At 72.3% G+C, this 57,671-nt stretch carries 38 protein-coding genes and 3 pseudogenes (2 of these 41 only partly in view); 17 read left to right on the forward strand and 24 right to left on the reverse strand.

Translation table 11 applies throughout. From position 1 onward, the window contains the following. A protein-coding gene (locus tag ACFYWQ_RS30360) for a tannase/feruloyl esterase family alpha/beta hydrolase (RefSeq protein ID WP_389520725.1) crosses the window boundary here: on the forward strand, positions 1-328 show its 3' portion. Its footprint begins 1,274 nt before the window's first position; only the last 328 of its 1,602 coding nucleotides appear in the window; its start codon lies beyond the left edge, outside the window; the stop codon is at positions 326-328. 584 nt (positions 329-912) lie between these two features. Here the strand turns inward: ACFYWQ_RS30360 and ACFYWQ_RS30365 are convergent. Both ACFYWQ_RS30365 and ACFYWQ_RS30370 read right to left on the reverse strand, forming a co-directional pair. Then, a complete protein-coding gene (locus ACFYWQ_RS30365; protein WP_389520727.1) occupies positions 913-1,911 on the reverse strand; it encodes a Bax inhibitor-1/YccA family protein in 999 nt (332 codons plus the stop codon). Positions 1,912-2,092: 181 nt separating this feature from the next. After that, positions 2,093-2,560 (reverse strand): SsgA family sporulation/cell division regulator, encoded by a 468-nt coding sequence (locus ACFYWQ_RS30370; RefSeq protein ID WP_389520729.1) that lies wholly within the window; start codon positions 2,558-2,560, stop codon positions 2,093-2,095. Between the two features lie 376 nt (positions 2,561-2,936). Between ACFYWQ_RS30370 and ACFYWQ_RS30375 the strand changes: the two genes are divergently transcribed. Beyond that, positions 2,937-4,391 (forward strand): DUF6461 domain-containing protein, encoded by a 1,455-nt coding sequence (locus ACFYWQ_RS30375; RefSeq protein ID WP_389520731.1) that lies wholly within the window; start codon positions 2,937-2,939, stop codon positions 4,389-4,391. Between the two features lie 37 nt (positions 4,392-4,428). On the opposite strand, the gene ACFYWQ_RS30380 is transcribed toward ACFYWQ_RS30375, so the two are convergent. Then, positions 4,429-4,773, reverse strand: a complete 345-nt coding sequence (locus tag ACFYWQ_RS30380; RefSeq protein ID WP_389520733.1) for a DUF2255 domain-containing protein — start codon at positions 4,771-4,773, stop codon at positions 4,429-4,431. Then, positions 4,770-5,650, reverse strand: a pseudogene (locus ACFYWQ_RS30385) (helix-turn-helix domain-containing protein). The gene ACFYWQ_RS30380 and the pseudogene ACFYWQ_RS30385 overlap by 4 nt, the downstream one beginning before the upstream one ends. Before the next feature lie 280 nt (positions 5,651-5,930). Between ACFYWQ_RS30385 and ACFYWQ_RS30390 the strand changes: the two are divergent. Further along, positions 5,931-6,257, forward strand: a pseudogene (locus ACFYWQ_RS30390) (Tn3 family transposase); the annotation flags it as partial. 10 nt (positions 6,258-6,267) lie between these two features. On the opposite strand, the gene ACFYWQ_RS30395 reads toward ACFYWQ_RS30390, so the two are convergent. Continuing rightward, positions 6,268-6,741, reverse strand: coding sequence for an ArsI/CadI family heavy metal resistance metalloenzyme (locus ACFYWQ_RS30395; RefSeq protein ID WP_389520735.1), 474 nt, complete (start codon positions 6,739-6,741; stop codon positions 6,268-6,270). An 82-nt stretch (positions 6,742-6,823) separates the two neighbouring features. Between ACFYWQ_RS30395 and ACFYWQ_RS30400 the strand changes: the two genes are divergently transcribed. From ACFYWQ_RS30400 to ACFYWQ_RS30415, 4 genes are all read left to right on the forward strand, one after another. After that, complete coding sequence (locus ACFYWQ_RS30400; RefSeq protein ID WP_389520736.1) at positions 6,824-7,207, forward strand: ArsR/SmtB family transcription factor; 384 nt, start codon at positions 6,824-6,826, stop codon at positions 7,205-7,207. Continuing rightward, positions 7,204-7,971, forward strand: a complete 768-nt coding sequence (locus ACFYWQ_RS30405) for an aquaporin (RefSeq protein WP_389520738.1) — start codon at positions 7,204-7,206, stop codon at positions 7,969-7,971. Before ACFYWQ_RS30400 ends, ACFYWQ_RS30405 begins: the two co-directional genes overlap by 4 nt. Continuing rightward, a complete protein-coding gene (locus ACFYWQ_RS30410) occupies positions 7,971-8,390 on the forward strand; it encodes an arsenate reductase ArsC (protein ID WP_389520739.1) in 420 nt (139 codons plus the stop codon). The genes ACFYWQ_RS30405 and ACFYWQ_RS30410 overlap by 1 nt, the downstream gene beginning before the upstream one ends. Positions 8,391-8,634: 244 nt before the next feature. Continuing rightward, the gene (locus ACFYWQ_RS30415; RefSeq protein WP_389520740.1) at positions 8,635-8,961 is read left to right on the forward strand and encodes a hypothetical protein; all 327 of its coding nucleotides are present in this window, start codon (positions 8,635-8,637) and stop codon (positions 8,959-8,961) included. 13 nt (positions 8,962-8,974) lie between these two features. On the opposite strand, the gene ACFYWQ_RS30420 is transcribed toward ACFYWQ_RS30415, so the two are convergent. From ACFYWQ_RS30420 to ACFYWQ_RS30430, 3 genes are all read right to left on the reverse strand, one after another. Then, positions 8,975-9,871, reverse strand: a complete 897-nt coding sequence (locus tag ACFYWQ_RS30420; protein WP_389520741.1) for an RNA polymerase sigma-70 factor — start codon at positions 9,869-9,871, stop codon at positions 8,975-8,977. A 127-nt stretch (positions 9,872-9,998) separates the two neighbouring features. Further along, the gene (locus tag ACFYWQ_RS30425) at positions 9,999-10,316 is read right to left on the reverse strand and encodes a hypothetical protein (RefSeq protein ID WP_389520743.1); all 318 of its coding nucleotides are present in this window, start codon (positions 10,314-10,316) and stop codon (positions 9,999-10,001) included. 43 nt (positions 10,317-10,359) lie between these two features. Further along, positions 10,360-11,547 (reverse strand): NAD(P)/FAD-dependent oxidoreductase, encoded by a 1,188-nt coding sequence (locus ACFYWQ_RS30430; RefSeq protein ID WP_389520745.1) that lies wholly within the window; start codon positions 11,545-11,547, stop codon positions 10,360-10,362. A gap of 416 nt (positions 11,548-11,963) precedes the next feature. Here ACFYWQ_RS30430 and ACFYWQ_RS30435 point away from each other — a divergent pair, with 416 nt between their 5' ends. Continuing rightward, entirely contained in the window at positions 11,964-12,392 is a 429-nt protein-coding gene (locus ACFYWQ_RS30435; protein ID WP_389520747.1) for a hypothetical protein, read from the forward strand. Between the two features lie 22 nt (positions 12,393-12,414). Here ACFYWQ_RS30435 and ACFYWQ_RS30440 read toward each other — a convergent pair whose 3' ends face one another. Next, positions 12,415-13,341 (reverse strand): alpha/beta hydrolase, encoded by a 927-nt coding sequence (locus ACFYWQ_RS30440; RefSeq protein WP_389520749.1) that lies wholly within the window; start codon positions 13,339-13,341, stop codon positions 12,415-12,417. Positions 13,342-13,647: 306 nt separating this feature from the next. Here ACFYWQ_RS30440 and ACFYWQ_RS30445 point away from each other — a divergent pair, with 306 nt between their 5' ends. Both ACFYWQ_RS30445 and ACFYWQ_RS30450 read left to right on the forward strand, forming a co-directional pair. Then, the gene (locus ACFYWQ_RS30445) at positions 13,648-14,466 is read left to right on the forward strand and encodes an oxidoreductase (RefSeq protein ID WP_389520751.1); all 819 of its coding nucleotides are present in this window, start codon (positions 13,648-13,650) and stop codon (positions 14,464-14,466) included. 93 nt (positions 14,467-14,559) lie between these two features. Then, complete coding sequence (locus ACFYWQ_RS30450; protein ID WP_389520753.1) at positions 14,560-15,261, forward strand: TetR/AcrR family transcriptional regulator; 702 nt, start codon at positions 14,560-14,562, stop codon at positions 15,259-15,261. Between the two features lie 75 nt (positions 15,262-15,336). On the opposite strand, the gene ACFYWQ_RS30455 is transcribed toward ACFYWQ_RS30450, so the two are convergent. Both ACFYWQ_RS30455 and ACFYWQ_RS30460 read right to left on the reverse strand, forming a co-directional pair. Further along, positions 15,337-15,981 (reverse strand): type VII secretion system-associated protein, encoded by a 645-nt coding sequence (locus tag ACFYWQ_RS30455; protein WP_389520754.1) that lies wholly within the window; start codon positions 15,979-15,981, stop codon positions 15,337-15,339. Positions 15,982-16,042: 61 nt separating this feature from the next. Next, positions 16,043-25,348 carry a glycosyltransferase gene (locus tag ACFYWQ_RS30460; protein ID WP_389520756.1) on the reverse strand — a complete coding sequence of 3,102 codons (9,306 nt, stop codon included), beginning with the start codon at positions 25,346-25,348 and terminating at the stop codon, positions 16,043-16,045. A 658-nt stretch (positions 25,349-26,006) separates the two neighbouring features. Between ACFYWQ_RS30460 and ACFYWQ_RS30465 the strand changes: the two genes are divergently transcribed. Then, positions 26,007-26,852 (forward strand): ricin-type beta-trefoil lectin domain protein, encoded by an 846-nt coding sequence (locus ACFYWQ_RS30465; protein WP_389520758.1) that lies wholly within the window; start codon positions 26,007-26,009, stop codon positions 26,850-26,852. A 57-nt stretch (positions 26,853-26,909) separates the two neighbouring features. On the opposite strand, the gene ACFYWQ_RS30470 is transcribed toward ACFYWQ_RS30465, so the two are convergent. The 8 genes from ACFYWQ_RS30470 to eccD all read right to left on the reverse strand — a co-directional run bounded on the left by ACFYWQ_RS30470 (position 26,910) and on the right by eccD (position 35,016). Continuing rightward, the gene (locus tag ACFYWQ_RS30470; RefSeq protein ID WP_389520760.1) at positions 26,910-27,257 is read right to left on the reverse strand and encodes a hypothetical protein; all 348 of its coding nucleotides are present in this window, start codon (positions 27,255-27,257) and stop codon (positions 26,910-26,912) included. Further along, a complete protein-coding gene (locus ACFYWQ_RS30475; RefSeq protein WP_389520762.1) occupies positions 27,250-27,672 on the reverse strand; it encodes a YbaB/EbfC family nucleoid-associated protein in 423 nt (140 codons plus the stop codon). Before ACFYWQ_RS30475 ends, ACFYWQ_RS30470 begins: the two co-directional genes overlap by 8 nt. A gap of 62 nt (positions 27,673-27,734) precedes the next feature. Continuing rightward, positions 27,735-30,701: an AAWKG family protein gene (locus ACFYWQ_RS30480; protein ID WP_389520764.1), complete on the reverse strand. Its 2,967-nt coding sequence runs from the start codon at positions 30,699-30,701 to the stop codon at positions 27,735-27,737. Between the two features lie 33 nt (positions 30,702-30,734). Further along, positions 30,735-31,202 carry a type VII secretion system-associated protein gene (locus tag ACFYWQ_RS30485; protein ID WP_389520766.1) on the reverse strand — a complete coding sequence of 156 codons (468 nt, stop codon included), beginning with the start codon at positions 31,200-31,202 and terminating at the stop codon, positions 30,735-30,737. Between the two features lie 56 nt (positions 31,203-31,258). Further along, entirely contained in the window at positions 31,259-31,558 is a 300-nt protein-coding gene (locus ACFYWQ_RS30490) for a WXG100 family type VII secretion target (protein ID WP_389520768.1), read from the reverse strand. Positions 31,559-31,645: 87 nt separating this feature from the next. Continuing rightward, positions 31,646-32,008 (reverse strand): hypothetical protein, encoded by a 363-nt coding sequence (locus ACFYWQ_RS30495; RefSeq protein ID WP_389520769.1) that lies wholly within the window; start codon positions 32,006-32,008, stop codon positions 31,646-31,648. 101 nt (positions 32,009-32,109) lie between these two features. Beyond that, positions 32,110-33,597 carry a type VII secretion protein EccB gene (gene eccB, locus ACFYWQ_RS30500; protein ID WP_389520771.1) on the reverse strand — a complete coding sequence of 496 codons (1,488 nt, stop codon included), beginning with the start codon at positions 33,595-33,597 and terminating at the stop codon, positions 32,110-32,112. Positions 33,598-33,615: 18 nt separating this feature from the next. Then, positions 33,616-35,016 carry a type VII secretion integral membrane protein EccD gene (eccD, locus tag ACFYWQ_RS30505; protein WP_389520773.1) on the reverse strand — a complete coding sequence of 467 codons (1,401 nt, stop codon included), beginning with the start codon at positions 35,014-35,016 and terminating at the stop codon, positions 33,616-33,618. Positions 35,017-35,326: 310 nt separating this feature from the next. Between eccD and eccCa the strand changes: the two genes are divergently transcribed. Next, complete coding sequence (gene eccCa, locus ACFYWQ_RS30510; protein ID WP_389520775.1) at positions 35,327-39,391, forward strand: type VII secretion protein EccCa; 4,065 nt, start codon at positions 35,327-35,329, stop codon at positions 39,389-39,391. Between the two features lie 82 nt (positions 39,392-39,473). Here eccCa and ACFYWQ_RS30515 read toward each other — a convergent pair whose 3' ends face one another. Continuing rightward, a complete protein-coding gene (locus ACFYWQ_RS30515) occupies positions 39,474-40,772 on the reverse strand; it encodes a S8 family serine peptidase (protein ID WP_389520776.1) in 1,299 nt (432 codons plus the stop codon). 514 nt (positions 40,773-41,286) lie between these two features. Here ACFYWQ_RS30515 and ACFYWQ_RS30520 point away from each other — a divergent pair. The 3 genes from ACFYWQ_RS30520 to ACFYWQ_RS30530 all read left to right on the forward strand — a co-directional run bounded on the left by ACFYWQ_RS30520 (position 41,287) and on the right by ACFYWQ_RS30530 (position 48,764). Further along, complete coding sequence (locus ACFYWQ_RS30520) at positions 41,287-43,683, forward strand: hypothetical protein (RefSeq protein ID WP_389520778.1); 2,397 nt, start codon at positions 41,287-41,289, stop codon at positions 43,681-43,683. Positions 43,684-43,804: 121 nt separating this feature from the next. Beyond that, positions 43,805-45,358, forward strand: a complete 1,554-nt coding sequence (locus ACFYWQ_RS30525) for a hypothetical protein (RefSeq protein WP_389520779.1) — start codon at positions 43,805-43,807, stop codon at positions 45,356-45,358. 43 nt (positions 45,359-45,401) lie between these two features. Then, positions 45,402-48,764 (forward strand): right-handed parallel beta-helix repeat-containing protein, encoded by a 3,363-nt coding sequence (locus ACFYWQ_RS30530; protein ID WP_389520781.1) that lies wholly within the window; start codon positions 45,402-45,404, stop codon positions 48,762-48,764. Between the two features lie 84 nt (positions 48,765-48,848). Here ACFYWQ_RS30530 and ACFYWQ_RS30535 read toward each other — a convergent pair whose 3' ends face one another. After that, the gene (locus tag ACFYWQ_RS30535) at positions 48,849-51,638 is read right to left on the reverse strand and encodes an AAA family ATPase (protein WP_389520783.1); all 2,790 of its coding nucleotides are present in this window, start codon (positions 51,636-51,638) and stop codon (positions 48,849-48,851) included. Positions 51,639-51,857: 219 nt separating this feature from the next. Continuing rightward, the gene (locus ACFYWQ_RS30540; RefSeq protein WP_389520785.1) at positions 51,858-52,772 is read right to left on the reverse strand and encodes a ricin-type beta-trefoil lectin domain protein; all 915 of its coding nucleotides are present in this window, start codon (positions 52,770-52,772) and stop codon (positions 51,858-51,860) included. Positions 52,773-53,804: 1,032 nt separating this feature from the next. Between ACFYWQ_RS30540 and ACFYWQ_RS30545 the strand changes: the two genes are divergently transcribed. Continuing rightward, positions 53,805-54,428 carry a TetR/AcrR family transcriptional regulator gene (locus tag ACFYWQ_RS30545; RefSeq protein ID WP_389520786.1) on the forward strand — a complete coding sequence of 208 codons (624 nt, stop codon included), beginning with the start codon at positions 53,805-53,807 and terminating at the stop codon, positions 54,426-54,428. 16 nt (positions 54,429-54,444) lie between these two features. On the opposite strand, the gene ACFYWQ_RS30550 is transcribed toward ACFYWQ_RS30545, so the two are convergent. Beyond that, on the reverse strand, positions 54,445-55,245 hold the full coding sequence (locus tag ACFYWQ_RS30550) for an SDR family NAD(P)-dependent oxidoreductase (RefSeq protein WP_389520788.1): 801 nt from the start codon (positions 55,243-55,245) through the stop codon (positions 54,445-54,447). 709 nt (positions 55,246-55,954) lie between these two features. Here ACFYWQ_RS30550 and ACFYWQ_RS30555 point away from each other — a divergent pair. Next, positions 55,955-57,210 (forward strand): annotated as a pseudogene (locus ACFYWQ_RS30555) (Tn3 family transposase); the annotation flags it as partial. Between the two features lie 142 nt (positions 57,211-57,352). Here the strand turns inward: ACFYWQ_RS30555 and ACFYWQ_RS30560 are convergent. Further along, positions 57,353-57,671, reverse strand: the 3' portion of a protein-coding gene (locus tag ACFYWQ_RS30560; RefSeq protein ID WP_389520790.1) for a ketopantoate reductase family protein. It continues 554 nt past the right edge of the window; the window shows 319 of its 873 coding nt (coding positions 555-873); its start codon lies beyond the right edge, outside the window — the gene reads right to left on this strand; it ends in the stop codon at positions 57,353-57,355.

Here is a 57,671-nt window from a genome sequence, read left to right on the forward strand (position 1 = left end):
CCAGGGCACCGTGCGCTACCGCGACCAGGTCGTGCGTAAGCTCGGCAGCGCCCAGAAGACCGACGACTTCTACCGTCTCTTCCTCGCCCCGAACACCAGCCACTGCGGCCTCGACGGTCAGGACGGCTCGGCCGACGGACTCGCCGCACTGACCGACTGGGTCGAGCACGGCAAGGCGCCCAGGACGCTGCCCGCGACGCTGGTCGACACCAACGGCGAGACGGTCACCCGTGACCTGTGCGCCTACCCCCAGGTCCTCCGCTACAAGGGCCACGGCGACACGTCCCTCGCCGCCGGCTTCCACTGCGTCTCCCCCTCCCGGCACTGACCGGCCCTGCTGCTGGGCTGGAAGTCCCGCCGGCTCCGCACCCGGACCGTCCGACGGTCCCACCGTCCTGCCGCAACGTCCCGGCCCGCGCTGTCCGAGCGCGGGCCGGGACGTTCGTCGTGCGGGCGGGGATGCCCGTGCGGGGCCGTCAGCCGGCGCGGTAGCGACCGGAAGAGACAGCACACCACGGATGACGCCGGAGCCGATCCACTCCCGCCGCGCCGAGCGCTACGACGACCATGCCGCCCCGTCCTCCTCGTCGCGTACGGCGACCAGCGCGGACGGCAGGTCCTCCCGGGGCGTGCGTCGCTTGTCCGCGATCAGGCCGGCCGGCATCCCGTGCAGGCCGGACAGCGCCGAGCGGTGTCAGGGCGGTGTCCGGGCGGTGTCCGGGCGAGGCCACCTGGAGGGCCTGGGCCGACCAGCGGCGGACATCCACGTTCCCAGTTCCGGCGGTCAGGTCGTCACCCGGGGAACGAGCCAGGTCCCGGGAAAGGTTCAGCGCGTGGACCCGCGTGCGGACACGCCGGAGGGGCACGCGCGGTGCGCGTGCCCCTCCGGCGGTGGGGGGAACTGCGGGGGACTCAGTTGTCGCTGTTGAAGAGGGTCAGCACGCGCAGCACCTCCAGGTAGATCCACACCAGGGTCGTGGTGAGACCGAACGCGGCGAGCCAGGCCTCCTCGCGGGGCGCGCCGTAGGCGACCGCGTCCTCGACCTGCTTGAAGTCCAGCGCGAGGAAGGCCGCGCCGAGGAGGATGCCGACGATCCCGAAGGCGATGCCGAGGCCGCCGCTGTGGAAGCCGAGGCCGTTGCCCGCGCCGAAGGCGGCGAACAGGCTGTCGGCGACCAGGAGCAGGAGGAAGCCGGCCGCCGCGGCCCCGACGAACCCGGCGAACCGCCGGTCGACCCGGATCCAGCGCCTGCGGTACGCGAGGAGCACACCGGCGAAGGCCGCGAAGGTGCCTAGCACCGCCTGGACCACCACACCGGGCGAGACATATGTCGAGACCGTGCTGGAGAGCACCCCGAGGACGACACCCTCGAACGCCGCGTAGCCGAGGATCAGTGCCGGGGACGGCGTCCGCCGGAACACCTGGACCAGCGACAGGACGAAGGCGACGAGGGCCGCGCCCACGGCGAGACCGTAGGACCTGCCGAGGTTCGCCTCGTCGACCGGCAGCAGCAGCCAGGACAGTACGGCGGTCAGGACCACGGTGCCGAGGGTCGTGCCGGTACGGACGATGACGTCGTCCATCGTGACGGCGTTCGCGCCGGTCCACGCGGACGGGCCGGCCCCGGGGGCGTAGGGGTTGGCCTGGTAGCCGTCCGCCGGGCGGTAGCCGTCCGCCGGGCGGTAGCCGTCCGCCGGGCGGTAGCCGTCCGCCGGGCGGTGGTCGTCCGCCGGGCGGTGGTCGTCCGCCGGGCGGTGGTCGTCCGTCGAGCGGTAACTGTCCGTCGAGCTGTGGTCGTCCGTCTGCCGTCCGCCGACCGTGGCGCCCACCGGCCGGGGTGTGCGGGCGTCGGCCCGGCCCGTGGCACGGGCGGCGACCCAGCGGGAAAAGATCGGGTTGCTGGTCCTCATGTCATTCCTCCTCGTCCGCCGCACACGCGCGGCCTGCGGCACAGCGTTGGTCGTCGGGGTGCCGGGGCGGCAGACGTGTGTCGGTGGCCATGCGCCGGGCCGACGACGGCAACCCTGTTCGTCACCACTCTGACAGGTGACGCGATGAGGGGCAAGTCATCCCTCGACAGCCCCCGGACGGTCACCCGGCGGGTGCCTCCGGGCCGCTGAGCAGGTCCCGCAGAAACCCGTCCCAGTCCAGACCGGCGCTCTCCGCCTCGGCCGAGGTGATCCGGTAGGTCGCCTCCAGCCACTCGGCGAGCGGCGCGGTGGGCACCTCGAACAGGGCCTCCACCTCCCGCGATTCGAGGAGCAGCCAGGACGAGAGCCGCTCCCCGGGCAGCGTCGGCCACATGCGGACGTCGCCGGTACCGCTCATCGTCGTCAGACCCAGATGAAGCAGCTCACGGCCGATGCCCCAGACCAGACTCGGCCCTCGCTCCGCCAGGAACTCCACCGTGATCACGGCGGGCGAGTCCGGGTCGAAGGTGAACTTCGCCCGCATCGGGAGCCGGGTGAACTCATCCAGCATCTGGTCGAGCTCAAGGAACAGCGAGGGCACGAGCCCGGGCGCCGAACGGGCCCGCAGCGATGACTGATCGTGCTGCATGACAGGGTTCCCTTCCGTGGGACGAAGTCTGCGTGCACCACTCTTCGCCGGGAACCGGCCGCTCACATCGGTCAGTTGACGCCGGATCGTGGACGCCCCGGCAGGGCTCCGCGGGGAACGTGACGTAAGTCAGCTGTCGGACATGGCGGTCGCCGTGCCCGACTGGCTGGGACAAATGTGTGCGTGACGCGGATGTGCGTCGGTCGGTGAGCCGCCGATAGGGTGTGAACCCGGCGCGGCTCCGATCCGTTGCCCGAGGGGGACACCCGGCGCCCGGTCCAGGGGCGCCGGTACCTCGCGGCCGCCGTCCCGACCTCCCCCGTCGGGAATGCCGGCCCCCGCCCGCGCCCCGCCCTGACGACCGGAGAGACGCCCCATGACCACCGCCGACCCGACCGTGCTGAGGGCGGGGGAGTTCCTGAGCCTCGGCTCCCTCGTCTCGCCGAACGGTGCCTACGCGCTGGAGCACCGCGGCGACGGCACGCTGGCGCTCCGCGACCGTTCCGGCGGCCACGACATATGGGCGGTCACCGTTGTGCAAGGGGAGCCCGACGTTCCGCAAGGGGAGTCCGGCCGGCTCGTCCTCCACCCCGACCAGGGGCGGCTCGTGCTGGAGGCCCGGTCCGGACTGCCGGTCTGGGTCTCGGGCCCCGTCGATCGCCGCGTGGTGGCCGCCTCGGTCACCGACCAGGGCCGACTGGTGCTCACGGACCCCGACGGCGCCCTGCGCTGGAGCCGCGATCCGCTCACCGAGGCCGATCTCGCCGCCCACCGGCCCGCGAGCGGCGACCGGTTGCTGCCCGGGCAGATCCTCACCGAGCCGCTGTTCTCCCCCGACGGCCGCTACCGCTTCGGCCACACCCCGGACGGCACCACCCGGCTCACCGCGCATGAGAACGACCGGGAACGCGGGGTCTGGTCGCTCGACGCGCGGGCACCCGGGCCGCTCACCCTCGGCACCGACGGGATCCTGCGCTCCGGTACCGACTCCATGGTCCTGCTGCGCTGGACCGGCCGCTACCGGCTCGACCCCACGGCCTTCCGGGTGTCCGCGGTGGTGGTGCGCGACCAAGGGGACATCGTGGTCCTCGACGACAACGGCGACGAACTCTGCGACAGCCGGACCGCCCCGGAGGAGGCCCGGCTCGCCGGACTCCGGCGATCGGAGGAGCGGCGGGCGGCCAGGGAGGCGGCCAGACCCGAACGGCCGGCAGGCAGCGGCCTTCCCCGCGACTGGTTCGACCTGCTGGACCTGTCCGGCCCCTGCACGCTCACGCTGGTGGAGCACTCCGACGCCGAGGAGGTGCTGCGACGCCTCGGCGCCGGACCCGGCACGATCCGGCCCATGACGTACGCGGAGCTGGTGGCCGCGGCGTTCTCCGGATCGCGCGCCGACCCGCCCGAGTGCGCGCTGGCGGCGCGGGTCGGCGACCGGGTGGTGGTCGTCGAACCGTGCGGGCTCGAGGGTGTCGAGCGGGCCGCGGAGTTGTCGCGGGGCGGCGGCGCGATCGTCCGCCACCTCGACTTCGACGGCTGGGAGTCCCTCACCTGGTACCAGGACGGGACGCTGCTCGCGACGTACGGCGAGGACGACGCCACCCGGCTGGAACGCGGCAAGGCGGCGCCAAGGGGCACGCGACGGGCGGCGTTCGCGCCGTTCATGGAGCGGATCGGCCTGGGCGTGTACCGGACCGAGGAGGAGGACGGCGAGTTCCTGCCGCCGACGGTCGAACTCGCCTGTCTGGCGGCGGGCGTCCGGCTCCGCCGCGAGGACTTCGAGGGTGCTCATCCTGCCGCGGTGTTCGGTACGGGGGTGAGGGGTGAGGGGTGAGGGGTGAATGGTGGGAGGTCTGAGCGGAGTCTTCCCCTCATCGGGCGGCGGGCCGCCGTAGGGGTGCTGCCCGTTCGGCCGCCGCGATCCCGTATGCCGCCGTGCCGTGGCCGCCGCGGGTCAGTTCGCCGCGTACACGGGTGCGTCCGGCCCGTCCGGGAGCGGTGCGCAGATGACGGTCCGGGCGAAGGGGCCGCCGGACGGCCTGCCGCGCCGCCCGGTACCAGCGGGAGCGGACACCGCGGTAGGCGCGGACGTACAGCGTGCCGTCGGCGACCGCCATGCCGATCTCCACACCCTCCCCGGCCTCGTCTCCGGCGGTCAGGACAAGGGAGTAGGTCTCGGTGAGCAGGGACAGCTCTTCGCGGGTCCAGGTGCTCATCGGCTCAGATCCTCGGCGCGCTCGGTGCTCGGTCGCTCCGTGTTCCAGGAGGTGAGGATGCGCAGGGCGTCGTGGGAGGGGCTGCCGGTCTGTGCGGTCAGGACCATCAGGCGCTGGCCGGAGTCGTCGGGGGCGGACCAGGTGTCGCAGTCGAGGGTGAGGTCGCCCACCAGGGGGTGGCGGTAGCGCTTGGTGCCGTGTCCGGCGCCGCTGACGCGGTGTTCGGCCCACCAGCGGCGGAAGTCCGTGTCCCGCAGCGACAGTTCCCCGACGAGCCGGGCCAGCTCCGGGGCGTCGGGGTCGGCCGCGGCCTCCAGCCGCAGCGCGGCGACCGCGTCCCGGGCGTCGTGCCGCCAGTCCGGGTGCAGCTCCCTGAACGCGGGGTGCGCGAACAGCAGGTGCACGTAGTTGCGGCGGCTCGTCGGCAGGGTGGCGAAGTCGGTGTACAGGGCTACGGCGGCCGGGTTCCAGGCCAGGACGTCCAGGCGTCGGCCGAGGACGAGTGCGGGTGTCTCGGTGAGCTGGTCCAGCAGGCGGCGCATGGCGGGACGTGTCCGCTGGGCGGGTCGGCGGCGGGGGGGGGGGGGGGCGCGTCGCTCCGTCCGGCGAGTTCGTACAGGTACCGCTGCTGGTCGTCGTCGAGGCGCAGGGCGCGCGCGAGGGTGGTGAGCACGGGGGCGGAGGCGCGGACACGGCCCTGTTCGAGGCGGGTGTAGTAGTCGACGCTGATCGCGGCGAGCCGGGCGACCTCCTCGCGGCGCAGTCCGGTGACCCGGCGGGCGGAGTCCGTCTCGGGCAGCCCGCACTCGCTCGGGGTCAACTGGGCCCGGCGGGCCCGGAGAAAGGCACCCAGGTGGGGGTCGGATGTCGGTTTCATATGCCCCAGTGTCATACCCCCGCACCGACGACGGGACAGGTGTGAGGGGGCAGGTTTCTTCCCAGGCAGAGCCCTGGCTGGCGGCTGGCGGCTGGCGGCTGGCGGCTGGTGGTTGGTGGTTGGTGGCTCCGGCTCCCGGACGGTACGGGCCCCGCCCGGTCACCGCAGACACGTGGGACGGATCGCACCACGGTGGCGGGGCACACCTGTGAGACCGGGCCGCCCGGCGTTGGCCCCTCGCTTCAATGGTCGTTCCAGAACGGATGTGCCGGGGGCGGGCGCCCGCGTGATCTGCCACGGCGGCCGGGGCCGGATCCGCCAGGCGTGCCGCGAGGGTCAGGAGGACCAGCTCGCCGCCCTCGGCCCGGTCCTCAGCGCCGTCGTCCTGTGGAACACCCGCTACCTCGACGCCGCCGTCGCCCAGCCGCGCGCCGAGGGCCACGACATCGAGGACGAGGACGTCGCCCGCCCCTCCCCGCTCGAGGACCGGCACATCAACTTCCTGGGCCGCTACCTGTTCGACATCAAGGCCGGCGGCCCCGGCCAGGGGCTGCGCCCGCTGCGCGACCCGGACGCCGCGCAGGAGGACGAGCCGGAAGAAGCGTGAGCGGCGGCGTTCAGCTGCCGCAGGCGCAGCCCGAGGCCGCCGGCGCGGGCTCGGTGCTCTCCTCCTGACCGGCACAGCAGGCGTCACCGCCGGAGACGGGGCTCTTGCCCAGCCGGTCGGCGTCGGCCTTGACGACGTAGACCTCCCACGGCTCCTTGCCGGGGCCGGTGACCCACACCTTGTCCTGGAGGGCGTAGCAGCAGGAGGTGTCGTTCTCCTCGAAGGTCGCCAGCCCCGCGTCCTTCAGCCGGGTCGTGGCGACGTTGACCTGCTCGGTGGAGGCGACCTCGACGCCGAGGTGGTCCAGGCGGGTGTCCTCGCCGGTCTCGCCCTCGATGAGGACGAGCTTGAGCGGGGGCTCGGTGATGGCGAAGTTGGCGTACCCCTCGCGGCGCTTGGCCGGCTCGGTGCCGAACAGCCTGGAGTAGAAGGCGATCGAGGCTTCGAGGTCGGCGACGCGCAGGGCGAGCTGGACACGGGACATGGCGGTCTCCCCACGACTTGTTTCGACGTCTGTCGATACAGCCGACCTTGCCACCGGGATCGACGACTGTCAATATTGAGGAATGTCGAAACAAGCTGGTCTGCCGATGCTTGGGCAGGACGACGAGACGGCGTGCTGCGCGCCGATGGTCCGCGAGCCGCTCGGCGAGGAGGCCGCGGCCGAGCTGTCGCGGATGTTCAAGGCGCTGTCGGACCCGATCCGGCTGCGCCTGCTGTCGCTGATCGCCTCCCACGAGGGCGGCGAGGCGTGCGTGTGCGACCTCATCGGCCCCTTCGACGTCTCCCAGCCGACGATCTCCCACCACCTGAAGGTGCTGCGCGAGGCCGGGCTGGTCGGCTCCGAGCGGCGCGGAACGTGGGTGTACTACTGGGTGCTCCCCGAGGCCCTGGCGAAGCTGTCCGCCCTGCTGGAGATTCCCGCCATGGCCGCGAAGACGCCCGCGTGAGCGCGCCCGCGCCGCTGATACGGCGGGCCGCCGTCGAGGGGCTGGGGACAGCCGCTCTGGTCGCGGTGGTGGTCGGCTCCGGGATCCAGGCCACCGAACTGACCCACGATGTCGGGATGCAGCTGCTGGCCAACTCGCTCGCCACGGTCTTCGGCCTGGGCGTGCTCATTGCGTTCCTGGGCCCGGTGTCCGGGGCGCACTTCAACCCCGTGGTCACCCTGGCCGCCTGGTTCACCGGCCGCCGTACCGGCGACGGCCCCGGCCTGCGCGACGTCGCCGCGTACGTGCCCGCCCAGATCACCGGGGCGGTCGGCGGCGCGGCGCTGGCCGACGCCATGTTCGGCAAGCCGCTGGTGGCCTTCTCCACGCACGAGCGGTGGGCCGGGCACCTGTGGCTGGCGGAGGTCGTGGCCACCGCCGGGCTGGTCTGGCTCATCTTCGGCCTGGCCCGCGCCGGCCGCGCGCACCTGGCGCCGCTGCTGGTCGCCTCCTACATCGGCGCGGCGTACTGGTTCACCTCCTCCACGTCCTTCGCCAACCCGGCTGTCACGATCGGCCGGGCGTTCACCGACACCTTCGCGGGCATCGCCCCCACCTCCGTGCTGCCGTTCCTCGCCGCGCAGCTGCTCGGCGCCGCTGCCGGTCTGGTCCTGGTCGCAGTCTGCTTCGGCCGCCCGGCTGCCGCGGGTGAGGACGAGGTCGTCGTCGCCCACGACGGTCAGCAACCCCCCGCCCGTTCCACCGAAGAAAGTGCCCTGGCCTGATGAGCACCCCCGCCACCCCGTCCGTGCTGTTCGTCTGCGTGCACAACGCCGGCCGGTCCCAGATGGCCGCCGCCTTCCTCACCCACCTCGGCGCAGACCAGGTCCAGGTCCGCTCGGCCGGCTCCGCCCCCGCCGACACCGTGAACCCGGCCGTCGTGGAGGCCATGACCGAGGTCGGCATCGACATCTCGGCCGAGTCCCCGAAGGTACTCACCACCGAGGCCGTGCAGGCCTCCGACGTGGTGATCACCATGGGCTGCGGCGACGCCTGCCCCTACTTCCCCGGCAAGCGGTACCTGGACTGGCAGCTCGACGATCCCGCCGGACAGGGCGTCGCGGCGGTCCGGCCGATCCGCGACGAGATCGAGCAGCGCATCCGCGGCCTGCTCGCCGAACTCGGCATCGAGCCCACGGCGTGACGGCCACCGGCACCAACACCGGCGCGCGTATCGCGCCCATGCGGCCGGAGCACGCCGAGCAGGTTCTGGCGATCTACCAGCCGTTCGCAGAAACCCTCTCCAAACCGGCGTGTTGTGCGAGACGGTTCTGACACACCGCCCGAGTGGATCTGGCGCCCGATCAAGCCGCGAACGCGGTAGAACGAAACGGCTGTCCGAAGTGTGAAGCCCCAGCCGGGAGCCCCTGCGGCACCCGGAGCGGGAAGTGCGGATCTTCTCTGAGGCTGAGAAGATCTCCACCCGCATCAAGACCCGGCCCGAGCCGGAGAAAGCCCTCACGCTGTACCGGGCGCTCGCTGAGGACGAAGACACCGCCGGGTCCGACGACGCACAGATCATCGGCCCCCGCCGTCCGGTCCGCGCCCGCATCACCGGGCCCGGCGGCGGCACCGACCCGGCGCTGATGGAACGGCTCACCGCGCAGGTCCTCGACGGCGACACCGTGCTGGACGACCTGGCCCGGCAGGCCGAAGGCGGCTCCGACGACCTGGTGGCCCAGCTGCTTGCGCAGGCCCGGAACGGTGACCCGTAGGGGAAGCCGGGGTTCATCGCAGGGTGAGCGGGGTCTCGGAGTCGATGCGGGTCAGCTTCTGCGGGTTGCGGACGTAGTACAGGCCGGTGATGCGGGCGTCTTCGACGCGGGCCGCCATGATGCCGTCGATCTCGCCGTCCAGGCGGAAGACGAATCCCGGGTTGCCGTTGACCACGGTCGGGCCGAGGGTGATCGTGGCATCGGTCTTGGCGAGGCCACCGGCGAGGAAGCGGACCACCTTCTCGGCGCCGGTGATCGGACGCAGCGCGGCCTGCTTGATGCCGCCGCCGTCGCTGACGACGACGACCCCGGGCGCGAGCACGTCGAGCAGCCCCTGCAGGTCCCGGGTTTCCAGCGCGCGCTGGAACGACTCCAGAGCCGCCCGGGTCTCGGTCACGGAGACCACCGAGCGGGGGCGGCGGGCGTTGATGTGCCGGCGGGCGCGGTGCGCGATCTGGCGGACGGCCACGGGGCTCTTGTCGACGGCGGCCGCGATCTCGTCGTAGTCGACGTCGAAGACCTCGCGCAGCACGAAGACCGCGCGCTCCGTCGGCGACAGCGTTTCCAGGACGAGCATCATCGCCATCGACATGCTCTCGGCGAGTTCGACGTTCTCGGCCACGTCCGGCGCCGTGATCAGCGGCTCGGGCAGCCAGGGGCCCACGTACGTCTCCTTGCGGCGACTCATGGTGCGCAGCCGGTTGAGCGACTGGCGGGTCGTGATCCGGACCAGGTAGGCGCGCTGGTCGCGCACGTGCTCCACATCGACCTTGACCCATCGCAGCCAGGTCTCCTGCAGAACGTCTTCGGCGTCGGCCGCCGATCCGAGCATCTCGTATGCGACGGTGAAGAGCAGGTTGCGGTGGGCGACGAACGTCTCCGTCGCCGCGTCGGTGGCATGGTCGCTCATATCCCGATCTCTCTCCTTCGCGGCCGGCCGTGGTTGCCGAAGGCATGCGAGTGTGCCTCCACAACACGGTCCTTGGCACGGTCCTTTTCGCTGGCAGCCGTTCGATCCGCCCCGCCTGCCGTACAGCTCACTGCAGGTTCCTCTGGCGCTGCCGCACCACCCCCACCCCGACCACCACCCCGGCGAGCAGGACGACCACGCCCGCGGCCAGCCACCACCACGGGGTGGTACTCGCCCACGCACGACTGGCTGTCGGCGGTCGTCGTGCACACCTCGCCCGGGCCGCCCCGGTTGAGGAGGCCACGTACAGCAGCGGCACGCCGAGCCCGGAGAGCAGGCCGGGAAGCCCGGTCGAGGAGCCGCGCCGGGTGGCCACGAGGAAGACGGACGCAAGGGTGGCCGGCTGGGCGGCGCCCTTCGCGGCCGTGCCTGGAGTTCCGTTCACGGCCGACCCGACCGGCCACCGCGGCCCAGGCCGAGGCTGCCCTTCAGCGAGTCGTCAGCGCCTCGCTCTGCTTGGCCTGCAACAGCTGTCGGCGCTTGTCATCCTTGAACCCCCAGGTGAACGAGCCGGGCTTGCGCGCCTCGTCCACCAGTTCCTCGACGACGCCCCTGCACGCGCGCTCCTTGATCCCTGCGGCAAGCCGACCGCCGATGTAGTACCTGTTCGCGGTGTCGTCCTTGGAGGCGATCTGCACGGTGGCGGCGCGACGGCCCAGGGCGACGCACTGGCCGAAGAAACCCACGTCGATGGCCTCGGGCTGCGCACCCGCGATCCGGGCCAGCACCGTGTCGGCAGCGTGCGCTCCCAGCGGACGAGCGGTCTGGCAGCTCATTCGCAGCGGCATGTCCGACGGCGCTGCACAGTCCCCGGCCGCGACGATGCGCACGTCGTCCACGCTCGTCAGCGTCTCGTCCGTGAGCAGGCGGCCCAGGGCATCGGTGCTCAGCCCGCTGCGCGCTGCCAGGTCCGGCACACCGAACCCGGCGGTCCAGACGGTCACCGCGCTCCGCAGCGCGCGTCCGCCACTGAGTCCCACGGTGTCGCGCGCCACCGCCGTCACCTTCGCGTCAGGGCCTTCGAGCACACTCACACCGAGCGCCGCCAGCCGCTTGGCCACCGAACGCCGAACCCGCGGATGCAGATACGGGCCGAGCACCTCGCCGCACACCAGGGTCACGGCGCGGCCGGCCTCCGCCAGCTCGGCGGCGACCTCGATACCGGTCGACCCGGCTCCCACCACCGCCACCGCGGCCGTCGCGGGAGCGGCGTCGACGACCGTCCGCAGCCGCTGTGCCTCCTCCAAGGTGGCGATCGGGTAGGCGAACTCCGCCACTCCGGGCACGCGCGAGCCGGCGCTTCCACTACCCACCGCGTAGATCAGATGGTCGTAGCCGACCGTGTCCCCGCTCGCCAACGCCACGCTGCGCCCAGGGGCGTCGATCCGTGCCACGGTGTCGACCACCAGCTGGACGCGCTCACCCAGGATCTCCCGGTAATCGACGACCGCCGCGTGGGACCCGCCCACCACCTGGTGCAGGCGAACCCTCTCGACGAAGGCCGAACGCGGGTTGATCAGAGTCACTGTCACGTCGTCGCGCTTCGTCAGGCGATTGGCCGCCAAGACGCCGGCGTACCCGCCGCCGATCACGACCACATCGGTGTTCCCGGTCACGGTGTCCTCCTTCGTTTCAAGCGGTTCGGGCACAGGACACCGTCTGATCGACCCCTGTGACAGCAAGTGAGACAGATCACTCCACAGGCGTGGGCACGGCACGCGGAGTGCCTCGGCCGAAGCTGACGCCCCGGCGATCCACGGCGCACTCCTCGCCCGCTGCCAACCGCTCGACGGCGCCTCAGCGATCCCGGCGCAGCGCAAGGCCCGTCACGAGTACGCGAACCGCGTCAGCGCGCTCGCGCCGATCGGACCGTGATCGTTCTCAGTGCCAACGGCTGTACCGATGCCCCCCGGACCTGACGGAGTCCTACGGGAACACGCTCCCTTAAAGTAACCGCCTTGACAGGTGACGCGGAGTCATGGGACGGTTCCGTCACCGGTCAGAACAGTTACTTTTTTGGTGAGGACATCCCATGGCAGTCGTTCGTTTCCACCTCGTCTCCCGGCTCGGCCCGAAGGACGTCCTGGGGGTGCTGACCGACTTCGGTCCCTCCCGTGCCGAGTCCTGGCCCACCATCGACGCCGACCACTTCGTGGTCCACGACCTCGGCGACACCTGGGCCGAGGTCACCGAGGGCACCGCCGCCGCCTGGGAGCGGGCGCGCTACCGGTGGGAGCCGGCCGGGGACACGGTCACCATCACCACGCTCGACTCCAAGGTGTTCGGTCCCGGCGGCGGCTGGGTCTTCCGGATGACCCCCGAGGGCGACGGCACCCGCGTCGACGTCGAACTCACGCGGGAACCGACCACGTTCAAGCGCAGGATGCTCGCCTCGCTGCTTCCCCTGGTCGCCCCGGGCTCCCTGCGCAAGTCGTTCGCGGGACCCCTGCGGGCCGAGTGAGATGGCCGCGGCGCACCGCCTGTCACTTGGTGAGGTGGGCCGTGAAGTAGTCGGCGAGCTTGTCGACGGCCGGGTCGATGTACTCGCGCCTGTCGTAGAGGTCGACGTGGCTGGCGCCGGGAATGCGGTGCAGTTCCTTGGGGCCGGTGGCGGCCTGGTGGGCCTCGACGGCCATCCACGCGGTGACGGCACGCTCGCCGATGATCTGCAGGATCGGGCGAGGGCCGATGAGGGGGACGGCGCGGAAGACGTCGCTGGAGGCCATCCGGTCGACGCTCTCCCAGGCCAGGAACTTCGCGGAGCGCTCGTGGTACCCGCGGGCGCCGCAGTAGTACTCCCAGCCCTCGACCCCGTGCTCGCCCCCGAGGGCACCGGCCTGTTCCGCGGTCTCGGGGAACATCGTCAGCACACCGGGGTCCTCGCCGCGCGCCGCGGCGGTGCGGGCCTGTGCGGCGGCGTCCAGCAGTGCCTGGAAGACGGCAGGGTCCTGGGAGCCGTCGGCGCCGTAGCGGAACTGACGGGCGGGCTCGGCGGTGCACACCGTGGCCACGGCCCGGACCCGGTGGTCACCGCCGGTGGCGGCCAGGGAGTAGCCGCCGGACGCGCAGACGCCCAGCAGGCCGATGTGGTCGGCGTCCACCTCGTCGAGGGTGGTGAGGTAGGAGACGGCGGCCTTGAAGTCCTCGACGCGCTGCGCCGGGTCCTCCAGACCGCGCGGCAGACCGCCGGACTCGCCCTGGTAGGCGGCGTCGAAGGCGAGGGTGACGAAACCGCGCTCGGCCATCAGCCGGGCGTAGGTACCGGAGGTCTGCTCCTTCACGCCGGTCCCCGGGTGGCCGACCACCAGCGCGGGATGCGGGCCACCCTCGGCGGTGGAGGTGTCGGGGGTGTAGAGGTGTGCGGCGATCTCGATACCGGCGCTGACGAAGCCGACCCGGGTCCTGGCCATGGGAACTCTCCTTGAGCAGAGGGGTGATGGTGCGAGGAGTGGAGCTGTCCGGTGCCGGCCGTTCCGCCGGGCACACATCCACCATCCGTCCTCCCGTCCGTCGACGGGAGAGACAGGTTTCTGCCTGGGAACGACCTTTCCCCCTCGACCCACCCCCCTCGCACACACGTGTCTGTGACCCCGCTCACGGTTCCCCTCCTCGAAGTCGACAAGAGGCCACTGGACCTTTAAAGTCGGAACAAGTAAAGGTCCAGTGGCCTTTTATTCGGGGCGCTGGAGCGGACGAGTGCGAGAAAGGCAACCGACATGAGCAGGACCTGGCTGATCACCGGAAGTGCCCGCGGTCTGGGCCGCGCCGTCGCCGAGGCCGTACTGGCGGTCGGCGACAACCTCGTCGCCACCGCCCGGCGTACCGAGCCCCTCGACGACCTCGCCGAGAAGTACGGCGACCGGGTCCGGCTCGTCACCCTCGACGTGACCGACGCCGAGGCCTCGCGACGGGCCGTACAGGCCGCCGTGGACGCGTTCGGCCGCCTCGACGTCGTCGTGAACAACGCCGGGTACGCCGACATGGCCGCCATCGAGGACACGTCCGAGCAGGCCTTCCGCGACCAGATCGAGGCCAACCTCTACGGCGTCGTCAACGTCTCCCGGGCCGCCCTGCCCGTCATGCGGGAGCAGCGCTCCGGGCACATCATCCAGATCTCCTCCGTCGGCGGACGCGTCGGCGTGCCGGGTCTGGGCGCCTACCAGGCGGCCAAGTGGGCGGTGGGCGGCTTCTCCGAGGTCCTCGCCAAGGAAGTGGCCCCGCTCGGCATCAAGGTCACCGTCGCCCAGCCGGGCGGCATGCGCACCGACTGGGCCGGATCCTCCATGGCCACCCCGCCGGTCAGCGAGCCCTACGAGAAGGTCGTCGGCGCCTCCATCGCCGCCATCCGCAGCCAGGACGGCAAGCAGCCGGGCGACCCGGACCGTATCGCGCGGCTGCTCCTCGAGATCGTGGAGGCCGACGAGCCGCCGCTGCACCTGCTGGTCGGCAAGGACGCCGTCCAGGTCGGCCGGGCGGTGGCCGAGGCCCTCGCCGCCGGCGACGCCCAGTGGCGCCACGTGAGCGAGTCCGTATGACCCGTCCTTCCGGACCCGGGGCACGGGGCGGGGCTTAGGGTTGCCGCAGGTGGCACCGGCCGCGGGCCGCGAGAGGTTCCTGGGGAAGCGACGATGACAGACGACCGGCCTACCGGCTTTCAGCGCGCGCGCAGCGCCGAGCAGCGTGAGATCCGCAAGCAGGCCATCCTCGACGCCGCGACAGAACTGCTGGGCGAGCTGCCGGTCAGCGAGATCAGTCTGCGCGAACTCAGTCGCCGGGTCGGACTGTCCAAGACCAACGTCGTGCGCTACTTCGAGACCAGGGAAGCGGTGTTCTTCGAACTGCTCAACCGCTCCTTGGAGGGGTGGATCGAGGAACTCTCCGCCGAACTGGCCGAGCGGGCCGAGCGCGCCGAGCGGGCCGAAGCGGACGCGGCGGACGCGGCGGACACCGAGGCGGTCACGGCCCTGCTGGCCCGGTCGCTGGGCCGCCGGTCCCTGCTGTGCGACCTGATCAGCGCGCTGGGGTCCGAACTGGAGCGGAACATCTCCGCCGGCGCCGTGCGCGAGTTCAAGCTCGCCCACGTCAGGCTGCTGGGTGAGCTGGCCGATCTGCTGCGGCGTCACCTCACCGGACTCACCCCGTCCACGGCGCGTGAACTGGTCTCCCTGACCGTGGTCTGCACGGCGGGGCTCTGGCCCTTCGCACACCCCTCGGACGCCGTCGCCGAAGCCCAGCTGGACCCCGGACTCGCCGACACCAAGGTCGACTTCGCCGAACGGCTCGGCCGCATCCTGCACATCGCCGTCACCGGGATGCTGGCCCTTCACTGAGCCGGCGGCCGGGGCGACCGGCCGCACGGCGCGTGCCGGCGGCTGTCGTGCAGCCTCCGCATCGGGTCCAGGTCGTCATGACGCCGCCCCCGACGGATCCAGCGCAGCGCGCAGCGCCTCGGTGCGTACGCGCATCGCGACCGGGCCGGCGGGGTTGAGATAGAACTCGTGGCCGTCCGGCAGCGCGTCCAGCAGGTCGGCGACGGGCGCGGTACGGACCGTCAGGCGGCCGACGCCGAGCAACTGGTCCGCGGCCGTGTAGACGGGCACCACCTCGGCGCCGTCCTGGGAGAGCGCGGTGACGAAGGTGCCGGCCAGCGTGACGAGGACGGCGACCTCCTCGGCCCCGGCCAGAGCCTCCAGTACCGCCTCGACGGGCCCGTAACCGGTGGCGGCCCACTGCATGGCCCGGTCCACCGGGTCCGTCGGGTCGCTCCAGCCGAGCGCCGTGGGAGAGGGCCGGTACTCGTCGTTGGCGCGCCAGTCGACGATCAGCCCTCTGGCGTCCGACCGCCACTCACCGACCACGGCCCAGGGCGGCACCTCCTCGTCGTCGGCGCAGAACGGATCGATCTCGGTGAGCCACTGATCGCGGGCGACGCGGGCCGCGGTGACGATGTCGGGCGGAGGGACGGGTGTGCCGAGGGAGCCGGCGTCGCCGGACACGCCGTCCGAGGGCGCCTGGGCTGTGCGTGCCGTGAGCGGATGCTGGTTCGTCATACGAAGTTCCTGTCTCGCAGGGGCTGGGGGAATCGTGCCGACCGCCTTTTCCGGAAGTGGTCTATCTGTCCGGCATGGCTCCTCCGAAGGCTTCGTACATCGCCATCATCGTCGGATGGACGGACTGCCCCTTGACCAAGCGCAGGAACACCTCGGCCACGAATTCCAACGGGCTTTCCCCGGCGTATCCGGGCTTCGCGGCGCTGCTGGTGGCATCGGCGGCGAACCGCTGCGTCCTCTGGTCGATCCAGTTCGCGTTGCCCACCTCCTCGTAGAGGGCGGGATTGCGGATCCGGTGCAGGGCATGTCCGATCTCGTGTATGAGGGCATCCTCGGACACACCGTTCTTGGCGAGGATCACGATCGACGACGGGGCCAGGAAGGCGGCGACCCGGCCGTCGTGAACGATGGACTGCACGCCCGTGGTGTGGATCTTGTGCTCTTCCACGGTGAGGTCGGGCTGGATGACGAAATGCGTGTCGTTGTACCGCGAGACATGCAAGTCCAATTCGGGGACGTCGAACTTCCCCAGCACCTTTCGGAGTGCTGATGCGTAGGTGATGCCCGCATGGCGAGCGAAGGCGTTGCCGGGGTCCGCGTGCATCGTGAATCCGGAGTTCCCGACGGTGTAACGCACGACGTGCGGATTCCGGTTCGCGGCGGTATCACTGAATCGGTCGCTGTGTCCGGCCTGATAGGAGAAGAACGAGGACAGCGCGGGGTGCAGGCCCTGAAGATACGTCTGCTGCTCCTGCGACAGCGGCCCTGAGCGCTGTGTGACGGAGCCCTGTCCTATGGCGTTCACGACGAGCCGGTGATGTTCCTGTGTGCCCTCCTCCAGCCCGCTCAGGAACTCCAGCGTGACAGAACCCTCACGGCCGGTCGGATGGTTGCCGTAGCGGGGAGCCTCACGCCATCTCCGAGCCCTTTCCGGCGGCATGGACAGGTAGGTGTCCAGGTGCGGGGCCATGGCCCGGTGGACGAAACGCGGTGGTGCCGGGGGCGCCGCGTGGGCCCACGTCGGCTGCTGGACCGCGTGGCTGCCGACGGGCTGGGTGTACAGCGTGCCGGACCGGTGGAGGTGCGGGGGCGCGGACACCTGCGGACCATCGTGCCGGACGGGTCCCACACCCATGGCTCGGAACGAGTCGACGAGACTGCCGATGCCGACCTGGCTCGACGAACGCCGGTGGCCGTGGCCGTGTGCGGTGTCCGGGCGGCTCGACGAGGGCGACCGGTGCCGGGCCGGTACGTACCGCCCGCTCGCCGACGGCGGTCGCTGAGGTGGCGGGCCGGTCCAGGGGGCGTGGTGCCCGGTCGCCGACGGGGGCCGCTGGGGTTGTGGTGCGGGCCCCGTCCACGGCTGCTGGTGGCCGGTGTACCGCGGGTGCAGTGTGCCGTCGGGGTGGACGAGCTGCTCCCGCTGCCCGCCGCCGCGGGAGACCGAACGCCTGAACGCGTCTCCGATGCGCCCGAAGAACTCACGGGTCGCCGAACGGCCCCGACCGACGCTGCCCGCGGCCGAGACGTCGCTGCGGTGAGTTCCCCGGGTGTCGGTGCGTTCCAGGTCGTGGCCCACGTCCAGGCGGCCCACCGAGGTGTTCCGCCCGTGGTTCGCGTACGGCTGCTGCCGCGCGTGCCCCTGCGGCGGCGGGCCTCCGGCCGCTTCGAGCAGTTTGTCGCGCAGCCTTTTGACGTTGTTGCTGGAACTGCTGGCAGTCCGTGTCGAGGGTGACTCCAGAAACGTGTTGATGTCCTCGAGAACCTCGGAGAGGGGCCTGGTGCCCTGAAGCCAGTCGCCCAGGCTGTCGTGCAGGGTGACGAACTTGTGGCGCTTCGACAATCCGCCGTACTGGGCGTGCCACTGTGCGGCGAAGTCGCGCGGCGACTCCGCCGGGACGGACGGGCGCACGACGCCGCCCTGGTGCTGACCGGACGACGGCTGCGTCGCGTGCTGCGACGCCGGTCGAACGACCCGGTCCCGGTCCGCGACGCTCTGGGTGGACCGCCTCAGGGGCATGCCTCCGCCCAGCCCGGTCCCCTCGTACGGCCGCACCTCCGGCAGCGGCTCGCCCTGGGTCACCTCGAACCAGTGCGCCTCCGCCTCCGAGAGCGCGTGACCGGCCCGCACATGGTCGTCGTGGGCCAGGACCAGCCGCGTGTCGTCGTCCGAGGACGTCCCCACGCCCTCCCGATACCGCGCCTGGGTCCGGTTCAGCCTGGACTCGGCCCGCGCCAGGTCGAGTCGGGCCTCGGTGATCGCCGCGCCCGCGTCGGTCACCGCACCCTCGTCCCGAGCGTCACCCGTGTCGCCCTCGCGCACGGGGGCGCGTCCCTTGCCCTTGTCCACCGCAGAAGCGGCCGAGGTGAACTCCGTCTGGCCGTCGAGGTGTTCGAGCGGCGCCACGAGAGCGGAGAACACGGAGTCGCTGATGCTCGGCCTCGCCTCCTCGTCGACGAGGGGGGTCGGCGGGGTGTCGTCGTCGAAGAGGCTGCCGACGTTGCCCCAATCGGCCTCGGGGCCTGTGTCGGTGCCTGTGTCGGTGCCGGTGTCGACATCGGTGTCGGCATCTGGGTCGGCGTCCGCGTCGGTGTCGTGTTCGGAGTGCGTGTCCTGGGCGACCGTGGCGTGGTGGGGGGTGCCGACGCTGGGGCCCGTGGGGTGGGGGACGGGCCTGGGGCTGCCGTCCGTGTCGCCTACGTCGGTGCCGGTGCCGGTGCCGGTGCCGGTGCCGGCGTTGTCGTGGCTGCTGTCGTCAGTGCCGTCGTCCAGTTCTGTCCGGGTGGACGCGGTGTGGTGCGTGGTGGGTGTGGCCAGGACATGGGCGAGGGCCTGGAGGACCTGGTCGTTGTCGGGGTGGTGGGCCTGCTGGTGGAGGCGGTGGAAGTAGGCGCCGAGGGTGGTGTCGGGGTCGGCCGCGTGGGTGATGGCCCGGGCGATGGTGGCGATGTGCTCGGCCTCGGGGGCTACGGAGAAGTCGGCGGTCTCTTCGCGGAGTCGGTCGAGATAGGTGTCGTGGTGGTGCTGCATCACGGCGAGCAGGGTGTCGCGCTGTGCGGGGGTGAGGGTGACGGACCTGCCCTCCAGGCGCATGGCCCGCCGGTAGTCACCGGGGTCGGACGGGGTGAGGAACTCCTTCAGCGTCGCCCAGTCGGGGTGATCGGTGCCCAGGAGCCGCGCCGCGGTCTCGACGGGGTCGCCGGCGACGAACAGGGCGGTGTCCGACGACGGTTCGGCACCCGTCGGCCCGAGGCTCGATGCGGCGATGACCGTGCGGAAGCGGTCCGCTTCGTCGACGGTCAGGACGGGGTGGTCGGCCGGCTGGAGGGCCTTGAGCGTGCTGATCGCGGTGGCGGACTCCTCCCAGCGGTCGAAGGCGGCGGTCTGCCGCTGCTCGCGGCCCCACTGCGTCTCCTGGACGAGGGCGCCGGTGACGCCGTGCAGCGCGCTGACGGCCGCCTCGTCCTGCGGGGTCCCGGCGAGGGGGTCGTAGGGGGTGTGGTCCGCGCGGACGGAGAAGTAGGGGCGGCCCTGGAGTTGCAGGGCGTTGGTGGTGTTGGCGCCTTCGACGACGGCCGGCAGGGAGCCGAGCTGGTAGACCTGCCGGAACAGTTCCTGGGGGAGCGATCCCGCCGTGACGACGATGACGTCACCGGGCCCCGCGTCGGTGAGCGCGCGGGACAGCCCGGGGCTGTCGAGGGTGTGGTGCCGGAGCCAGTCCGCGCGGTGCTCGGGGGCGTGGGCGACGGTCGCGTTGCCCAGGGCCAGGATGACGGCCGGGGTCGGCAGCCCCGCGGCGTGGATGCCTTCCGCGAGTGCGGGCAGGACGGAGGCCCGCTCGGAGGTGTGCAGGTTGTGCAGGCCGTAGGCGGGCATGAGCTCCAGGGCGCCGCCGCTGACGGCACGCACCATCTGGAGCAGATGCGTCGCGTGGGCCGTCGACGGCGCCTGCGCGGTGATCAGGTCGTCGAGGGCGGCGCCGGTCGGACGGGGCACCTCGTAGTGGTACAGGGCGCTGCGGGAGATGCCGTTCTCCTGCTGGAGATCGGTGACGGACGCGGTGCCGTCGGCGTTGCGGGCGTACAGCAGACGGTGGCCCTCGCCCCACGCGTACGGCTTGAGGACCACGGCCCGTTCGGCGCCGCTGAAGTCGAGGAAGTCCGAGGCGAGGCCGCTGTCGTCGACGAGTGCGTCGTTGGCCGCCACGAAGACCAGATGCCCTCTGTCCGGACGGTGCCCGGGAGCGTAGGTGGCCGCGTTGTCGAACTCGTCGGTCTCCCACTCGACCCGTTCCCGCATCGACGGCGACAGCAGCAGGTCGAGCCGTTGCCGTACGGAGTCCGGGGCGATGATCCGGACGGGGCCGGTGTAACCGAGTTCCGTGAGTGACTGCAGCATCATCGTCGCCGCGGCCTGGTGCCCGAAGTTGGCGGCCTCACCGACCACGACGGTCAGCCCCGGCAGCCGTACCAGTTCGTCGTGGACCGCGCGGCGCAGAGTCACCTCCGACTCGGGCGGCTCCGTCCCCCGCGCGGCACTGATGTCGGCGAGCGGCTGGCGGGTGTCTTCCGAGGTGTCGAACAGCCGGCGCCACAGGACGTGTTCGGGCACGGGGTCGTCCGGGCGGCGCGACGGTCCGGCAGCGGCATCGGCAGCGGGGGAGGGGGCGGCCTCGTCGGTGCCCTGCTCGGTCGTCGTGCTGCCCGCGAGGCCCTTCGCGGGTGCGGGGGGCAGGCCCAGCCGGTCGCGGGCGGCGAGCGCGTGGGCGCGGGCGGCGTCGCTCGCGGTGGTGGTGGGGTCGTCGTGGTGGGCGAGGATGTCCATGACGTCGGTCAGGACCGAGTGGGCGGCGGGGTCGGTGGCGGCCAGTCCGCCGCCGACGCGCGGCGGCATGTGCATCACGGAGCCGACGATCCCCGAGGCCCGCGTGACGAGTCGCCCGTAGGCGTCCTCGGACAGTTCCGCTCTCAGCCGCGTGTGCGCCTGCTCCCCCTGCTCCGGCGTCAGCAGCCGGGCGGGGTCGTGCGGAACCGGCGGCCGCGAGGGCATCTCACGGCCCTTGCCCTTGTCCAGGGGCCGGGTTCCGGACTGTCCGTCGTCGGGTGTGTCCGCGGCCTGGGTGTGGGCGAGGGTACCGACCGTGGCGATGGGCTGCGGGGCCGTCGGCCGTCCTCCCGGGCCCGAGGCACCCAGGAGGGTGTGCTCGTAGTCCGTGTTGTCGCTCTCGTCGGTGATCCAGTCCACGCCCTCCCAGCGGTACATCTCGCGAGGGTCGAGCAGCGCGGCTTCCTCCAGCAGGGTCGTCCGCCCCAGCCCGAAGGACTCGATGTGGTTGCTCAGCGCACGCGCCAGCACGCTGGGGCCCGTCATGAACGCGCCGTTGCCCTCCAGGTCCGCGACGTCCAGCTCCCGTACGGAGTCGGAGATCGCGTCGACCACGGCGTCCATGAACGCGGACTTCGGTGGTACGACGATGAGGTTGTTGCCGTACTCGGCGTTGCCCAGCCGGTGGCGCACCACCTCGCCGAGGGTGACGTCCTCCGGGCGGCGGCCCTGTTCCGCCGCGATCTCGACGCGGGAGAGCACCAGTTGGTTCTGGTCGCGGATGATCGGCGCCAGGAACGGCACGTCCGTCGACCCGACCCGGGTCGGCGGGGTGTCGAGGGACACCCGTCCGGGAGCGATGTCGACATCGAGGTACGCCCCGCCCCGGGTCTTGAGGATGGCGTACCGCAGCACGTCGGACGCCATGGGCAGCGCGGCCGGGCGGGTACGGGCCTTGAAGTAGATGTCGCGGAGCTTGGCCATCCGCGGATCGAGTTCCGCGGGCCTGGCGCGGAAGGAGAACAGGCCGGCCGGCTTGGCGGAGGGCAGGAGCTCCGTGGCCTCCCGGATGTGCACGCCGACCGCCTGGATGGCCCGCTTGTGCGACGCGTTCCAGGTGCTGACGGGTTTGCCGGTGAGGTCGGAGGTGGTGGTGTCGGACCACAGGTTCACCGTCCACCCGGACTTCTTGGCCGTCTCGGCCCACGCCAGGACATGGCGGACCGCCTCCACCGACATCGGGCGGCCCAGCCAGATCAGGTTGATCTCCTTGGGGACCTCGACGAAGGAGGGCAGATCGGCGCCCGACTCCTCCAGCAGCGTCGAGAAGTTGACCAGTTGCCGGGTCATCTCCGCGTGCAGGGCGATCGCGTTGTCGCGGGACTCCGGCGACTGCTCTTCCCGTACGCGGTCCGCCGCCCGCTTGACGAGCATGCGTGCGGCGCTCAGCTCACCGTTGTTGAGCCGCTCCACGAGTTCGCCGACGACCCGGCCGCGCTCGGTCGTGCCGAGATCGACCTGCGAGGACAGCAGCTCGGCGGCGGGCGACGGCGGGGACGGCGGAGACAGATGGGACGGCTGGGACGGCTCGGACTGCTCGCCGAGGGTCGGCGGTTCCGGGGACAGGGGCATGGGCTCGGGGACGCGCCGGGGGCGGTCGCCACCGTGCGGGGGGCCGGTACGGTCGGGGGCGCCACCGAGGCCCCTGGCGGGGGCGCGGGGCAGGTTCCACTCGTCGCGTACGGACCGGGCGTGCTCGCCGGCCAGGTGGAGCCCGGTCTCGGGGTCGTCCAGGTGGTGGGCCAGGATGACGGCGACGTCCGTGAGCACGGAGTAGGCGGCGGGGCTGGTGTCGGACAGCCCTCCGTCCAGCCTCAACGGCATGTCGATCACCGAGCCGGTGATCGCGGAGGCCCGCGCGACGACATGCCGGTAGGTGTCCACGTCCAGCTCTTCCCGCAGCCGGTCAAGCACCGCGTCGGCCTCGTCCGCCGACAGCACCCGCCCGGGCTCGGACGGCGTCCCGAAGCGCCCGTCGGGGAGACCGGGGTCGGTGGCCCGGCCCTTGCCCTTGTCGGCGGGCGACGGCGCATGCGTGTCCGTGGCCGACGAGGTCGTGACCGGGTGGGGTGCGTCGGTGGACCTGCCGGGCGGCACCGGGATGCTCTGCCGCCGACCGTCCTGGACCGGCTGCGGTCCGTCCGCCCGGTGCCGGCCGTCCCGCACCGGCTCTTGCTCGTCCGCCTGTCGCGACGGCTGCTCCGGGTGTGTCGCGGTCTCGTGTGCCGCTGCCGCGTCCTGACGCGGCGTCTGTGCTGCGCCCGCGGGGCCGAGGCCGCTCGGACGGTGTGCCGTGGTGGGGGCCGGGGTGTCGTGGACCGTGCGTCCGACGTCGTCGTGGGGACGGCTGCTCGCCCGTGCCTCGGGACGTGTCCGTACTCCCGGGTCCGTACGGTTCTCCGGGGCCGCCGGTTCCTGGTGGTCGGGGGTCTCCTCGGTGCCGGAGGACTCCGTGGCGAGGTGGCGGGGCGGGGGCGTGGCGTCCTGCGCGGAGAGGTCGTCCGGACGGGAAGTGCCCGGTGCCGGCCGCTCGGTGTCCGCCTGGGCCTCCAGGAGGGACCGGCCGCCGCCGGCCGCGCTCGTGGTGTTGATACGGGTCGGGGCGGACGGCGGCGCCTGGCCGGCCGACGGTTGGGGGACACCTGGGCGTGGGGCCGCCCCGCCGCCCGCCGAGGGCGTTCCGGAGGCCGGGGCACCCGCCGGGGAGGCGGCGCCCGCCCCGGCGTTCGTACCGGAACCGGAGGCCGAGGCGGCCGCACCGGCGGACCCGGTGTTCGTGCCGGCGTTCGTACCGGAACCGGAGGCCGAGGCGGCCGCACCGGCGGACCCGGTGTTCGTGCCGGTCGGCGGCGTCGTCCCGCCAGGGCTCTGGAGGCCCGGCGCCGGGGTGTCGAGGGGCGGGGCGTGCAGCGTGGGGGAGTCGAAGGACGGGGCGTCGAGGTGCGGGGCCGTGAGCGAGTCGCCGGTCGCCGCGCTGTACGTCGGCGGCGGCACGAACTCTCCTCCGTTCGTGTCCCCGAGGCCGGTCCCGCTGTCGGTGACGTACGGGGTGTACGCGGGCGGCGGCGCCGTGAAGCCGTCGGCGTCGGCGGTGTTGACGTGCCCCGTGACGAGCAGCTGGGGCAGCTTGACGTCCATGTGCCGCAGCGCGCTCTTGAGGGCGCCGTGCACACCGGCCAGGACCGGATGCTTGGCATGGCCGAGGACGTCGCCGCCCAGGGCGCCGAAGGTGGTCTCCTTGCTGGTCGTGAACTCGCCCTGCTCGATGTAGTTGACGACGCCCTCGGACAGGTTCTGGTGGCCCATGCTGAAGGCCGTGTCCACGAGCAGGTGCGGCGGCTTCTCCTTCCAGACCGACGGCATGGCCTCGGCCACCCCGTCGGACAGGGCCGACCGCAGCGGGTCGTACCTGGTGCCGAGCTTCTCCATCGGACCCAGCGTCGACTTCAGGGCCGCCGACAGGTCCTTGCCGTTGGCGTGGGCCAGGAACGCGGAGGCCCAGTCCGAGCCCATCTCCCGCGCCAGATCCGAACCCAGCCGGGTGCCGAAGGCACGCTCGAACTGGTCGCCCACCGCGTCGCGGAACTCGTTCTGCGCCTTCTTCGACACGACGTCATGCAGCAGACCGACCCGCATCGGGACGGTGAGCGCGGCCAGCCCGGGGCCGAACGAACCGCTGGGGTCGGCGAATTCCGTCACGGTCCGCGCGGGGGTCGAGGGGGCCGAGGGGCTGGGGTGCTTCAGGGCGTTCTCGATCGACTCCTGCATCGACTTCGTCGCCGAGGGAGAGAAGCCCTTGGAGATCAGCTTCTTGATCGGGCCGGTCAGCAGCGGCACCGCGGCGCCGAAGGCACCCTGGACGGCACCGGAGAGCGCCGCGCTCTTGCGGTACTGATCCCCCTGGGAGGTGTGTTCGCCCCGCAGCGCGAGGATCCACCGGGCCAGCCCGTCCAGCGCGGACGACAGCGCGACGTTGGTCACCATCGTCATCGCGGCATGGGTGAGGAAACGCCGCAGGGTGTTGCCGAAGAGGACCTTGAACACCTGCTGCAGGATGGCCTGCTCGATGGCCGCCCCGATCGGGTTCCACTCCCACATGATCAGGGTGATCGCCCACTCCACCAGGAACGCCAGCACCTGGAGCACGATCATCAGGTTGGTGTAGTCGAGCTGGTACGCGAACTCGTGCGCGCCGTCCGCCAGTTGCGCCGCCGTGTCCCGCAGCCCCGAGACGTAGTCCGCGCCGTCCCCGGACAGGAACGTCTTCATCGCGCTGACGTACGCCTCCGGCCAGTCACCGTTGGCCCCCTGGGCGGTTCCCCCGGTGACCTGCGCGACCAGGTTCTGGAACTCGTCCAGGAACGTGACCAGCTCCAGGTGGGGCACCTGCACCTCGTTGCGCACCCGCTCCGAGGAACCCAGCGGCACGGACATACCCGACACGAAGACCACGATCGGGTTGTACCAGGGCTCCTCAGTCACCACGTCTCCACCTGTGCACGTTCAACGGTCGCCGACCGATTATTTATACGTGTCTACATGTGCGTCTGGTTCGCATGCTCCGGCTGTGCGGACCCGATGAGTCTTAACTCACACGTGTTGTAGCCTGCGGTATGTGGGTCGACGCTGTGCGGACAGGGGAGTAGGCGGGTGTGCCGAAACCTGCGCACCAGATCCTGATCCGCGCTCCCTCGGAAGGAAGCACATGAAGTCACCAGACCCGCCGCGGCCCGCCCGCGCGGCTCCGGCGAGAACCCCTGTCGTCCCGAGTGCCACGACGGCCGCGAGCCCCGACGCCGGGGAACGAGTCCCCCCGCTGTCCACGGAGTCGACGGCGACGCCGTCACGCACCCCGGGCGCTCGGAAGGGCGTGACCACTCGGCCCGTGGGCCGGGACGCCGAGGCCGAGGCCGCACCCCGAGAAGCCGCAGCCCCAAAGGCCGCAGCCCCAAAGGCCGCAGACCCGAAGGCCGCAGCCCCAAAGGCCGCGACTCCGAAGGCCGCAACCCCGAAGGCCACAGCCACAAAGGCCGCGTCCGAAGCAGCCACGTTCGAGCAGGCCGCATCGGTCGGCGCCGCTGCCGCCGCCGGGACGGCACGCCGCGGCACTCGCGTCCTCCTGCGCGGCACCCACCGCACCGTGCTGACCGTGGCGGCCGTCACCGGTGTCGTGCTCGTGGCAGGTGTCCTCGTGGGCCTGCGCGGCAGCGGCGCCCCCCACGACAAGGCCGTTGCGGACCCCGCCGCCACCCTGCTGGACCCCGCCGGGGACGGCACCGCCCAGGGGAACGTCCCGGGCGCCCTGCCGCTGCCGTCCGCCGGCAAGTCCGGTGCGGGCCAGGGCAAGCACACGGACGGTCGCACGGGCGACAGCCAGACGGGCGACGGGAAGCACGCCGGGTCCGGCACCGCCGAGGACGGTGCGCACGGCTCGTCGTCCGGCGGGTCGTCGAAAACCTCGGACGGCACGTCGACGGGCCACGGCACCTCGTCCTCCGCGAACGGCTCCTCGGCCCAGGACGCCGCGACCCCGGCCTCCCACACGACGGCTCCGTCCTCCTCCAGCGGATCGAGCGGATCCAGCGGATCGAGCAGCTCGGGCGTGATGGTGTTCAGCCACGCGTCCGGGCGCTGCCTCACCGTGGCGGGCGGCCAGGGCAAGGACGGCTCGCCGCTGGAGATCCGGGACTGCACGGGATCGTCGGCACAGAAGTGGACCTTCGCCTCCGACGGCTCGATCCGCGCCTTCGGTCTCTGCATGGACGCCGCGGGCGCGTCGACCGCCAACGGCACCGTCGTACAGCTGGCCACCTGCAACGGCGGGCCGGCCCAGCAGTTCCGGCTCAATGCCCGGCACGACCTCACCAGCGTGCTCAGCGACAACGACCAGTGCGTGGACGTGAAGGACGAGCGGACCGCCAACGGCACCCGCCTCCAGCTGTGGAGCTGCGCCGGCACCGACAATCAGAAGTGGTCCAAGAAGTAGGTCCTGACCCGCTTCCTCTCGTGTGAGTGGGAGAGGAAGCGGGTCCGCGAGGCCCGTTCAGACCCGGTGGCCGTGCACGCCGGGCACGTTGTCGACCGCGTCCGTGTTGTCGTGCTGGTTCTTCTCGAAGCTCTTGCCCGAGTCGACCGTGAGGGTCGCGGCGCTCCGCATGGCCTGCGCCAGGCTCCGTATGCCGTCCCGGAGCAGGTTGTGGACCGGGACGTAGTTCTGGACGTACTGCTTGCCGTACGAGTCGTTGCCCCACGGCGGGTCCGCCGGGTCGAACGCGGTGTTGTCCGCGAACTGTTCGGCGGCACCGTCCGTCAGGTCGGCGACCTGGTCGGTGGCGCCACCGCCCGCCTGGATGCGGCTCGGATCGGCGATGAGGAGGTTGTCGTCAGCCACGGCCCTCGCCCCCGGCGGGCCGCGGGGCGAGGACTTCCTCCAGGGAACCCCCGTCGAGGAGCCTGCCCAGGTCCAGACGGTCCAGGACACCGCCGTCCAGGCCGCTGGGAGCGGCACCGCCCGCGCCCTGGAGGACGGCCATGGCACGTGAGGTCATCTGGGACCGTGACATCGCCATGGCCTCCAGCACGCTGGCCGCGAGCGCCTGTCCCGTCACCTCCTTGAACCTGTTGTTGAGGAAGCGCAGCCCCGACGGCGTTCCGTCATGGCCGACCGTCACCTCCACGACACCGTCCCTGGACCGGGCCGTGACGGAGAGCGTCCGGATCTCCTCGCGGGCGTCGATGAGCGCCTGGCGCTGTTTCGTGAACGCGTCGAGCGCCTGCTGCTGCTGTTCCTGGAGTGATGAACTCATGTCTCTCCTGTGCCGGGTGGGACCGCTTGCCGGGGAGCGGTGGGACGAGGGGGCGGGCGGAGTCAGTGGCCGATCGACGCGGGCAGCCCGCCCTCCTCGGTGCCCCAGACGTCGCGTTCCTTCCCGGACCAGGCGGTGCCCTGGGTCGCCTGCCGCGCGCCGCCCGCGGGTCCGTATCCGGACTCGGTGGAGGGGCGGCGCGGGCCGAGGAGTTCGTCGGAGTCGGTCTCCTCCTCTTCCCACTCCTCCGGCTCCTCGGGGGCGATCCGGGCGGTGCCGTAGGGGGACAGGCCGTGCTGGATGACGGCGCCGTCCATGTCATTGCCGTCGTAGAGGTTCCGCTCGCGGTCCCCGCCGCCCTGCTGACCGCCCTGCTGGCCGCCCATGCGGCTCATGCCGGCCATCATCATCATGGGGGAGAGCAGTCCCATGGCGTTCTGGCTGTCCGAGGCCGCACCCCCGGTCGGCGCGCTCGCGCCGACGCCGGCTCCCGCGCCGCCTGCGGCCGCCGCCACCTGACCGCCCGCCGCCACCTGACCGCCCGCCGCCACCTGACCGCCCGCCGCGTCAGCGGCGCTCTGCGGGCTGGGAACGGTCTGGAACCGGCCGTCCGACGTGGTCACCAGTCCGCTGCCGTCGGTGTGCGTGTACTGGGTGATGCCGCCCGGGTGGCTGGTGACGGCGGTGCCGTCGGGTGTGTAGCTGATCTGGCCGCCGCCGCTGTAGGTGGGGATGTCGAAGCCCGGCGAGGCGATGGTCCCGTTGCCGGTCGCCGCCGTGGCCCCGGTGGTGGTGATCGTGCCGTCCGGGTGCAGGGTGGTGGTGCTGCCGTCCGGGTTGTGGGTGACGATGTCGCCCTGGTCGTCGACGGAGATGGTGCCGCCGTCGCCGGTGGTCACGCTCTGGCCGGCGTCGAGGTGGCTGGTGGTGGTGTTGCCCTGGGCGTCGACGGTGGTGACGTCGCCGTTGGGGTGCACGGTGACCGTGGAGCCGTCCGGGTTGTCGGTGGTGAGGCTGCCGTCGCCGTTGATGTGGGAGACGGTGCCGTCGGGCGAGGTCAGCTGGATCTGGCCGTCCGGTGTGACGATCCGCGACGTGCCGTTGTCGAACGTGGTCGTCTTCGTGCCGTCGGCGGCGGTCCGGGTGAGGCTGCCGTCGCCGTTGCGGGTGATGGACGAGCCGTCCGGGTTGCTGACCGACTCGCCGACGCCGAGGTGGGTCGTGGTGCTCGTGCCCTGCGCGTCGACGGTGGTCACCTCGCCGTCGGGGGTGACGGTTTGGCTGGTTCCGTCGGGGAACGTCGAGGTGATGCTGCCGTCGGCGTTGCGGGTGACCGTGCTGCCGTCCGGGTAGCTGGTCATCACGCCGTTGCCGGTGCGGGTGGTGGTGCTGCCGTCGATGTTGCTGACGGGCAGCCCCGAGGCGAAGTCGGACAGGGCGCCGCCACCGGTCAGTCCACCGGTCAGCCCGCTCGTCAGGTCGCCCGTCAGGTCGCCCGTCAGGCCGCTCGTCAGGCCGCCGGTCAGGTCGCCCGTGAGCGAGCCGTCGCCGCTCAGGCCCGATGTGTCCGTGCCGCCGCCGAGACCGCTGGTCAGGTCGCCGGTCAGGGAGCCGTTGCCGCTGAGGCTCGGCCCGTCCGACGTGGTCGGGATGTCGGTGCCGCCGCCGAGACCGTTGGTCAGGTCGTTGGAGAAGCCGCCGTTGCCGGTGAGGTTCGACAGGCTGTCGCCGAGGCCGTTGCCGACATCGTCGAGGCCGTCCCCGAGACTGTCGCCGAGGCCCTTGAGGCCGTCGTCGAGGCCGCCGCCGAGGTTGTCGAGACCGTCCCCGAGCTTCTTCAGGCTCTCGTCGAGACCGCTGTCGGTCTTGTCGCCGTTCTCCTCCTGGACGTCCGAGGTCAGGGACGAACTCGTGTCGCTGAAGGAGAACGCCGGATTCCACGTGGAGTTGAGCACACGTGACCAGTCCTTCTGGAGCGTCTCCAGCACATTGCGGGCCGGTGCGTCCAGGTTGGTCTGGATGTTGTTGATCCAGCGGTTCTGCGCCTCCCTGACCACCGCGTGCCAGGTGGAGGTGTCACCGAGGGCGCCCCAGGCGGTGTGCTCGCTGAACCCCGGCTTGGTCTTGGCACTGTAGGTACCGCTGTCCGCCTCGATCTGGCGGGCGTTGTTGTCGATGATCCAGCGGCCCATCTCGACGAACACCTGGTTCAGGACGTCCAGGGGGTCCGCCGGGATGTGCTGCTCGGTGGACGAGCCGTCCGGGAGGGTGGTGGTGACGGGCTCGGCCTGCTGCCAGTAGAAGTCCTGGAAGATCTTCTGCAGGTCCGTGTACGCCGTGTAGAGGGACTGCTCGGCGCCGATCAGGTCGTCCCCGTGCAGTGTCTTGCTGACGAATCCCGTGGAAGGGGACCGGTGCTGGGGGCTGAACCCCGGCGGCTGGAGCTGCGACGTGTAGTTCTCGTACTTCTTGTGGAGGTCGTCGACCAGCAGCCAGAAGGCACCCGCGGCGTTGCCCTTCCAGGACGCCTGTTCACTGCCGAGCTGCTGCTTCCAGTTCGCCAGCACCTCGGTCTGGTCACGGAAGAACTGGCCGGCCTGGTCGAAGGACCAGGCGAGTTCGGCGAACGACTTGAGCTGCACCCCGTCGACCTGCGCACCGTCCCCCCGGACGCCGCTGATGTCACCCTTGGCGGAGGAGTACTGCGTGAGCAGACCGGAAAGGACATCCCCCGAGTCTCCCCAGTAGCGGTGGAAGTCCGGGCCGTCGATGTAGGAGATGTCGACCCTGTTCTTGCGGACGCCACCACCGCTTGTGTAGAACTCGAAATGGAATCCCTTGTTGGGGTTCTGCGGCACGATCCAGGCGAAGAAGTCGTCTTTGCTGTCGAAGCGCAGTCCCCCTCTCTTGAAGCTGTAGTTGATCCAGGGGATACCACTGTCACCGGTGACTTTGGTGACGTCCTCACGTTTGACCAGCGACCAGTTGGTCAACAGGTGGAGGATGTCTTCCCAGCTCTGCACGGCCATGGTCTTGCTACTCCGGGATGAATCGTCGGGGGGTCACAGGCCCAGGGAATTCTGGCCGGTGCCCGTACCACTGCCTGTTCCGGTGCCCGAGCTGCCGCCGAGGGCGGTCTGGTAGTCGGAGACGGCCTTCATGAACTTCGTCGACTCGACGTCCGTGAGGTTCTTCGCCTGGGCGTCCTTCATGGTCGTGATGACCGTCCGCAGGTCGCCCTGGAGCTTGGTGAACGCGTCCCTGTGGTGACTGAACACCGTGTCGATCGCGGTGGCGGCCTTCTTGGCGTTCTCGCAGATGTTCTTGCCACCGGTCTGGTCGTCACTGGCCATCGGCCCGATGGCCAGCACCTGCGGCTTGTTGCTGACGTCGAACAACGCCTCCGGGTGCGCGTTCGGCGACCTGATCTCGTCGAGCGCGCGCAGGAAGCCGCTGACATCGGTGTCGATGAAGTTCTGCAAGGCTGCGTAATCCAGCTGATCCAGGTTGTGGTGCTCGCTGCCGGGCATGTGCGCCTTCCTGCCGCTCTACGGTTCGGTCCGCGGGTCCGTCAGATGTGTGTCTGTCAGATGTTGCTGAAATTGTTCGCGTTCTGGAGAGAGGTGGTTCGTAGGGTGATGGAGTTGCTCTCCAGGACCTCCATGAGGCGCAGCAGATAGACGTTGAGGTTCTGGATCTCGGAGTCCCAGGCGGGGATCACCTGCCCGTAGTAGACGTCCTTCTCCGGACCGGTCCACGCTTCGACCACGGTCTGGAGATTCGCCTTCAGGACGTTGACGACCTTCGCGATCTCCTGTGTCTGCTGGCCCAGGTACTGAACCGATGACATCGCCTTGCCGTGATCGATGAAGATTCCCTCGGACACGAATTCTCCTTTGAGGTCCTGGTGTGCTGGTGAAGGGGAGTGGGGGAGGCGAGGGGAAAGGGGGCCTCGCCGGATACGCGTGCGGCGTCAGCTGGGCGTGGTCAGGGTGGTGAAGGTGCTCTGCGAGGTGGACGTGTCGCCGCCGCCGTTGACGTTGAGAACGGAGGTGACGTTGTGCTGCGTCGCCCTGTTCGAGGACTGCCTGTTCTCGTTGAGGGTGTTCTCCATCTTCATGCAGGTGCCGCGGATCTTCTCGATCTCGTTGAGCCAGTCGTCGAGCTTGCGCTGGAAGGCGGTGCCGTCCTCACCGGCGTAGCCGCCGGCGAGCACCATCCGCTCGTCGTTGACCTGGCCCTTGATGGAGCTCAGGGCCGTGCGGGCGTCCTCCAGGAACTGGATGGAGTCGATATAGGTCTTGTCCGTGGACGACTGCTGGTTACCGGACGTCATGGGGTCTCCATAGGTGGGGTGGGGTCGAGGTCGGTCGGAAAACGAGATACGTATGTATGCGGTTTCACCTTAACCGCTGTGTGTCCACACGCCCCCGGGGTTCACGGGTTGTCGTTGTCACATGTAGGTGTGCCGGTGGCCATCGCCCGGTTGTTCGCCGCGGCGTCGGGGGAGAGGTCGGGACCGGTGGGAAGCATGTTCAGCAGTGCGGCCGGCAGGCCCTCCGCGCCGGACAGGTCGTAGCCCAGGTCCTTGGCCGCGGCCGCCGTGGGCACCCGGTACTTCACCCCGTTGTCGGTGACGAGATACGTGGTGGTGCCGGTCCCGCTGCCCGAACTGCTCAGCGCGCGCACCAGACTTCCGCTGCCCGGTGCCACCGCGATGCCGTCGACCGGCAGACAGGCGGCGGCCAGCGCCTTCAGGGGCGGGAGCGCCTCCTCGACGACCGTCCTGCCCGGTACCAGCGAGAGCGTCACCCGCACGCTCGTGGAGCCGTCCGCGTCGAGGCCGACGCACACACCGGTCGAGTCGGGCACGCGCAGCAGGGCGGGCGGCGTGGCCGGAAGCTGTGACCCGGCCTGCCGTACGGCGGTGCCGTCCGCCGACCCGGCGGGGGCCAGCGCGCCGCTGAGCGCCTGCGCCGACAGGACCACCGCCTCGGGTACGGCGCCCGCGTAGGCCTTCTGCCGGGTCTCGGGGTCGCCCAGGGCGAGGGCGGCCTGGGTCGCGGTGACCGGGACGAGGCCGTCGCCGCCGAGCACGTAGTAGCGCTGGGCGGAGCCGGGAGTCTGCACGCCGAACACCTGACCGACCCGGGTGGACTCCCCGTCGAGCTGCGGACCGGTGTCGCCCAGGCCGGTCACCGGCGGCGCCGCGAGGTCCGGGCCCGCGGGCACCGCGTCGAGGAACGCGGCGGACACCGTGGTGGCGCCGCTGCCGCCGTAGCCGAGGGCCGCGAGCGCTCCCTGGCCGCCGGCCACCTTGAACCGGTTGTCCTGCCAGAGCAGATACGTGTCGCCGTCCGCTCCCCGCACCAGCACCCCCTGGTCCGCGCCCACCCCCGTGCCCTGCTGCGGGCTGTCGACGGCGAGGACGGTCAGCGGCTTGCGGGCCCCGGCGTCGGTGGTCGTGGTGGCCGCGCACACCTGCCAGGGATGGGCGTTCAGCCGCTCCGCGGTGGGCAGCGAGTCGGGGGCGCCGGGGATGCCGACCTCGGTGCCGTGCCGAGCGGTGTCCAGGGAGTTCACCGACACGGACACGGTCGTCATGCCGGACCCCAGCAGCAGGCGTGCGGAGGGGTAGTTGAGGACCGTGTGCAGCCGTCCGTCGTACACGTAGCGGGTGCCGGTCTCCTTCTCCACGATGAGCGCCTCGCCGCTCTTCCACGAGGTGTTGCCGCCGGGCTTCACCAGGCCGAACAGCAGGAACCCGGCACAGACGACGGCAGCAGTCACCATGCCGTAGGTCATGCCGCGGTTGGTGCGCCGGTTGGGCGGCTCCGACACGTCGGGGTCGGCGCGCAGCAGACCGGAGGTCAGCCGGGACACCAGGAACTGGTGGGCGATGACCTGGTCACGTCGGGACTGCATGATGACACCTCCTCGGAATCAGCCGAACAGGCCGCGCAGGCGCTGGTACACGTCCAGGACCCACAGGGCGAGGGGCAGCAGGGCCAGGGCCGCGCCGGACTGGAGCAGGTCACCGGCCCGCCCCCAGTACGGCAGCAGACGCCGTCCGGGCACGGTCCAGGAGACGACGGCGGTGAGCGCGGCGGTCAGGAGCAGGGCGGCGGTGCCGAGCAGTTCGCCGCGTTCACCGTGGCGGGCGGCCAGCTCCACGATCAGCAGGACGACGCCGATGCCCGCCGGAAGGCTCAGCGCGATCCGTTGCCACGAGGTGCCGAGGCTGCGTCCGTGCAGGCCGAGCAGCGTCGCCAGGACGAGCACGGTGATCGTCTCGGGCAGGTGGGGGTGCCGGGCCAGCGCGGCGAGGGCGGCGAGACAGACCACGCCCACCGCGCCGTACAGACCGGTCATCCAGTGGTCGACCGCGGCGCCGCCGCTCGCGACGTCGTCCTCGGAGCGCGGCTCGATGCCCTCCTGGAGCTGACCGGGGTTGGTGGGCAGCGGGGGCAGCCGCAGGCCCGCGAAGGAGAAGGCCATCATCGGGATGAACGCCCCGAGGAGCACGGCGGCGCAGGCGACGGCGGCGGCCGCCTGGTGGGCGGAGACGTCCAGGGCCACCATGAGCCCGCCGCCGAGGACCGCCGCCAGAGTCAGCACCCCACAGGACGCGAACACCACCGGACGGCCCGCCACCACCGCGGCGGCCAGGACGAGCCCCACGGCGCCCGCCGCGCCCGCCGCGAGCAGATGGGCGCCGACGGTCCGGTCCGCACCGTCGCCGAGCTGACCGTCGCCGACCAGCAGGAGACCGGCCGCCGCCAGGAAGGCCGCGCCGAACAGTCCCAGCAGCACGCCTCCTTGCGGGTCGTCCAGCACCCGGGCGGCGGAACCCGCCCCGGACAGGGTGAGCAGGGCCGCACCCGCGGCGAGGATCATCCGGTCGCCGGCGGCGCCCTTCGACGTGACGAGCAGGACCAGACAGCCGAGCAGGGCCGCGGCCATGAGGACCCGCAGCAGCCGGCGGCTGATCTGCGGGCTCCACGCGTGCGGCAGGCGCTGGACGACGGCCGAGACCGCTTCGAGGAGGCTGTCGTAGCGCACCGGGGGCAGCGACTCGGTGTGCGGACGCAGGACGAGCGTCTCGCCCTCCCGCAGGTCCAGCGACTCCGGTGTGCCCTCCAGGTCCAGCGGATGACCGCCGATGCGCTGCAGCACCCAGCCGCCGTGCTCCAGTCCCTGTTCCGCGAGGTCCTCACCCGCGTGTCCCGCGATCACGGGCAGCAGGTCCGCGATCGGGACATCGGCGGGGACGGCGAGGTCCAGTGTCTTCTCAGGGGCGCGCACCGTGAGACGGCACAGCCCGTTCAGTGAGCCTTCGCTCATGGGGCGCAACAGCCTTCCGAAGGGGGAGACGAGGGGAGCACGGGGGACACGGCCGACACGGCCCTGTGGTCTGTGGAACACATGCGGTCAGGGACACCTGACGGTCAAGGACATCTGACGGTAGAGACACCTGACGGTCAGAGACACCTGACAGTCAGATACTCTCATGGCCGGAAGCATCTCTTCACCCGAGCCTCCCGAACATGTGTGTTCACCCGCGGCCTCGCTGCCGTCGCGGCCCGGCACCCCTCATCACCACTCAGGCGGGGCCCAGTTGACCGCCCCCGTACACAGTCGAAGGAGAGCCCACGTGAGCGTGGTTTTCTTCCGCAGGCCGGCCCGCCGCCGCGGCCCCGAACTGCCCGACGGGGAGCTGACGCTCCAGGAGCCACCCACGCTCGCGGAGGCGGCACCGTCGTCCGCGGCCAACATGCTCACCTATCTGCCGATGGCAGGTATGTCCGTCGGCATGGTGCTGCTCTACACACGTATCGGCAGCGGCACCGGCCCGGTCATCTATCTGGTGGTCGGGCTGATGCTGCTGTCGATGATCATGATGCTGGTCGGGCAGCTGGTGAAGTCCGGCTCCGAGCGCAAGCAGAAGATGCAGGGCGTACGCCGGGACTACCTGCGCTATCTCGGCGGTGCGCGGCGCAGGGCGCGGTCCGCCGTGGCCGAACAGCAGCGCGCCCTGGCCTGGCGGCATCCCGAGCCCACCGGCCTGTGGTCGTTCGTGGAGACCTCCCGGCTGTGGGAACGCCGCACCACCGACGAGGACTTCGCCGAGGTGCGGGTCGCCGTCGGTGAGCAGCGGCTCGCGATGCAGCTGGTCAACAAGACGGCGAAGCCCGTCGAGGACCTCGACCCGCTCTCCGCGCACGCGCTGCGCGCCTTCATCAACGCCTACTCCACGGTGCCAGGACAGCCCATCGCGATCTTCCTGCGGGCCTGGTCGAGGATCCTGTTCCGGGGCGAGCGGGAGAAGGTGCTGGGTACCGTCCGGGCGCTGCTCGCCCAGCTCGCCGTACTGCACACCCCGCAGAACCTGATGATCGCGTTCTGCGTGGCCCCGGAGCACCGGGCGCAGTGGGAGTGGACGAAGTGGCTGCCGCACGCGCTGCATCCGCAGGAGTCCGACGGGGCCGGACCGGCCCGTCTGATCACCTCGACCCTCGCCGAGCTGGAGGACCTGCTGGGCGAGGAACTGACCGGCCGTCCGCTCTTCGAGGCGGGCGTGTCACCCACCAAGGACGAGCCGTACGTGGTCGTCGTCCTGGACGGAGGCCAGGTCCCCTCCGGCCATCGCTTCGAACGCGCCGGGTACCGCAACGCGGTGATCCTGGACGTCGCGGAGAGCCTGGCCTGGAAGCCCGGGCGGACCGTGCTGCGGCTGCTCGTGGAGGAGCCGGAGGAAGCGCAGGAGCAGCCGGGGGGAGCGGGGGAAGCGGGGGAGGACGCCGGGTCCATGGGATCGTACGACGAGGTGAAGATCGTACGCACCGACCGCAACCGCAAGGAGATCTCGATCCCGCTGGGCCGCGCCGACCGGCTCGGCCCGGCCGCCGTACGGTCCCTCGCCGCCCGCCTCGCGCCGATGCGCACCGGCGCCACCGCCGAGAGCGCGCAGCCGCTGGCCACCGACATCCAGCTCACCACCCTCCTCGGCATCCCCGATCTGCACCGCTACTCCCCCCAGGAGTACTGGGAGCGCCGCGCCGGCCAGCACAAGCGCCTGCGCGTGCCCATCGCCGTCGGGGCCGACGGGCGCCCCGTGGAACTCGACATCAAGGAGTCCGCCCAGGACGGCATGGGCCCGCACGGCATGCTCATCGGCGCCACCGGCTCCGGCAAGAGCGAACTGCTGCGCACCCTGGTCCTCGGACTCGCCCTCGGCCACTCCTCCGAGACGCTGAACTTCGTCCTCGTCGACTTCAAGGGCGGCGCCACGTTTCTCGGGTTCGACGCCCTGCCGCACACCTCCGCGGTGATCACCAACCTCGCCGACGAGGCCGCGCTGGTGGACCGGATGCAGGACGCCCTGCGGGGTGAGATGCAGCGGCGCCAGGAACTGCTGCGCAGCGCCGGCAACTACACCTCCGCGCTCGACTACGAGAAGGCGCGCGCCGCCGGAGCACCGCTGGAACCGCTGCCCAGCCTGCTGGTGGTCGTCGACGAGTTCAGCGAACTGCTCTCCGCCCACCGCGAGTTCATGGACCTGTTCGTGGCCATCGGCCGCCTCGGCCGCTCCCTGGGCGTCCATCTGCTGCTCGCCTCGCAGCGCCTGGACGAGGGGCGCATGCACCAGCTGGAGAGCCACCTGTCGTACCGGATCGGGCTGCGCACGTTCTCCGCGATGGAGAGCCGCGGCGTGCTCGGGGTGCCGGACGCCTACGAACTGCCCTCCCAGCCGGGCGCCGGTTACCTCAAGAGCGGTGTGGAACCCCTCACCCGGTTCCGGGCCGCCTATGTGTCCGGGACGTACCGGCAGCGGGTCGGCGCGCTCGCCCAGGAGAGGATCGCCGGCCAGATCATGCCCTGGACCGGGGACTGGGTGACCCCGCGGCAGGCGCCCGAGGCGCCGGAGCCGACCGGAGCTGCCCCGGACGACGAGGACGACACCAGCCTGATGGCCGTCGCCATCGACCGGCTGCGCGACGCGGGACCGCCCGCCTACCAGGTGTGGCTGCCCCCGCTGGGCGCCCCGTCCACCCTCGACGCCCTGCTGCCCCCGCTGATCCCGGACCCCGTACTCGGGCTCACCACCGCCGACTGGGAGGACCGCGGCAGGCTGCGGGTGCCGCTCGGCATCGTGGACAGGCCGTTCGAGCAGGTCCGCGAGCCGCTGACGGTGGATCTGAGCGCGGCGGGCGGCCATGTCGCCATCGGCGGCGGGCCGCAGAGCGGCAAGTCCACCCTGGTGCGCAACCTCATCACCGCGCTGGCGCTCACCCACACCCCGCGCGAAGTGCAGTTCTACTGCCTCGACTTCGGCGGCGGCTCGCTCGCCCCGCTGGCCGGGCTGCCGCACGTCGGCGGGGTCGCGGGCCGGCTGGAGGGCGAGCGGGTGGGGCGCACCCTCGCCGAGATGATGACCCTGCTCGCCCACCGCGAGCGGCTCTTCCTCGACCACGGCATCGACTCCATGGCCACGCTGCGGCGCCGCCGGGCGGCCGGTGAGCTCCCCGAGGAGCGGCACGGTGACGTGTTCCTGGTCATCGACGGCTGGCAGACCCTCCGGCAGGACTTCCAGGACCATGTGCAGACGGTCGGTCAGCTCGCCACCAGCGGGCTCAACTACGGCATCCACGTGGTGACCTCCACCACCCGCTGGGTCGAACTGTCCGCCGCGGTCCGCGACCAGTCGGCCACCAGGCTGGAGCTGCGGATGGGCGACTCCCTGGACTCCATGATCGACATCAGGATGGCCCGGAACGTCCCCCGCCTTCCCGGCCGCGGCCTCACCGTCGACTCCAAGCTGCACTTCCTCACCGCCCTGCCGCGCATCGACGGCGTCCGTGACGCCGCCGACCTCGGCGAGGGCGTCGCCGACCTGGTCCAGGCCGTGGCCGACGGCTGGCAGGGCCCCGCCGCGCCGCCCGTCCGGATGCTCCCGACGGTGCTCGACGCCCGCGACCTCGCCCCCTCGCCCGAGGGGCGGCGCTTCCAGATCCCGCTGGGCGTCGAGGAGAAGGAACTGGCCCCCGCCTGGCACCACTTCGCCGACACCCCGCACCTGGTGGCCTTCGGCGACACCGAGTCGGGCAAGACCAACCTGCTGCGGCTGGTCACCAAGGCGATCACCGAACGTTTCACGCCGGGCGAGGCCCGTATCCTCGCCGTCGACTTCCGCCGCGAACTGGTCGAGGCGGTGCCCGAGGAGTACCGCCTGGGCCACGCCGTCTCCGTCGACCAGCTCGACGAGTACGTCCAGGGCGTGGCACGGGCCCTGAAGACGCGGGCGCCCGGACCGGAGATCACCCCGGCCCGGATGCGGCAGGCCGACTGGTGGGTGGGGCCACGGCTGTTCATCCTCGTCGACGACTACGACCTCGTCGCCAACCCCGCGCGCACCGTCTTCGAGCCCCTGCTCGAACACCTGCCGCTGGGCTACGAGGTGGGCCTGCACATGGTCGTCACCCGGTCCGCGGCCAACTCCATGCGCGGCGTCAACGACCCGCTCGTACGGCGCATGCTGGAGGTGAACTCGCCGGGTCTGCTGCTGTCCTGCCCGCCCAGTGAGGGGTACGTGTTCGGCAACGTCAAGCCCCGGGTGCTGCCGCCCGGCCGCGGCAGCTACATCACACGCCGCAGCGCGACGCAGATCCAGACGGCGTTCCTGGCGGACGGGACGGCGGAGGCGCCCGCGGGCCGCTGAACGAGGGCGCGAGCCGGGCGGTGCCCACGATGCTGTCGGCCGATCGTGGTCACCGCCCGGCCCGCGCCGTTCCCGCCGAAGGTCAGACGGGCTTCCGGCCGCCCGTACGCCGGGACGAACGGACCCGGCCCACCGCCATGGCCCAGGCCGCCAGCACACCCACCAGCAGACACGCGCCGGCCAGCGCCCAGGCCCGGGGCACGACACCGCTCTCGGGCGCCGTCTCCGGCAGCCGCAGCCCGTCCTGGGACGCGGCCCGTGGCGCCCCCGAGGGCAGGACGGTGCTGAGCGCGCCGGAGGGGTCGAGCAGCGGCACCGAGGCGTGTGCCGCCGTCGCCCGGAGCCGGGCGGCGGTCTGGGCCGCGCTGAGGTGCGGCAGACGGGCCCGCACCAGCGCGGCCGTCCCGGCCACGTAGGCGGCGGCCACCGAGGCGCCGTTCGCGACGTAGTTGCCCGTGCCCCGGGGGCCGATCCCGGTGACGGCCTCGCCCGGCGCGGCCAGGTCGGCCTCGACCGGCTGCGGCACCCCGTCCGGCCGCTCGCCGTCGACGTCCACGCTCACCACCGACAGGACACCCTCCGACGAAGCCGGCCAGTACGGAGCCGGCGGCGGATCCGAGGTCTTCCCCGAGGCCGACTCGGGCGCGGTGTCGGGTGCCGCCGGGGCCACCACGAGCACGTCCGCGACGGCGGCGTGCTTCAGGGCCGTCCGCAGCCGCGCGGTGCCGACGGGCAGCGCCGCCGAGACGTCCACCACCTTCGCGCCCGCCGCGACGGCCGCCTCGATCCCCTGTGCGACCAGGTCCGCGCTCGGGCGGCCCCACTGGTCCGTGCCCCGCGCGGCCACGATCCGGGCCTCCGGCGCCACCCCCGTGAACCCGCTCCCGGGCACGGCCGACGCCGCGATCACCCCCGCCAGGAAGGTGCCGTGCCCCACACAGTCCGTCGCGGCGGCACCCTCGGCCCGGACGCGGCCGGCGAGACCGGTGGCCTGGGGTGCGACACCGGTGTCCACCACACCGACCAGGACGCCGTCGCCCCGGGTGTACCGGTTGGCCCGGGCCAGGTTCAGCGCGAGCTGAGCCCACGGCACGGAGCTCACATGTGTCGGTGAGGCCGTGGTGCAGGTGTTGGAGTCGGGGTCGAGGGAGGAGGCGATCAACGGCAGCAGTGGTGCGGCCGACGCCGTCGCGGAGGGGGTCGCCGTCGGGTCCGGAGCGGCCGTGGCGCTCGCCGTCGGTGCCACGGTGAGCACCGCCCCCAGGAGCGGAGCGAGGACCGCCAGGCGGGGTGCGCGGGGCGGCTCGCGGGGCTCGCGGGGCTCGCGGGACTCGCGGGGGCCGCGGGAGAGTGGCGGGAAGAAGGCGCTGTCATCGGTCATGTCATCGAATTCCCTGGCCATGGTGACCGGTTGGCCTGCCGTGGGGGCAGGCGGAGTGCGGGCGGGGGACAGGCGGCGAGCGGGCGGGGGACAGGCGGAGGGCGGGCCGAGTGGGGGCGGGAGCGGGACGCCGCCGGACCCGATCGCCCGATCGCCCGCGCCTGCGGCGCGCCCGGGTGGTTGTGTGCACATGCTAGACAGCCCGCACCGCACACGTCGCCCGCCGGGTGTCGATCAGTCCCTCACACCCCTCGCGCACCCGTGATCCCTGACACCGGGTAAGCTGCGAGTACGAGACACGTGTGGTGGCGGGGAGACCTTCCGGGCCGCTCGCGGCTCGGGAGTGACGTACTGCAGAACACCTATGTTTCCCGCTCGGTTCCGGCTCGACGCGAGTCGGCCGCCACCGGCAGGACATGTCGTCCTGCTCCGGGGTGCGTGCTCATACCGCCCCACCGAAGGTGACCACGAGCTGTGAGGACCGCATGACCGCCATCTGCGTGAGGAGCGCGCGATGATCCGGCGCGGCACCGGCCGACGCGGCGGACAGGCCGAACTCCCGCCCCCCGCCCGCCTGACCGTCTCCCGCACCCGGGAACACGTCCACGTGGTGCACACCGGCGGCACCCCGCCGCGCCGACTGGCCGACCTCGCGGACCGGCTCGGTCCCGCGCGGGAGAACGAGGCGGCCGTCCTGGTCGGTGCCCCGCTCGGTGACGACGGGGCCGAGGGGCTGTGCGAGCGGCTCGCGCCCGTACTGCGGGGACTCAAGGACGAGGACGTGCGCCTGCTGCGGCTGGTCATGTCGGCCGGCGCCGACGAGGCCGAGGACCGGCCCTCGGTGGCCCGGCTCATCTGCGAGCGGTGGGAACTCGACGTACTGGCCACCGCCGGACCCGCGGTCGTCGTCCCGGACGGCACCCTCTTCTCGCCGGACCTCCCCGACGCCCCCGGGGGCTGGTGGCACTTCTCCTACGGCGAGGTGCCGCGGCCCGTCGGCAGCCGACTGCCCATCCCCGCATGGGAGTCCGCGCTGCGACAGGTGGACCACGACCCGGTGGCCGGGCACGTCGTCGAGCCGGTACCGGCCGGCCTGCTGATCCGGTCCACGGCCGCGGACTCCCCGGCCGTGCACACCCTTCCGTACGCCGTACCGCCGGACCCCGACCGGCCGTATCTGCTCGTCGGTACGGCGGACGTACCGGCCGGGGATCTGGCCACGGTGCTCGCCGCCCTGCCGGGACGCATACGCGAGGACATCCGGCTGCTGTCCCTGGACGGGCAGCCGATGCCGGAGACCGGACAGGCCGTGGCGGACCTGCTCGGGACCGACGTCCACCTGGCCAACGGACTGCCCGTCGTGGTCGACGGCGATCCGGACGACGGCTCCAGGGCCGAGGCGTCCACCGAGCCGTACCTGGTCGACGCCGACGGCACCCCGGCCTGGCGACCGTTCGCGCGGACGCTCACCTGCGCACCGGTCGGGGCCGGCCGCGCCGAGAACGCCCGGGTCACCACGTGGCGGGCGCCCGCCTCGCTGTCGAGCGCCGAACCCGTCGACGTCGCCCTGCCCTTCCACCGGATCTGGAAGGTAGCTCCCACTCCCGCCGGGCTGTGGATCGGACCCCGCAGCGGTGAACCCCCGCTCACGGCCGTCACCCGCAGGCCCGCCCCCGACGCCGTCGCCATCGAACTCGGCGCGCCGCGCCGCGCGCTCGACGACTCGCTCTGGCCGCACCTGGACCGGCTGTTCGGGGAACTCGACCCCGAGGTACGGGAGCGGGCCGTCGTACATGTCCACGGCGTCCTGGGCAGCAGGGGCATGGAGAGCCTGCGCAAGCTCACCGTCCGGCACAGCTTCTCCCTGATGCCGCAACGGCGGGGAGGGGGCGCGGAGGAGCCGCTGTCGCAGGAGACCGAAGCGGCTGAAGAGGCTACGGAGCCGGAGCCGGAGCCGGAGTCGGAGCCGGGACTTCGGCCTTCGGTACGGAGGCCCGTCGAGGTGGTGGCGCCGGCCCGGGAGCTGCGCACGCAGACCGGCCCCTCCACGCCGGAACGGGCACCGGAGGGTACGGCTCCTCTTACGGCGACGGCGACGGCGACCACGACGGCGACAGCCACGGCGACCGTGACGACGACAGCGACTGCGACCGTGACTGCGACGATTCCCGCATCTCCGTCTCCCGCATCTCCGTCTCCCGCATCTCCGTCTCCCGCGCCCGGGGCCTCGGACAGCGACCCCGCGAAGCTGCGCCGCGATCTCGGACCCTTCTGGGAACAGCACCGCCGCGCCGCCACGGACGTCGTGGCGCCCCTGTTCAGAGCGGCTCAACGGGAGCAGCCCGAGGCGACCGTCGCCGAACTGGTCGCAGTGCACGTCTACATGACGGCGGTGGACGACGTACGACTGCGGGCGTCGCTGGCCGACGGCGACGACCGGAGCCGGACGCTGCTGCGCTGTCTGCGGTCCGCAACCCGCCGACTGCCCTCCTACCGGGGTGCCTCGCTGAGCACCGCCGACGAACTCGTCTCGCGCGTCACCGCGGACGCCGTGGGACAGGAGTGGGAAGGCACCGTGCCGGTCCGGGCCGTCGCGGTGGGGCGTACCTACCCGGGCGTGTCCACCGACCACGTCCTCATCTGGTCGGTCACCGGCCGCCGTACCGGCACCCTCGACGCCGACGGCGCCGAGCACGTCCTCTTCGCGCAGGAGTCCAGGTTCCGGGTCCTGGGCGTGGCCCGGCACGGCACGGCCACCGTCGGCCTGATGCAGGAGATGCCACAGGAGTCGCACGTCTCCGCCCCGCGGCTGGAGGCGGCTCTGCTGAAACGGCTGCGCGCCGTGTTCGACCTGCTCTCCGCCGCACCCGGCACGGACCTCGGCCGACCGCTCCTGGACACCGTTTCCTAGGCCGCCGGTTCGCCCCGACAGGTCCCCTCCAGCCACTACCGGCCCCTACCGGCCCGCACCAGTCCCGTACCAGCCCGTACTGACCAGCCCTTACGTCCAGCGTCCCGCCACGAGGAGCGTCATGTCCCCCAGAACGCCCAGGTCCACGGCCGAGCCGAGCGCGACGAGCGGCAGGGCCGGCTCCGCGCGGCGCATTCGCCGTTCCGTGGCGCTGCCCATGCCCGACGGGGCGAGCATGAGCCCGCTGGCCCCGGCCGATCCGCTCGGTGCCGGGCAGGACGAGAGCACCATGCGGTCCCTGTCCGCGGTCCTGGCCGCGTCCCGCACACCGGAAGCGGAGCCGGAGCCCGACCCGGCCGCCTGGCGTCCGGGTGGCGCGGACCGCTCCGGCGCGGCGTCCGCGACCGCGGGTGCCGAGAGCGTGGCGGCCCCGGCCGGACCTTCCTCGCGGCGTCCGGGCGGTGGACCGTCGGCGCCGAAGGTCTCCGGACGGCCGTTCCTGGTCGCGGCCGCCGTCGCCGGGGCCGTGGTCGCGGGCACTCCTTTCCTGACGTCCCACGCCAAGGACCACACGACGACGTACGAGGGTCTCGGCAAGGGAGAGCCGGTGGCGGTGGAGGGCGGCGGCACCGACGCGCATCCGGACGCGTACGCCCGGCAGCTGGAGGCGCAGCAACCGGCCGCGGACGGCCAGGTCCCCACCGCCGCCAACCTGCTGGACCCCGACACGGGCGCCTGGCACGGGTCGGGGGACGCCTCCGCCTCCGGAACCGACCGGAAGACGGACGCGCCGGTCGTGCCCGGGGTATCGGTCGCGGAGCGTGCCGCCGCCGCCACGCCCGCCTCTGACGGGACGGAGGCCGCGGCTGCACGGTCCGCGGCGGCCGAGGACACGCCGCGCGCCCAGGCGGACACGGGGTCCGCCGAGAACGTGCCCGTGAAGGAGGGCGGTTCGGCCAAGCCCGCCGCCGCCACGGCCGGGAGCACCAGAGCCGCCATCACCACGCCCGCCACGCCCGCCACGCCCGCCAAGTCGGCCGAGCCCGCCAAGTCCAAGGACACGGCAGCCGACGAGTCCCCGGCGAAGGCCGCCGGCACGGTGGCGGCCCGCACCGCCGCCCCGGCCACCACCAGCGCCGGCGCGCAGTCCACCGCGAAGCCCGACACCGACGCCGACGCCGACACCGACCCCGCCCCCGACGCCGGCACCACGACGAAGCCCACGGCGACGGACGAGAACAGCACCACCACGGACGACACCCCGGCCAAGGACCCGGCGAAGACGACCGACCCCGCCCGGAGCGCGGCCGCCCAGCCCGCCCCCCAGCCCAGCCCCCAGTGGACCACCCAGGTCTTCACCTCCTCCTTCACCCTGCGCGCGGGGGAGTCCGTCAGCAGCGACCGGATGCGCGTGACCATGCGCGCCGGCGGCGACCTCGTCATCTCCGACGAGAACGGCACCGTCCGCTGGACCTCGGGGACGACGGGCGAGAACAACTACGCCACGTTCAAGGCGGACGGTGAACTCGTCGTCCGTTCGGACTACCTGGAAACGCTGTGGTCCTCCCGGACGGGCGGTCACACCGGGGCGAAGCTCGTCATCCAGGACGACGGGAACGTCACGATCCTGAGCGCCGACGACCAGACCCTCTGGGCCGCCGGCACCCAGCACTGAGCGCACCGAACCCACCGAACCCACCGAACACGAAGGAGCCGGCATGGCCCGCCATCTGATCACCGTCGGCCAGGAGAACGGGTGCGACCACTCCACCATCGGCGCGGCGCTGGGCAGCGCCCGGCCCGGGGATGTCATCAGCGTCCGGCCGGGCAGCTACCGGGAGACCCTGGTGGTCACCAACCGGGTGACCATCGTCGCCGACGGACCGCGCGGCAGCGTCGAGATCGCGCCCGACAAGGGCGCCGCCGTCACCCTCGCCGCCGACGCCGTGATGCTCACCGATCTGGTGCTGCGGGGCGGGGAGGGCGAGCTGCCGGTGATCGACGCGGTCCGCGGGCAGGTCGCCCTGGACGGCTGCGAGGTGCTGGGGGCGGGCTGGACGGCCCTGCTGAGCCGGGGCAGCGGTTCGCTGGCGGTGCGGTCCTGCCGCATCACCAATCCGGTCGGCGCGGGGGTGGTGGAGGCGGGCACGACCGGCAGCGTCATCGAGAACTGCCTGATCGAGAACCTGGGCACCTCCGGTGTGGTGATCAGCGAGCAGGGACGCGCCGATGTGCGCAACTGCCGTATCCGGGACGCGCGCGGCAACGGCGTGCTGGCCAACGGCCGGTCCCGGGGGGTCCTGGAGGACTGCGAGATCACCGCGGCGGAGAAGCCGGGCCTCGCTCTCGAAGGCGGCACGGCGCTGCGGGTGGTGCGCACGACGCTGCACGAGTGCTCGGTCGGTGTCCATCTCGCCAGCTCCGCACGGACCGAGCTGTCCCATGTGCGGGTGCGCGGCGCGAGCAGCCACGGCTTCGTGGTCGCGGACCGGTCCGACCCGCAGCTGTCCTCCTGCGAGACCTCCGGCACCCGCGGCAGCGGGCTCTATGTCACCGGGCGCTCCCGCGGCTACTTCGTGAACTGCGCGTTCGACGCAGCCGAGGAGGCCGGAGTGTTCGTCGACGACTCCAGCACCCCCTCCTTCTCCGGCACCCGGGTGACCGACAGCAAGGGCGTGGGCGTCCGGCTGGAGGGCGAATCGGTCGCGGAGTTCGACCAGCTGGACGTCGTACGCGCGGGGGCGAACGGTGTGTCGCTCGGCACGGGGGCCAATCCGCTGCTGCGCCGGGCGCGGGTCACGGAGGCGCGCGGGGCGGGCATCCTGGTCGCCGGGAACGGCCGGGGCCGGTTCGAGGACTGCGAGGTCGGCGACTGCGCGGGGCACGCCCTGCGCGTCGAGGGCGGAGGCAGCCCCCATGTCGGGACGTCGGCGCTGCGCGGCGCGGGCCGGTCCGGGGTCTGCGTCGGCGGCGACGGACGGGTCACGCTGCGGGACTGCGAGATCTCCGGCTGCTCCGCCTCCGGGGCCGCCGTGGAACAGGACGGCGATCTGACCCTGATCCGCACCCGGGTACTGGGCAGCGGCGGCCACGGCGCCCTGATCGGCACCGGTGGCCGCTCGGTCCTGAAGGCGTCCGAGTTCAGCGGCAACGCCGGGGACGGCATCCGGATCGACACCGACCGCCCCGTCGAGGTCACCGACTGCACGGTGCGGTCCAACCGGGGAGCCGGCCTCAAGCGGGTCCCGTCCCGCGCCGACTTCACCCTCTCCGGTCTCACCAGCGTCGACAACAAGTCCCCCGACGAGGGCACCGACCCGGCCGCCGACCCGGCCGCCCCCGGCGACGGCACGGCGGACAGCGGCAACGGCGGTGGCGGGGGCGGCAAGGAGACCGGTCCGCCGGAGAACGCGCTGGTCGCGGAGTTGGACGCGCTCATCGGGCTCACCAACGTCAAGGAGCAGGTCAACATGCTCGTCAGCCTGGGCAAGCTCGCCCAGCGGCGAGCCCGACTGGGCATACCGGCCCCGCCGATGAGCCGGCACCTGGTCTTCGCGGGCCCGCCCGGCACCGGCAAGACCACCGTGGCCCGCCTCTACGGCGGCATCCTCGCGAGCCTGGACATGCTGTCCTCGGGGCACATCGTCGAGGTGTCGCGGGCCGACCTGGTCGCCCAGGTGATCGGCGGCACCGCGATCAAGACCACCGAGGTGTTCGAACAGGCCCTGGGCGGCGTCCTGTTCATCGACGAGGCGTACACCCTGCTCTCCGACAGCAAGGGCTCCGGCGCCGACTTCGGGCAGGAGGCCATCGACACCCTGGTGAAGCTGATCGAGGACCACCGGGACGACACGGTCGTCATCGTCGCCGGCTACCCCAGGGAGATGGAGGACTTCCTCGCCGCCAACCCGGGCCTCGCCTCCCGCTTCACCCGGACCATCGAGTTCGAGAACTACTCCGTGGACGAACTCGTCACCATCACCGAGTCCATGTGCGCGGGCCACCGCTATGTGATGGGCCCGCTCACCAAGGAGGCGCTGGGGCTGCGGTTCTCCCGGATGCGCCGGGACGCGACCTTCGGCAACGGCCGCGCCGCCCGGCAGGTCTTCGAGGAGATGGTCGACCGGCAGTCGCTGCGGCTGGCCACGCTGCCCGAGGCCAGCGAGGCGGATCTGATGCTGATGCTGCCCGAGGACGTCGGCGCCGACCTGGCCGAGGAGCTGCGCACGGAGGTGCGGAAGGAGCCCGGCGACTCCGACGCGCTCGCCCGGCTGCGCGCCATGACCGGTCTGTCGGCGGTCAAGCGCGAGGTCGGCGGCATCGTCGACCTGCTCACCACCTACCGGCAGCGGGCCGCGCTGGGCCTGCCCACTCCGGCGGTCAGCCACCACGCGGTGTTCTCCGGCCCGCCCGGCACCGGCAAGACCACCGTGGCCCGGCTCTACGCCGACCTGCTGAAGTCCTTCGGGGTCCTGTCCCGGGGCCAGCTCGTCGAGGTCGCCAGGGCCGATCTGGTCGGCCGGTACATCGGGCACACCGCGCAGCTGACCACCGAGAAGTTCGAGGAGGCCGTCGGCGGTGTGCTGTTCGTCGACGAGGCGTACACCCTGACGCCCGAGAACGCGCCGCAGGACTTCGGCCGTGAGGCCGTGGACACCCTGCTGAAGCTGATGGAGGACCGCCGCGACGAGGTGGCCGTGATCGTCGCGGGCTACTCCGCGGAGATGGACCGCTTCCTCGCCTCCAACCCCGGGCTGGCCTCGCGCTTCTCCCGGCACGTCACCTTCGAGGACTACTCCACCGACGAACTGCTGTCGATCATGGAGGAGCAGGCGGCGACCGCGGGATACGTGTGCGCGCCCGCGACGGTGGCGGCGCTGCGTGCCCACATCGACGCCCTGCCCCGCACCCGGTCCTTCGGCAACGCGCGGCTGGCCCGCCAGATCCTGGAGACCATGATGACCCGTCAGGCGGGCCGGCTGTCCGCCCTGGCCACCCCGGACCTGGAGGCGCTCACCACACTCCTGCCGGACGACCTGCCGCAGGCGGCGCACGCCGTGCCGCCGGGCGCGGTGGCGTGACGGCGGCGATCGGTGCGGGCCGCTCGCCGGTACTCACCGGGCACCGGCGAGCGGCACGTCAGTGGTACGTACGTCAGTGGTACGTCAGTCCCGGCCCTCCCGGCGCAGCGCGTCCCGCAGCGCCACCCGTGAGGCGATGCCCAGCTTCGGATAGATCTGGTACAGGTGCGCGCCGACGGTCCGGTGCGAGATGAACAGGCGCTCGGCGATCTGCTTGTTCGTCAGCCCGGACGCGGCGAGCTCCGCGATCTCGCGTTCCTGCGCGGTCAGGGCCGGCCCGGTCCCGCCGTCCGGGTGCGGCATGCTCCGTCCCGCTGCCCGCAGTTCCTTGCGCGCGCGTTCCGCCCAGGCCACGGACTCCAGCCGCTCGAACGCCTTCAGCGCGGCGGTCAGCGGGATCTTCGACTCCGACAACGCCCGCGAGCGGCGCAGCCGTTCGCCGTACGCGAGCCGCACCCGCGCCAGTTCGAACGGCCACCGCTCCGCGTCCCGGGTGGCCAGCGCCTCCTCGAACAGCCGGACCGCGTCCGCGTCGTCGTCCGCCACCAGGGCCTCGGCGCAGCCGGCCAGCAGTGCGAGGCGGGGTGAGAGTCCGGCGACGTTCGTCTCGCGCAGCGCCCGCACATGCGCCCTCGCCCGGTCCCGCCGTCCCGTGCGCACCGCGGCCTCCACCAGCTCGAAGAACACCCACGAGGCGTGCGCGACGTACGGCGGGAAGCTGCCCGCGGGGCTGATGGAGGTGACGCGCCCGTACGCCGCGTCGAAGTCGCCGTCGGCGATGTCGGCGAGGGCGTGGACGTGCTGCGCGCAGTGGACGGCCTCCCGGATGCCGCGCGGTGACGCCCAGTTGATCATCGCGTCGGCGAGCGCGTGCGCGGTCCCGGTGTCTCCGCGGGAGGCCGTCACCATCCCCTTGGTGTACTGGGAGAACCAGGTGCAGACGGTGTAGCCGGACCTCGCGCAGAGCGTCAGCCCCTCCTCCGACAGCTCCAGGACCTCGGCCCAGCGGCCCCGGTGGTAGCCGTCCAGGCACAGATGCAGCAGCGCGCCGATGTGCCGGCGCACCGGGCCGCCCTCACGGCCCTGCCGCACCAGCCGCCAGGCCGCCTCGCGCACCGCCGCCAGCCGGTCCGGGTAGAGCGCGGCGGTGCCCACCCGGACGACGCGCGCCGGGTCGGTCTCCTTCAGCGCGCCGTCGATGATCTCGTCGAGTTCCCGGAGCGTCGCCGCGTCCGCGTGCGCCGGGTCGCCCCAGGTGCGGGCGGCGACCAGCAGCAGGGGCGGGGGCGCGGGACACAGCCGGGCGACGGCCCGGTAGTAGGGCTCCCACAGCTTCTCGTCGGCCCCGTAGTTGCAGAGCAGGAGCAGGAAGTGCAGGGCGTCGACGAGCGCGGGGTCCTCGGCGTCGTAGCCGTGGTCGCCCTCCTCGATGGCACCGACCAGGAGGCGATGGGCGGTGACCAGGTCGCCGTCGCTGTTCAGCACGAGCTGTACGGCGGCGTTCGCGGAGTTGAGGGAGGTGCCGTGGGCGGGATCCGCCCGCGAGGCGTCCTCCAGCAGCTCCGACGCGCTGTGCAGGGCGCCGATCGCCTCCGCGCCCACGTAGGCGGCCTCCGACAGGCGGCGGGCGCGGTCGGTGCCCCCCGGGCTGAGGTCGGCCGCGCGGGTGAGCGCCGCGATCGCGGCCACGGCGTCGCCGCGGCCCAGGATGCGCCGGGCCGCGCGTTCCAGCAGGAGGGCCACCTCCTCGTCGGGCTGGAGGGTGGCCTCGCCCAGGTGCCAGGCGCGCTGTTCCGGCTGGTCGACGAGAACCCGCGCCAGCGCGCGGTGGGCGGCGCGCCGGGCGCTGCTGGTGGCCGCGTCGACCACCGCCGACATGATCAGCGGGTGCCGGAACACCAGCCGGCGCGGGGACTGCGTCACCCGGATGAGCCCGTCCGCCTCGGCGGTGTCCAGGTCGCGCAGGTCCGGTTCGCCGTCCGTCTCCCGTGCGGCCGCCGACAGCACACCGAGGTCGCCGCTGCCGTCGAGGGTGGCGAGCAGCAGCAGGGTGCGGGCCGGGGCGGGCAGGGAGCGGACGCGGGAGACGAAGAGGGACCGGAGACGTTCGCCGAGCGGCAGGACCGGCGGCAAGACCTCCCGGGCCCGGCGCTGGTCCGCGCGCAGCGCGCCGGGGAGTTCGAGGAGGGCCAGCGGGTTGCCCTGCGCGGTGTCCAGAAGGCGCCGCCGCACCGGGTGCGCGAGGTCGGGGAAGCGGAGGTCGACCAGCCGGGCGGCGGAGTCGCGGTCCAGGGCGGGCAGTTCGTACGCCGTGAGCCCGGCGCCGTCGAAGAAGCTGTCCACGCCGGTGCGGGAGGCGGCGAGGAACCGGATGCGCTCGCCGGAGATCCGGCGCGCGAGGAAGCCGAAGACGGCGGCGCTCGCCCGGTCCACCCAGGGCAGGTCGTCCACGATCAGCAGGACGGGACCGTCCTCGGCCGCCGACCGCAGCAGGGCCAGCGTGGCGTTGCAGACGACCAGCCGTTCGGGCGGCGGGCCGGCACCGAAGCCGAGGGCGACCGTCATGGCCTCCCGGCCCGCGGTGCCGAGCCGGTCGAGCGCGCCGTGCAGGGGCAGCAGGATCTGGTTCAGCGCCGAGTAGCCGATGTCCGCCTCGAACTCGGCACCGGCCGCGCGCAGCACCCGCGTGCCGTTGTGCGCGGCGGCCGTGGCCACGGCGTCGAGCACCGTGGACTTGCCGACTCCGGGGTCCCCGGACAGCAGCAGGGCACCCCCGGTGTGGCGTTCGAACACACCGAGGATGTGTTCCAGGTCGTGCTCGCGTCCCACCAGGCGGTCGGCGTCCGCGGCGCGCGGCGGATCGGCGAACACCACGGGCGACACCCTTTCCCCGAAAACGCTCATTGTAGGAGCGCGGGGGTCCGCGCAGGGCACGGGAGCTGCCGTATCCGCCGGGTGCTCAGGACACCCAAGGTCTCAGGACACCCAAGGTCTCGAGCCATTCAGGGCCTCAGGACATTCAGGGCCTCAGGACATTCAGGGCCTCAGGACATTCAGGGCCTCAAGACATTCAGGGTCAAGACATTCAGGGCCTCAAGACGTGGACCATTTCTGGTTCTCCCCGCCGGAGCAGGACCACAGCTGGAGTCTGGTGCCGTTCGCCGTGCCGTTGTCGCGAACGTCCCCGCACTTGTCGCTGAAGCTGTTGGCGAGGTCGTTGCGAACGTTCAGCACGAAACGCTGGGCCGGGCTGCCGTCGCAGGAGGCGAGTTCGAGGTCCGTGCCGTCGGCGGTCGAGCCGCCCGCGAGCTGTACGCACATGCCCAGCGAGCGCATGGTCCCGTCGGTGAACGTCCAGTGCTGCGAGGCGGACTGGTTGCAGTCCCAGATCATCAGCTTCGCGCCCTGCACGGCCTTGCCACCCACGACGTCGACGCAGCGCCGCGAGGCGTGACTGTAGACGCCGACACCCGGTGTCGAGGGCGCCGTGCTCGTCGTCGTCCCGGCCTTCGCCTTCCGGGTGGCGGTCGTGGCCTCGTCCGGGGACGCGGAAGCGCTGGTCGACGCGCCGGCCGTGGACGAGGCGGACGAGGCGGACGCGGTGGGCTTCTCGGAGCCGTCGGGCTCCTTCCCGGGGTCGGCGCCCGACGTCTGTGCCGAGGGGGTCGACCCTCCGCCGAGCCCGTCGAAGGTGTCGGCGCCGAAGTCCACGGAGCGGGAGGACCCGGCGCGCTCGTCACCGTCGTCACCCTCGTCACCGCCGATCAGGCCCAGCGTGAGCACCGCGCTGCCCACCGCCAGCAGCCCCACGGCGCACACCACGCCGAGCGCGCCGCGCAGTCCCTCGCGCCGGGCCTTGGCGCCCTTGCCGGGGGTGGCGGCCGGTGCGGCGGGCGCGGGCGGTTCGAGGCGGTCCGGGTGCCGGTCCCGGTGGGGGCCGCCGGTTCCCCGCGCGCCGAGCGAGGAGATCTGGGAGAGCCGCGGTACGGAGGCGCCGCGCCCTGCCACATCGGGCGAACGGTCCTCGGCCCCGGGCACCGCCGGCGCCGGGTCCCCGGCCGTCGATCCGCCCTGTGCGGGTCCGGATCCGGGACTGACCTGCCTGGCGGTGCCCGGGACTCTCTTGGGGAGGTCCCCCGCGGACCGGGGCGTGGGTGGAGGGTTCATGGTGTCCTTTCCGGCGGAGCCGGGGCGTGCGTACGGGGAGTGCGGGGTGTGGTGAACGGCCGGTCCCTGCGAGGTCCTGCCGTGCCACACGTACGGCGGATGCCGGTGTTCCGGTTCATCCCCGGGACGTGTGTCTGGTGATACGTACCGGTCCGCGAGTGCGGGCTCAAATCGGCGCGTCGGACGGACCGTCGGAAATCGAGTTCATCCGCCCGGGCCCGCGGTGATCACCATCGGGCGCCGCTCGCCGCGTCCCGCGCGGACGGCCCGGGCCTCCGCGTGACACCTCTTCACATGTGCACACGTGTCATGAGAACCGCGGGTCGCCCGAGGGCCGGTGCGGGGATCTCCTTCGCGTGAGCGATACACGAACCGCAGGGCTCCCCCCATGGTCCCGCCGCGAGGCCGTTCGGCATGCTGGGACCCTGTGCCTCGACATCGTCGTCGTGGACGACGACCCCGGATTCCGCCGCATCGGTCAGGACGCTGCTGACGGCTCGGGGCCCGTGTGTCGTGGCGGAGTCCCAGGACGGCGCCTCGGTCCTGGCCGCGGTGCGGGCACATCGGCCCGACGGGCTGCTGCCGACGCGGATCCCAAAGGCCTGTTCGCCACGGCAGCGCCGCGATCACGGCGGGGGGCGAGGGCCTCGACCACGTCGAGGCCGGCCTGGCGCGGAATGGCGGCGATGCCTCCGCGCAGGAACGGCTGGTCTTACCCGAGCAGCGCCCGCAGTGGTTGGCTCATGGCGGCATCGTAGTGCTACAGATGTTCGTCGCGTGGCCGTCGGCCGAGCCGACGGGACATACGCCCGGCCGCGGGCCCGCACCCCACACGTTCCGGGCCGGGCGCGGGGCCCACGTATCCTCATGGGCATGGATGTCGCCCAGCCTCCCCGCAAGCGTGACGGTGCCGCGACGCGCGAGGCGATTCTCGCCGCGGCGGTGGTCGAGTTCACGGAGCACGGCTACACCAGGGCAGGGGTCCGGCAGATCGCCGAACGGGCCGGTGTGACGGCAATGATGATCAACCGCTACTTCGGCTCCAAGGACCGGCTTTTCGCCGAGGCGGTGGACCGGGCCTTCGGCCCGCCGACCGTGGTCGGGGACGAACGCGATGACCTGTCGCAGGCGATGGCCCGTGCGCTCGCCGAGCGCACGGGGCCCGGTGCCGCGACGCTCGACCCGTTCCTGCTGCTGCTGCGCTCGGCGCAGGACCCCGAGGCGACGGACATCCTTCGGCGGGGCATCGAGACGCATGTCGGTGCCCGGCTGGCCGGGCTGCTGAGGGGCCCCGAGACGGAGGTGCGGGCCCAGTTGGGCCTCGCGCTGGTCGCCGGGACGTGGCTGCTGCGTACCGTCGTGGGCACCACCGCCCTCGCCGAGGCGGACGACGGCGCCCTCGCGGACCTGCTGACGGCCATGCTCCGACCGCTCACCGACGAGGCGGACTCCACCGGTACGGACGCCACCGGTACGGACGCCGCGCCGTCGAAGTGAGGCGACCGCGGCGGGTTCAGAAGGCGGAGCGGATGAGCCCGCCGTCGACGCGGATGGTGGCACCGCTGATGTACTGGGCGTAGTCGCTGCACAGGTACGCCACCGCTCCCGCGATCTCCTCGGGCTCGCCGAAGCGTTCCTGGTCGTTGGGGATGAGGGCGTCGACGGCGTTGGGCCGGATCTCCTCCCAGGTGTCGCCCCAGCCGCGGGCGGGGCCGATCTGGGTGACGAGTTCCTTGGTGGCCTCGACGAGGATGGCTCCGGGCGAGACCACGTTCGAGGTGACTCCGGTCCCCTTCAGGTCGCGGGCCAGGGAGACGGCGAGGTTGTGCCGCGCTGCCAGGGTCGCGTTGTACTGCGGGTGGGTGTTCATCGGCTGGGAGGCGAGGCCGCCGCCGATGGTGACGACCCGGCCCCAGCCGCGCTCCCGCATCGCCGGGACGAGGTGCCGGATCATGCGCACCCCCGAGACCACGTTGACGTTGTAGGTGTCACGCCACTCGTCGGGGGTCGCCTCCGCCCAGGACAGATGCCGGTAGAAACCGGCGTTGTTGACGAGGATGTCGACCGGCCCGTCGGCGAGGGCCGCGCGGGCGACCTCGGCGGCGGCCTCGTCGTCGGCCAGGTCGCCCAGGACGGTGGCAGCGCTGCCACCGTCCTCGCGGATCTCCCGGGCGACCTTCTCCGCGCGCTCCTTGTCCCGGCCGTGGACCAGGACCGTGGCGCCCTCGGCCGCCAGCAGCTTCGCGGTGGCCTCACCGAGTCCGAGACTCGACCCCGTGACGAGTGCGCGCTTTCCGGTCAGGTTCAGGTTCATGTGTTCCGTGTCCTTCTCTAGGTCCTCCCCGCGCCGCGACGGCCGGGGAGATGTGTCGCCACCGCTAAGTATACAGCTGTAGACGTCTAGCGCTCGGATGGCGCCGGAGCGGCGTCCGGGCGGGGCTCGCGCCGGTGACGGGGCGGGGTGTGTGGGGTGTGTGGGGTGTGTGCCCTACAACGGCCCGGGAGGCCCCGAGGGAAGGGCGAGGGAGCGCACGACAGACCTCGGGAACCGAGGAGTTCCACCGACAGCACGACAACGCCACTCTGCGGCGACCGCCCGCAGCCGACGAACGGGAACCGGACATGGCACAGCCGCAAGCACCCCGCGACGGGGCCGGTCACGCGCCGACCCGCGCCGGTGCCCACGTGCCCGCCCACCCGGACGGAGGCCTGACCGGGCTCTTCGACCGGCCGCTCCCGGAGGAGCCCGCTCAGGCCCGGATCGGGATCTGGATCCGGATCCGGATCCGGATCGTGGTACCGACGCCGGGCGGGGAGTCGATGGCGAGCTTGCCGTTGAAGGCCGCCACCCGGTCCGTCAGCCCGGTCATCCCACTGCCGGCACTGGCCTTCCCCACACACCGCCCAACCCGTCGTCGCCGACCCTGATCCGGGGGTTGAGGAACATCGGAACGAAAACCGGCGCTAAGCCTCCCGCGCACCTGAGAGAGCTTTGACCTGGACCTCTTCGAGGGCGGCTGGAGTACACGGAGTTCGCCGAGGCGGAAGCCGAGTTGCGGGTGTGGGTGGACGCGCGAGCGTGGACGACCGGGGAGGGCCCGAAGGCGTTGTTCGACGCGGCGGTGGGGTGGCTGCGCGAGCGGCGGGTGCTGCTGCCCGGCGTGACGACGCTCGCCCGGCTGGTGGCATCGGTGCGGGAGGCGGCGAACCAGCGGCTGTGGGACAGCCTCTACGGGCTGCTGAGCACCGGTCAGCGGGCGGTGCTCGACTCCCTGCTGACCGTGCCGCCCGGCGCGCGGGTATCGGAGCTGGACCGGCTGCGGCGCGGCCCGGTGCGGATATCCGGGCCCCAGATGAAGTGGGCGCTTGAGCGGGCGGCGGAGATCGACGCGTTCGGGATGGGCAAGCTGGACGTGTCCGGGATACCGCCGCGGCGACTGGCAGAGCTGTCGCGGTACGGCGTGGACGGCAAGGCGTCCCTGCTGCGACGCCACGGCGACTCGCGGCGCCTGGCCACCCTGCTGGCCACCGCGGTCTACCTGACGAGCAGGGCGGTCGACGACGCGCTGGATCTGCTGGAGGTGCTGATCGCGACGAAGCTGCTCGCGCGGGCGAGCGGGAGACGGCGAAGCGGAAGCTGAAGACGCTGCCGAGGATGGAGCGGGCCGGGATCAGGCTGGCGACCGCGTTCCGGGTCGTGTTCGACACCACGAGCGAGCAGGTCGACACCGAGTCCGGGGAGATCAGTCCGCCGGAGGTGGCGACGCTGACGGCGATGTGGGAGCGTATCGAGGAGGTGGTGCCGCGCGAGGAACTGGCCGCCGCGATCGCCGCGCCCACCCCGCTCGGGGACGCGACCGCGCACTACGGGCGGATCGCCAACCCCCTGCACATCCTGCGGCTGGCCGACGAGCCCGGCTACCGCCGCCAGATCAAGGCGCAGGCCAACCTCCAGGAGGGCCGCCACGCGCTTGCCCGGAAGATCTTCCACGGCCGCTCGGGGCAGCTCTACCAGCGCTACCAGGACGGCATGGAGGACCAGATCGGCGCGCTCGGCCTGGTCCTCAACGCCGTCGTCCTCTTCAACACCCGTTACATGGACGCCGCGGTGAACCAGCTGCGGGCGGACGGCTTCGACGTCCTCGTCGCGGACGTCGCCCGCCTCTCCCCGTTCGTCCGGCAGCACATCAACATGCTCGGCCGGTACTCGTCCAAACTGCCCGAGCTGCCCGGCGGGATGCGCCCGCTGCGCGATCCGGACGCCGCCGACGACGAGTAACGCTGGTCGGGCCGGTCAGCGGGCGAGGGCCCCGGGAGAGACGCGGGTGCAGCGGGCGGGGCCAGCGGCCGAGGAGTGCGCGGAACAGAGCCAGAGCAGCACTCACGTGTGATCCGGCCGAGGAGGCGCGGCCGCCTGTCGTCTACCGGACTTTCGTATAGGCGCGGATCTGTTCGGCCAGCCGCGCGAGTTCGGCAGCTGCCGCGGGCGAGGCGTCGCTGAGTCCGCTGTGTACGGCCGTCGGGCTTCGCAGGAAGCGTCGCAGCGTGGCCACGAGCAGACCTTCCGGCAGGGTCCGCAATGCAGCGAACCCGCGAGGGGCCGGCGGCGTCGGCATGGCGGCCAGGTTCTGCCGCATGAGGCGGAGCATGCCGCGGACAGCGTCCGGATCGTCGGCAAGCGCTACCGGTCCGCCCGCCGTGTGCACCGCCTGCCCGAGTGGCACCTCGAACGCCGCGTGC

The organism is Streptomyces sp. NPDC003247 (assembly GCF_042888135.1).
GTDB lineage: Bacteria > Actinomycetota > Actinomycetes > Streptomycetales > Streptomycetaceae > Streptomyces.

Bases quoted from the DNA above. Each gene is read 5' to 3' on its own strand.
- ACFYWQ_RS30365 (WP_389520727.1), bottom strand. From the start codon at position 1,911: ATGAGGACCAGCAACCCGATCTTTTCCCGCTGGGTCGCCGCCCGTGCC.
- ACFYWQ_RS30370 (WP_389520729.1), bottom strand. From the start codon at position 2,560: ATGCAGCACGATCAGTCATCGCTGCGGGCCCGTTCGGCGCCCGGGCTC.
- ACFYWQ_RS30375 (WP_389520731.1), top strand. From the start codon at position 2,937: ATGACCACCGCCGACCCGACCGTGCTGAGGGCGGGGGAGTTCCTGAGC.
- ACFYWQ_RS30380 (WP_389520733.1), bottom strand. From the start codon at position 4,773: ATGAGCACCTGGACCCGCGAAGAGCTGTCCCTGCTCACCGAGACCTAC.
- ACFYWQ_RS30395 (WP_389520735.1), bottom strand. From the start codon at position 6,741: ATGTCCCGTGTCCAGCTCGCCCTGCGCGTCGCCGACCTCGAAGCCTCG.
- ACFYWQ_RS30400 (WP_389520736.1), top strand. From the start codon at position 6,824: ATGTCGAAACAAGCTGGTCTGCCGATGCTTGGGCAGGACGACGAGACG.
- ACFYWQ_RS30410 (WP_389520739.1), top strand. From the start codon at position 7,971: ATGAGCACCCCCGCCACCCCGTCCGTGCTGTTCGTCTGCGTGCACAAC.
- ACFYWQ_RS30420 (WP_389520741.1), bottom strand. From the start codon at position 9,871: ATGAGCGACCATGCCACCGACGCGGCGACGGAGACGTTCGTCGCCCAC.
- ACFYWQ_RS30435 (WP_389520747.1), top strand. From the start codon at position 11,964: ATGGCAGTCGTTCGTTTCCACCTCGTCTCCCGGCTCGGCCCGAAGGAC.
- ACFYWQ_RS30440 (WP_389520749.1), bottom strand. From the start codon at position 13,341: ATGGCCAGGACCCGGGTCGGCTTCGTCAGCGCCGGTATCGAGATCGCC.
- ACFYWQ_RS30445 (WP_389520751.1), top strand. From the start codon at position 13,648: ATGAGCAGGACCTGGCTGATCACCGGAAGTGCCCGCGGTCTGGGCCGC.
- ACFYWQ_RS30450 (WP_389520753.1), top strand. From the start codon at position 14,560: ATGACAGACGACCGGCCTACCGGCTTTCAGCGCGCGCGCAGCGCCGAG.
- ACFYWQ_RS30455 (WP_389520754.1), bottom strand. From the start codon at position 15,981: ATGACGAACCAGCATCCGCTCACGGCACGCACAGCCCAGGCGCCCTCG.
- ACFYWQ_RS30475 (WP_389520762.1), bottom strand. From the start codon at position 27,672: ATGAGTTCATCACTCCAGGAACAGCAGCAGCAGGCGCTCGACGCGTTC.
- ACFYWQ_RS30480 (WP_389520764.1), bottom strand. From the start codon at position 30,701: ATGGCCGTGCAGAGCTGGGAAGACATCCTCCACCTGTTGACCAACTGG.
- ACFYWQ_RS30485 (WP_389520766.1), bottom strand. From the start codon at position 31,202: ATGCCCGGCAGCGAGCACCACAACCTGGATCAGCTGGATTACGCAGCC.
- ACFYWQ_RS30495 (WP_389520769.1), bottom strand. From the start codon at position 32,008: ATGACGTCCGGTAACCAGCAGTCGTCCACGGACAAGACCTATATCGAC.
- eccB (WP_389520771.1), bottom strand. From the start codon at position 33,597: ATGCAGTCCCGACGTGACCAGGTCATCGCCCACCAGTTCCTGGTGTCC.
- eccD (WP_389520773.1), bottom strand. From the start codon at position 35,016: ATGAGCGAAGGCTCACTGAACGGGCTGTGCCGTCTCACGGTGCGCGCC.
- ACFYWQ_RS30515 (WP_389520776.1), bottom strand. From the start codon at position 40,772: ATGACCGATGACAGCGCCTTCTTCCCGCCACTCTCCCGCGGCCCCCGC.
- ACFYWQ_RS30520 (WP_389520778.1), top strand. From the start codon at position 41,287: ATGATCCGGCGCGGCACCGGCCGACGCGGCGGACAGGCCGAACTCCCG.
- ACFYWQ_RS30525 (WP_389520779.1), top strand. From the start codon at position 43,805: ATGTCCCCCAGAACGCCCAGGTCCACGGCCGAGCCGAGCGCGACGAGC.
- ACFYWQ_RS30530 (WP_389520781.1), top strand. From the start codon at position 45,402: ATGGCCCGCCATCTGATCACCGTCGGCCAGGAGAACGGGTGCGACCAC.
- ACFYWQ_RS30545 (WP_389520786.1), top strand. From the start codon at position 53,805: ATGGATGTCGCCCAGCCTCCCCGCAAGCGTGACGGTGCCGCGACGCGC.
- ACFYWQ_RS30550 (WP_389520788.1), bottom strand. From the start codon at position 55,245: ATGAACCTGAACCTGACCGGAAAGCGCGCACTCGTCACGGGGTCGAGT.